This is a genomic window from Ramlibacter sp., from assembly GCF_036383835.1.
Taxonomy (GTDB): Bacteria; Pseudomonadota; Gammaproteobacteria; order Burkholderiales; family Burkholderiaceae_C; genus Ramlibacter.
In genome coordinates this window covers 1-51,589 of record NZ_DASVNN010000091.1, presented here as the reverse complement: position 1 = coordinate 51,589, position 51,589 = coordinate 1, and the positions used below count along the sequence as shown (strand labels likewise).

Annotated in this window: 48 protein-coding genes, 1 tRNA gene and 1 pseudogene; 36 read left to right on the top strand and 14 right to left on the bottom strand. The window is 69.0% G+C overall.

Translation table 11 applies throughout. The features are described 5' to 3' along the window. Positions 1-743, top strand: a pseudogene (purH, locus tag VF522_RS15025) (bifunctional phosphoribosylaminoimidazolecarboxamide formyltransferase/IMP cyclohydrolase); the annotation flags it as partial. Positions 744-853: 110 nt separating this feature from the next. Here the strand turns inward: purH and hemL are convergent. Both hemL and thiD read right to left on the bottom strand, forming a co-directional pair. Next, a complete protein-coding gene (hemL, locus tag VF522_RS15020; protein ID WP_330909095.1) occupies positions 854-2,158 on the bottom strand; it encodes a glutamate-1-semialdehyde 2,1-aminomutase in 1,305 nt (434 codons plus the stop codon). After that, a complete protein-coding gene (gene thiD, locus VF522_RS15015) occupies positions 2,142-3,074 on the bottom strand; it encodes a bifunctional hydroxymethylpyrimidine kinase/phosphomethylpyrimidine kinase (protein ID WP_330909094.1) in 933 nt (310 codons plus the stop codon). The genes hemL and thiD overlap by 17 nt, the downstream gene beginning before the upstream one ends. Positions 3,075-3,167: 93 nt before the next feature. Between thiD and VF522_RS15010 the strand changes: the two genes are divergently transcribed. The 6 genes from VF522_RS15010 to VF522_RS14985 all read left to right on the top strand — a co-directional run bounded on the left by VF522_RS15010 (position 3,168) and on the right by VF522_RS14985 (position 13,195). After that, the gene (locus VF522_RS15010) at positions 3,168-3,341 is read left to right on the top strand and encodes a rubredoxin (protein ID WP_330909093.1); all 174 of its coding nucleotides are present in this window, start codon (positions 3,168-3,170) and stop codon (positions 3,339-3,341) included. A gap of 67 nt (positions 3,342-3,408) precedes the next feature. Beyond that, complete coding sequence (locus VF522_RS15005; RefSeq protein WP_330909092.1) at positions 3,409-3,789, top strand: response regulator; 381 nt, start codon at positions 3,409-3,411, stop codon at positions 3,787-3,789. 14 nt (positions 3,790-3,803) lie between these two features. Continuing rightward, positions 3,804-4,169: a response regulator transcription factor gene (locus VF522_RS15000; RefSeq protein WP_330909091.1), complete on the top strand. Its 366-nt coding sequence runs from the start codon at positions 3,804-3,806 to the stop codon at positions 4,167-4,169. Positions 4,170-4,200: 31 nt separating this feature from the next. Then, complete coding sequence (locus tag VF522_RS14995) at positions 4,201-4,731, top strand: chemotaxis protein CheW (RefSeq protein ID WP_330909090.1); 531 nt, start codon at positions 4,201-4,203, stop codon at positions 4,729-4,731. A gap of 22 nt (positions 4,732-4,753) precedes the next feature. Continuing rightward, positions 4,754-7,003 carry a methyl-accepting chemotaxis protein gene (locus VF522_RS14990; RefSeq protein ID WP_330909089.1) on the top strand — a complete coding sequence of 750 codons (2,250 nt, stop codon included), beginning with the start codon at positions 4,754-4,756 and terminating at the stop codon, positions 7,001-7,003. Positions 7,004-7,072: 69 nt separating this feature from the next. Then, the gene (locus VF522_RS14985) at positions 7,073-13,195 is read left to right on the top strand and encodes an Hpt domain-containing protein (protein ID WP_330909088.1); all 6,123 of its coding nucleotides are present in this window, start codon (positions 7,073-7,075) and stop codon (positions 13,193-13,195) included. A gap of 62 nt (positions 13,196-13,257) precedes the next feature. Here VF522_RS14985 and VF522_RS14980 read toward each other — a convergent pair whose 3' ends face one another. Continuing rightward, positions 13,258-14,208, bottom strand: a complete 951-nt coding sequence (locus tag VF522_RS14980; RefSeq protein ID WP_330909087.1) for a DUF5996 family protein — start codon at positions 14,206-14,208, stop codon at positions 13,258-13,260. A 54-nt stretch (positions 14,209-14,262) separates the two neighbouring features. On the opposite strand from VF522_RS14980, the gene VF522_RS14975 reads away from it, so the two are divergent. The 6 genes from VF522_RS14975 to VF522_RS14950 are packed head-to-tail and all read left to right on the top strand — an operon-like array spanning position 14,263 to position 18,881. Next, entirely contained in the window at positions 14,263-14,862 is a 600-nt protein-coding gene (locus VF522_RS14975; protein WP_330909086.1) for a YqgE/AlgH family protein, read from the top strand. Then, positions 14,859-15,278, top strand: a complete 420-nt coding sequence (gene ruvX / locus VF522_RS14970) for a Holliday junction resolvase RuvX (protein ID WP_330909085.1) — start codon at positions 14,859-14,861, stop codon at positions 15,276-15,278. The genes VF522_RS14975 and ruvX overlap by 4 nt, the downstream gene beginning before the upstream one ends. Continuing rightward, the gene (pyrR, locus tag VF522_RS14965) at positions 15,275-15,793 is read left to right on the top strand and encodes a bifunctional pyr operon transcriptional regulator/uracil phosphoribosyltransferase PyrR (protein ID WP_330909084.1); all 519 of its coding nucleotides are present in this window, start codon (positions 15,275-15,277) and stop codon (positions 15,791-15,793) included. The genes ruvX and pyrR overlap by 4 nt, the downstream gene beginning before the upstream one ends. A gap of 3 nt (positions 15,794-15,796) precedes the next feature. Further along, positions 15,797-16,768: an aspartate carbamoyltransferase catalytic subunit gene (locus VF522_RS14960; protein WP_330909083.1), complete on the top strand. Its 972-nt coding sequence runs from the start codon at positions 15,797-15,799 to the stop codon at positions 16,766-16,768. Beyond that, a complete protein-coding gene (locus VF522_RS14955) occupies positions 16,765-18,060 on the top strand; it encodes a dihydroorotase (protein ID WP_330909082.1) in 1,296 nt (431 codons plus the stop codon). Before VF522_RS14960 ends, VF522_RS14955 begins: the two co-directional genes overlap by 4 nt. Further along, positions 18,057-18,881 (top strand): lysophospholipid acyltransferase family protein, encoded by an 825-nt coding sequence (locus VF522_RS14950; protein ID WP_330909081.1) that lies wholly within the window; start codon positions 18,057-18,059, stop codon positions 18,879-18,881. The genes VF522_RS14955 and VF522_RS14950 overlap by 4 nt, the downstream gene beginning before the upstream one ends. Here the strand turns inward: VF522_RS14950 and VF522_RS14945 are convergent. Then, a complete protein-coding gene (locus tag VF522_RS14945) occupies positions 18,871-19,977 on the bottom strand; it encodes an ABC transporter ATP-binding protein (protein WP_330909080.1) in 1,107 nt (368 codons plus the stop codon). The two genes, VF522_RS14950 and VF522_RS14945, sit on opposite strands and share 11 nt — an antisense overlap. Before the next feature lie 14 nt (positions 19,978-19,991). Between VF522_RS14945 and VF522_RS14940 the strand changes: the two genes are divergently transcribed. After that, on the top strand, positions 19,992-21,671 hold the full coding sequence (locus VF522_RS14940) for an ABC transporter permease (protein ID WP_414709536.1): 1,680 nt from the start codon (positions 19,992-19,994) through the stop codon (positions 21,669-21,671). A 3-nt stretch (positions 21,672-21,674) separates the two neighbouring features. On the opposite strand, the gene VF522_RS14935 is transcribed toward VF522_RS14940, so the two are convergent. From VF522_RS14935 to VF522_RS14925, 3 genes are all read right to left on the bottom strand, one after another. Beyond that, positions 21,675-21,899, bottom strand: a complete 225-nt coding sequence (locus VF522_RS14935; RefSeq protein WP_330909079.1) for a hypothetical protein — start codon at positions 21,897-21,899, stop codon at positions 21,675-21,677. Positions 21,900-22,110: 211 nt separating this feature from the next. Beyond that, complete coding sequence (locus tag VF522_RS14930) at positions 22,111-23,634, bottom strand: aldehyde dehydrogenase (RefSeq protein WP_330909078.1); 1,524 nt, start codon at positions 23,632-23,634, stop codon at positions 22,111-22,113. Between the two features lie 29 nt (positions 23,635-23,663). After that, the gene (locus VF522_RS14925) at positions 23,664-24,350 is read right to left on the bottom strand and encodes a GntR family transcriptional regulator (RefSeq protein WP_330909077.1); all 687 of its coding nucleotides are present in this window, start codon (positions 24,348-24,350) and stop codon (positions 23,664-23,666) included. Between the two features lie 210 nt (positions 24,351-24,560). On the opposite strand from VF522_RS14925, the gene VF522_RS14920 reads away from it, so the two are divergent. From VF522_RS14920 to VF522_RS14870, 11 genes are all read left to right on the top strand, one after another. Further along, on the top strand, positions 24,561-25,808 hold the full coding sequence (locus VF522_RS14920; RefSeq protein ID WP_330909075.1) for an ABC transporter substrate-binding protein: 1,248 nt from the start codon (positions 24,561-24,563) through the stop codon (positions 25,806-25,808). Positions 25,809-25,832: 24 nt separating this feature from the next. Then, positions 25,833-26,693, top strand: a complete 861-nt coding sequence (locus VF522_RS14915; protein ID WP_330909074.1) for a branched-chain amino acid ABC transporter permease — start codon at positions 25,833-25,835, stop codon at positions 26,691-26,693. After that, the gene (locus VF522_RS14910) at positions 26,690-27,700 is read left to right on the top strand and encodes a branched-chain amino acid ABC transporter permease (protein WP_330909073.1); all 1,011 of its coding nucleotides are present in this window, start codon (positions 26,690-26,692) and stop codon (positions 27,698-27,700) included. Before VF522_RS14915 ends, VF522_RS14910 begins: the two co-directional genes overlap by 4 nt. Further along, positions 27,697-28,437 (top strand): ABC transporter ATP-binding protein, encoded by a 741-nt coding sequence (locus tag VF522_RS14905; protein WP_330909072.1) that lies wholly within the window; start codon positions 27,697-27,699, stop codon positions 28,435-28,437. Before VF522_RS14910 ends, VF522_RS14905 begins: the two co-directional genes overlap by 4 nt. Further along, a complete protein-coding gene (locus tag VF522_RS14900) occupies positions 28,427-29,140 on the top strand; it encodes an ABC transporter ATP-binding protein (protein WP_330909071.1) in 714 nt (237 codons plus the stop codon). The genes VF522_RS14905 and VF522_RS14900 overlap by 11 nt, the downstream gene beginning before the upstream one ends. A gap of 11 nt (positions 29,141-29,151) precedes the next feature. Next, complete coding sequence (locus VF522_RS14895; protein ID WP_330909070.1) at positions 29,152-29,949, top strand: alpha/beta hydrolase; 798 nt, start codon at positions 29,152-29,154, stop codon at positions 29,947-29,949. 29 nt (positions 29,950-29,978) lie between these two features. Next, entirely contained in the window at positions 29,979-30,785 is an 807-nt protein-coding gene (locus tag VF522_RS14890; protein ID WP_330909069.1) for an alpha/beta fold hydrolase, read from the top strand. An 80-nt stretch (positions 30,786-30,865) separates the two neighbouring features. Beyond that, positions 30,866-32,095, top strand: coding sequence for a PQQ-dependent sugar dehydrogenase (locus VF522_RS14885; RefSeq protein ID WP_330909068.1), 1,230 nt, complete (start codon positions 30,866-30,868; stop codon positions 32,093-32,095). After that, complete coding sequence (locus tag VF522_RS14880) at positions 32,085-32,681, top strand: c-type cytochrome (protein ID WP_330909067.1); 597 nt, start codon at positions 32,085-32,087, stop codon at positions 32,679-32,681. Before VF522_RS14885 ends, VF522_RS14880 begins: the two co-directional genes overlap by 11 nt. Before the next feature lie 102 nt (positions 32,682-32,783). Next, positions 32,784-33,017 (top strand): hypothetical protein, encoded by a 234-nt coding sequence (locus VF522_RS14875; RefSeq protein WP_330909066.1) that lies wholly within the window; start codon positions 32,784-32,786, stop codon positions 33,015-33,017. A 38-nt stretch (positions 33,018-33,055) separates the two neighbouring features. Beyond that, positions 33,056-33,130: transfer RNA gene (locus VF522_RS14870), tRNA-Arg, on the top strand. Here VF522_RS14870 and VF522_RS14865 read toward each other — a convergent pair. Continuing rightward, positions 33,097-34,035 (bottom strand): LysR family transcriptional regulator, encoded by a 939-nt coding sequence (locus tag VF522_RS14865; RefSeq protein ID WP_330909065.1) that lies wholly within the window; start codon positions 34,033-34,035, stop codon positions 33,097-33,099. The genes VF522_RS14870 and VF522_RS14865 overlap by 34 nt on opposite strands. A 93-nt stretch (positions 34,036-34,128) precedes the next feature. Here VF522_RS14865 and VF522_RS14860 point away from each other — a divergent pair, with 93 nt between their 5' ends. The 4 genes from VF522_RS14860 to VF522_RS14845 are packed head-to-tail and all read left to right on the top strand — an operon-like array spanning position 34,129 to position 38,845. Next, complete coding sequence (locus VF522_RS14860) at positions 34,129-34,869, top strand: class II aldolase/adducin family protein (RefSeq protein WP_330909064.1); 741 nt, start codon at positions 34,129-34,131, stop codon at positions 34,867-34,869. Between the two features lie 36 nt (positions 34,870-34,905). Further along, a complete protein-coding gene (locus VF522_RS14855; protein ID WP_330909063.1) occupies positions 34,906-36,864 on the top strand; it encodes an FAD-binding monooxygenase in 1,959 nt (652 codons plus the stop codon). Then, positions 36,861-37,844, top strand: coding sequence for a 4,5-dihydroxyphthalate decarboxylase (locus tag VF522_RS14850; protein ID WP_330909062.1), 984 nt, complete (start codon positions 36,861-36,863; stop codon positions 37,842-37,844). Before VF522_RS14855 ends, VF522_RS14850 begins: the two co-directional genes overlap by 4 nt. Positions 37,845-37,873: 29 nt before the next feature. Beyond that, complete coding sequence (locus VF522_RS14845; protein WP_330909061.1) at positions 37,874-38,845, top strand: tripartite tricarboxylate transporter substrate binding protein; 972 nt, start codon at positions 37,874-37,876, stop codon at positions 38,843-38,845. Positions 38,846-38,874: 29 nt separating this feature from the next. Here the strand turns inward: VF522_RS14845 and VF522_RS14840 are convergent, their stop codons facing one another. From VF522_RS14840 to VF522_RS14825, 4 genes are read right to left on the bottom strand one after another with little or no spacing between them, the layout of a single operon-like run. Beyond that, on the bottom strand, positions 38,875-39,738 hold the full coding sequence (locus tag VF522_RS14840; RefSeq protein WP_330909060.1) for a DUF3014 domain-containing protein: 864 nt from the start codon (positions 39,736-39,738) through the stop codon (positions 38,875-38,877). 55 nt (positions 39,739-39,793) lie between these two features. After that, a complete protein-coding gene (locus tag VF522_RS14835) occupies positions 39,794-40,984 on the bottom strand; it encodes a VWA domain-containing protein (RefSeq protein ID WP_330909059.1) in 1,191 nt (396 codons plus the stop codon). 2 nt (positions 40,985-40,986) lie between these two features. Next, positions 40,987-41,586 (bottom strand): GNAT family protein, encoded by a 600-nt coding sequence (locus VF522_RS14830; protein ID WP_330909058.1) that lies wholly within the window; start codon positions 41,584-41,586, stop codon positions 40,987-40,989. Positions 41,587-41,629: 43 nt separating this feature from the next. Beyond that, positions 41,630-42,472 (bottom strand): MoxR family ATPase, encoded by an 843-nt coding sequence (locus VF522_RS14825; protein WP_330909057.1) that lies wholly within the window; start codon positions 42,470-42,472, stop codon positions 41,630-41,632. 91 nt (positions 42,473-42,563) lie between these two features. Between VF522_RS14825 and VF522_RS14820 the strand changes: the two genes are divergently transcribed. Next, a complete protein-coding gene (locus VF522_RS14820; RefSeq protein WP_330909056.1) occupies positions 42,564-43,295 on the top strand; it encodes a c-type cytochrome in 732 nt (243 codons plus the stop codon). A gap of 104 nt (positions 43,296-43,399) precedes the next feature. Here VF522_RS14820 and VF522_RS14815 read toward each other — a convergent pair whose 3' ends face one another. Continuing rightward, positions 43,400-43,831 (bottom strand): DUF1841 family protein, encoded by a 432-nt coding sequence (locus VF522_RS14815; protein ID WP_330909055.1) that lies wholly within the window; start codon positions 43,829-43,831, stop codon positions 43,400-43,402. Between the two features lie 129 nt (positions 43,832-43,960). On the opposite strand from VF522_RS14815, the gene VF522_RS14810 reads away from it, so the two are divergent. The 3 genes from VF522_RS14810 to VF522_RS14800 all read left to right on the top strand — a co-directional run bounded on the left by VF522_RS14810 (position 43,961) and on the right by VF522_RS14800 (position 48,019). Further along, positions 43,961-44,917: a TAXI family TRAP transporter solute-binding subunit gene (locus VF522_RS14810; protein ID WP_330909054.1), complete on the top strand. Its 957-nt coding sequence runs from the start codon at positions 43,961-43,963 to the stop codon at positions 44,915-44,917. A 7-nt stretch (positions 44,918-44,924) separates the two neighbouring features. Next, entirely contained in the window at positions 44,925-46,970 is a 2,046-nt protein-coding gene (locus tag VF522_RS14805; RefSeq protein ID WP_330909053.1) for a TRAP transporter fused permease subunit, read from the top strand. Positions 46,971-47,083: 113 nt separating this feature from the next. Next, complete coding sequence (locus tag VF522_RS14800) at positions 47,084-48,019, top strand: dihydrodipicolinate synthase family protein (protein WP_330909052.1); 936 nt, start codon at positions 47,084-47,086, stop codon at positions 48,017-48,019. A gap of 77 nt (positions 48,020-48,096) precedes the next feature. Here VF522_RS14800 and VF522_RS14795 read toward each other — a convergent pair whose 3' ends face one another. Beyond that, entirely contained in the window at positions 48,097-48,888 is a 792-nt protein-coding gene (locus VF522_RS14795; RefSeq protein WP_330909051.1) for an IclR family transcriptional regulator domain-containing protein, read from the bottom strand. Positions 48,889-48,973: 85 nt separating this feature from the next. On the opposite strand from VF522_RS14795, the gene VF522_RS14790 reads away from it, so the two are divergent. The 3 genes from VF522_RS14790 to pcaF are packed head-to-tail and all read left to right on the top strand — an operon-like array spanning position 48,974 to position 51,542. Then, positions 48,974-49,675, top strand: a complete 702-nt coding sequence (locus VF522_RS14790; RefSeq protein ID WP_330909050.1) for a 3-oxoacid CoA-transferase subunit A — start codon at positions 48,974-48,976, stop codon at positions 49,673-49,675. Between the two features lie 2 nt (positions 49,676-49,677). Beyond that, complete coding sequence (locus tag VF522_RS14785) at positions 49,678-50,319, top strand: 3-oxoacid CoA-transferase subunit B (RefSeq protein WP_330909049.1); 642 nt, start codon at positions 49,678-49,680, stop codon at positions 50,317-50,319. 17 nt (positions 50,320-50,336) lie between these two features. After that, entirely contained in the window at positions 50,337-51,542 is a 1,206-nt protein-coding gene (gene pcaF, locus VF522_RS14780) for a 3-oxoadipyl-CoA thiolase (protein ID WP_330909048.1), read from the top strand. Positions 51,543-51,589 lie beyond the last annotated feature (47 nt).

The window sequence follows — 51,589 nt, the reverse complement described above, 5'->3', positions numbered from 1 at the left end:
GCGGCGTGGCCATCGGCAAGGACGCTGCCGAAGCCTACGGCAAGGCCTTCAAGACCGACCCGACCTCGGCCTTCGGCGGCATCATCGCCTTCAACCGCCCGGTCGACGCCGACACCGCGCAGGCCATCGCCAAGCAGTTCGTCGAGGTGTTGATGGCGCCAGGCTACACGCCCGAGGCGCTCGAAGTCTTCCAGGCCACCAAGGCCAAGCTCAACGTGCGGGTGCTCGAGATCGCGCTGCCCAAGGGCGGCGCGACCGACTGGGACAACGGCCGCAACATGATGGACATCAAGCGTGTCGGTTCCGGCCTCCTGATCCAGACCGCCGACAACCATGAGCTCGCCGCCAGCGACCTCAAGGTGGTCAGCAAGAAGCAGCCGACGCCGCAGCAGCTCGAGGACCTGCTGTTCGCCTGGAAGGTCGCGAAGTACGTGAAGAGCAACGCGATCGTGTTCTGCGCGAACGGCATGACGATGGGTGTCGGCGCAGGCCAGATGAGCCGCCTCGACTCCGCGCGCATCGCCAGCATCAAGGCGCAGCATGCCAAGCTTTCGCTGGCGGGCACGGCGGTGGCGAGCGACGCCTTCTTCCCCTTCCGCGACGGCCTCGACGTGGTGGTCGACGCGGGCGCGACCTGCGTGATCCAGCCGGGTGGGTCGATGCGGGACCAGGAAGTCATCGCCGCCGCCGACGAGCGCGGCGTGGCCATGGTCTTCTCGGGCGTGCGCCACTTCCGTCACTGATCCTCGTCATCCCCGCGGAGGCGGGGATCCAGGGCATTGAAAGCAAAAGCGGCCATTCGGCCGCTTTTGTTCCTGGACGCCCTGGGCCCCCGCCTGCGCGGGGGTGACGCTCAGAGGGAGCGGAAGACTTCCTTGGCCGCGGCTACCGTCGCCGCAAGATCCTGCTCCGTGTGTGCCGAGCTCACGAATCCCGCCTCGTACAGCGCCGGCGCGATGTACACGCCGCGATCGAGCAGGCCGTGGAACAGCCGGCCGAATTTCGGCGCGTCGCTCTTCATCACCTGCGGGTAGTTCTGCGGCAATGCGGGAAGCAGGAAGAAGCCGAACATGCCGCCTTCGCAATCGGCCGCGAACGGGATGCCCGCCTCGGCCGCGGCAGCCGTCAGGCCGTCGACCAGGGAGCGCGTCTTGCGTGCCAGCGCGGGGAAGAAGTCCGGCTGCGCGATCTCCTTGAGCGTCGCCAGGCCGCAGGCCGTGGCGATGGGGTTGCCCGAGAGCGTGCCGGCCTGGTAGACCGGGCCGAGCGGCGCGAGCTGCTCCATGATCGCGCGCGGCCCGCCGAAGGCCGCCAGCGGCATGCCGCCGCCGATCACCTTGCCCAGCACCGTGAGGTCGGGGCGGAAGCCGGGGATCGCCTTCGCGTAGAGGCCCTGCGCGCTTCCGAGCGCCACGCGGAAGCCCGTCATCACCTCGTCGAGCACCAGCAGCGCGCCGTGCTGCGTGCACAGCTCGCGGCAGCGCGCCATGAAGGGCAGGCTGGCGCGCACGAAGTTCATGTTGCCCGCGATCGGCTCGATCACGATGCAGGCGATGTCCTTGCCGTGCTGCGCGAACGCTTCCTCGAGCTGGGCGACGTTGTTGTATTCCAGGACCAGCGTGTGCTGCACCACCTCGGGCGGCACGCCGGCGCTGGTGGGGTGGCCGAAGGTGGCGAGGCCGGAGCCCGCCTTCACCAGCAGGGCGTCGGCGTGGCCGTGGTAGCAGCCCTCGAACTTGACGATGCGGCTGCGGCCGGTGGCGCCGCGCGCCAGGCGGATCGCGCTCATCGCCGCTTCGGTGCCGGAGCTCACGAGCCGCACCATCTCCACGGCGGGCAGGTGCCTGACGATCTCCTCGGCCAGTTCGACTTCGCGCTCGGTCGGCGCGCCGAAGGAGAAGCCGTCCTGCGCCGCCTTCTGCACGGCTTCCAGCACGCGCGGATGGCCGTGGCCCAGGATCATGGGACCCCAGGAGCCGATGTAGTCGATGTAGCGCTTGCCGTCGGCGTCCCAGAAGTACGCGCCCTGCGCCCGCTGCACGAAGCGCGGGGTGCCGCCGACGGCGCGGAAGGCGCGCACCGGCGAATTGACGCCGCCGGGGATCAGCGCGCGGGCGCGGTCGAAGAGCTGCTGGTTGCGGTCAATGCTTTGTGTCATGGGCGGGGAAGTCGAAGCCCTCGGGGGAATCGGTGCCGGGCTCGTCGTCCTCGCCGTCGGCGGCTTCGGGCTGCGCCCAGAACAGCCGGTCCGGCACCACGTGGCCCATGCCGGGCCGGAAGCCGCCGTCGAGGCAGCGATCGAGATAGGCGAGCGCCTCGGTGGTGGCCGCCGCGAGGTCGGCGCCGCCGGCCACCAGCGCGGCGAGCGCGCCGGACAGCGTGTCGCCGGCGCCGGAGAACACGGCGTCGAAGCGCTCGAACTTCTCGCTGGCCAGCGTCGTCTGCGGCGTGGCGAGCACGTTCTCCACGAACTGCTCGGGCAGCGGCACGCCGGTCACCAGCGTATAGGGCACGCCCATTTCCGAGGCTGCCTTGGCGAGGTCGCGCGCGTTCGGGCTGCGCTCGCTGTTCCACTCAGGCAACAGCCAGCGCCACAGGGTGCTGTGGTTTCCTACCAACACGGTCGTCTGCGGCAACAGCAGTTCGCGGAAGGCATCTTCGTACAGGTCGGACAGGCCTTCGTCCCACCACGAGAGGCTCGGCATGTACGCGATGAGGGGCACGTCGGGATAGTCCGCGGCGATCTCCGCGATGGTCGCCAGCGCCTCGGGGCTGCCGGCGAAACCGACCTTGATCACCTGCACCGGGACGTCCTCGAGGATGGTGCGCGCCTGCTCTGCGACCGCGTCCTCGTCGAAGGCGAAATGGTCGAACACCTCGCCGGTATCGCGCACGTAGGCGCCGGTCACGATGGGGAGGGGATGGGCACCGACCGATGCGATCGCGGTGATGTCGGCGGCCAGTCCGCCGGCGCCGCTCGGATCGCTCGCGTTGAACACCATCACGCACGCCGGACCGGAATCTTCGCTTTCCGGTTCGTCCGGGCGTGTTTCGATAGGTGTGGAATTAGTCATGGGCCCGTGATCTTCGATGGCGGTCCGCTCGTGAAAGCGTAGGGAAAGGCCCCCGATACAATCGTTGCATTCTATTCGAACCCCCTTTAAGCTGTGACTGATACGAAGACCTGGATGTGTCTGATTTGCGGGTGGATTTACGACGAATCCGCCGGTTCGCCCGAGCATGGCATCGCCCCCGGAACCCCGTGGGAGCAGGTGCCGATGAACTGGACCTGCCCCGAGTGCGGGGCGCGCAAGGAGGACTTCGAGATGGTCCAGATCTAAAAGAACGCGGCGTTGGGACTCTGTCGAGGGATGCCGCTTGAGCAGTTACAAGTGAGGAGCGCTTCAAGTGAGCACCACTGGATTGAAGGTGTTGGTGATCGATGACAGCAACACCATCCGGCGCAGTGCGGAGATCTTCCTGAAGCAGGGGGGCCACGAGGTGTTGCTGGCCGAGGACGGGTTCGATGCCCTGTCCAAGGTCAACGACTACGAACCCAACCTGATCTTCTGCGACATCCTGATGCCGCGCCTGGACGGATACCAGACCTGCGCGATCATCAAGCGCAACGCCAAGTTCTCGTCCGTCCCGGTCGTGATGCTCTCGTCCAAGGACGGCGTTTTCGACAAGGCCCGCGGCCGCATGGTCGGCTCGCAGGACTACCTGACCAAACCATTCACGAAAGACCAGCTGCTGCAGACCGTGCAGCAGTTCGGCAGTGCGAAATAACAAGGAGTGATGCCATGGCCATCCGGAAAGTGCTCGTGGTCGACGATTCCAAGACCGAACTGATGTTCATGACGGACCTGTTGCAGAAGAACGGGTTCGCCGTGAAGACCGCCGAGAGCGCGGAGGACGCGTTCCGCCGCCTCGCCGAGGAAAAGCCCGACCTGATCCTGATGGACGTCGTGATGCCCGGCCAGAACGGCTTCCAGCTGACCCGCGCGATCTCGCGCGATCCGCTGTACGCCGACGTGCCGATCATCATGTGCACCAGCAAGAACCAGGAGACCGACCGCGTCTGGGGCATGCGCCAGGGCGCGCGCGACTACATCACCAAGCCGGTCGACGCGACCGAGCTCATGGCCAAGATCAAGGCCCTGGGCTGACGCGCCCGCGCCAGACCCGCAGTCCCTTCCCATGGCCAACCGCGAAGCCCTCCGAGAGCTGCAGAACCGGCTGGCCAGCCGGCTGCAGGCTGCCCGCGCCGAGGGTGTGCAGGCGGGCTGGCTCGCCGTCGAATCCGGCGGCGCCAGGTTCCTGTTCCCGCTCGCCCAGTCGGGCGAGATCTTCCCCTACGCGGCCCCCCAGACCGTCCCGTACACGCAGGACTGGTTCCTGGGCGTGGCCAACCTGCGCGGCGGCCTGTTCGGCGTCGTCGACCTGGCCAGCTACGTCAGCGGCCGGCCGCCCGCGCAGCGCTCCGACGCCGGCCGGGCCGAGTCCCGCCTCGTCGCGCTGAACCAGCTCCTCGACCTCAATTGCGCGTTGCTCATCGACCGGCTCGCCGGCCTGCGCAACACCGACGCCTTCGTCTCCTCCGGCGCCGCCCCCGAGGGCTCGCCCGGGTATTTCGGCAGCGGCTACACCGATGCCGGCGGCGCGTACTGGCAGGAGATCAACCTGCAGGCGCTGTCGCAACAACCGCAATTCCTGAGCATCAGCGCTTAGAACCTTCCCGAAGGCAGCACCCATGTCCGCTTTTTCCCTGAAGAACCTGTTTGCCAAGAAGCAGCCCGAGGAGGCCGACCCGTCCGTCACCCAGGAACTGAGCCTCGGGTCGCCGGTGACGTCCGCCAATGCCATCGACGCGGGCAGCACGCAGGACCCGGACACGCTGGGCGAGGAGTCGATCACCGAGGACGTCGACGAAGCGGAACTGATCCGGGTTCCCTTCCTCGGACGCCGCACGACGGCGACGCACCAGCGCGTGCTGTTCACGCTGCTGTCGCTGGCCCTGGTGGTGCTGGGCTCGGTGGCGATCTTCGCGGTGAACCAGGCGGACAAGGTCGCCCAGCAGGTGGCCGGTACCGGCAACGCGCTGATGCAGTCGCAGCGCCTGGCCAAGTCGGTGTCGCAGGCGCTGATCGGCAGCCCGCAGGCCTTCCCGGACGTGCAGGAGAGCGCGGTGGTGCTGGCGCAGACGGTCCGCGGCCTGAAGGCCGGCAACGACGAAATGCGACTCGCCGCGGTGACGCACGAGATGCAGCCGGACCTGGAGAAGATCGTGCCGCTGATGGAGCGCGCCGAGAAGAACGCCAAGACCGTGATGGGCCAGCAGAAGATCCTGACGCAGGTGGGCGCCGCGCTGCGCACCATCAACCGCCAGTCGTCCGACCTGCTGGAGATCGCCGAGACGGTGTCGTCGCTGAAGCTGCAGCAGAACGCGCCGCCTTCCGAGATCTCCGCCGCCGGCCAGCTGGTGATGCTGACCCAGCGTATCGGCAAGTCCGCCAACGAATTCCTGACCATGGAAGGCGTGTCGCCGGAAGCCGTGTTCCTGCTGGGCAAGGACCTGAACTCGTTCAAGGAAATCGCCCAGGGCATGCTGGATGGCAGCCCGGAACTGCGCCTGGCCGCCACCAAGGACGAACAGACCCGCGAGCGCCTCGACGCGCTGCTGAAGCTGTACGAACAGACCCGCACGCAGGCCGGCGCCATCCTGGGCAACCTGCAGGGCCTGGTGTCCGCGCGCGAAGCGCAGGCCTCGATCATTGCCGACTCCGAGCCGCTGCGCCGCTCGCTGGAGGACGTGCAGGGCAAGCTGTCCGCGCAGACCGGCCTGGGCGCCGCCGCGCTGATCGCGCTGGCCGTCTCCTCGCTGTTCGCCATCGGCTGCGCCATCGGCCTCGCCTACGTGCAGCTGCAGGACTCGCGGGCCCGCCAGGAACGCGCCGAATCGCAGCGCCACGAAGCCGAGCGCCAGGAGCAGGAAGCCAAGCGCGTGAACGACGCCAACCAGGCGGCCATTCTGCGATTGATGAACGAACTGCAGTCGGTGGCCGAAGGCGACCTGACGCAGGAAGCCACCGTGACCGAGGACATCACCGGCGCCATCGCCGACTCGGTGAACTACACGGTGGAAGAACTGCGGCAGCTGGTGGGCGCCGTGCAGAACACGGCGACCAAGGTGGCGCAGACGACGGCGCAGGTGGAATCCACCTCCACCGAGCTGCTGGCGGCCTCCACCGAGCAGCTGCGCGAGATCCGCGAAACCGGCCAGTCGGTGCTGGACATGGCGACCCGAATCAACACGGTGGCCGGCCAGGCGCAGGAATCGGCCCAGGTGGCGCGCCAGTCGCTGAGCGCCGCGGAGTCCGGCCTGCACGCCGTGCAGAACGCGATCGGCGGCATGAACGCGATCCGCGACCAGATCCAGGAAACCTCCAAGCGGATCAAGCGCCTGGGCGAATCCTCGCAGGAGATCGGCGAAATCACCGAGCTGATTTCCGACATTACCGAACAGACGAACGTGCTGGCCCTGAACGCCGCCATCCAGGCCGCGTCGGCCGGCGAAGCGGGACGCGGCTTCTCGGTGGTGGCGGAAGAAGTGCAGCGACTGGCCGAACGCTCCGCGGACGCCACGCGCCAGATCTCGGCGCTGGTGAAGGCGATTCAGACCGACACGCAGGACGCGGTGGCCGCCATGGAGCGCTCCACGCAGGGCGTGGTCGAAGGAGCCAAGCTGTCCGACAACGCGGGTACCGCGCTGACGGAGATCGACCAGGTGTCGCGCCGGCTCGCCGAGCTGATCGAACAGATCTCGATGTCCGCGTCCAAGGAAGCCGAGTCGGCCAACGTGGTGGCCGGCAACATCCAGCACATCTTCGCGGTGACGGAACAGACCGGTGAAGGCACGCGGTCGACGGCGCAGCAGGTGCGCGAACTGACCCGCATGGCGGAAGAACTGCGCCAGTCGGTGTCGCGGTTCAAGATCGCGTAAAGAGAACAAGGAACGGCGCCCGAGGGGAATCGGGGCGCCGGCCGCGCAGCGCGAAGAGACGGAACTTCAATGCAAGCGACCCAAGAAATCGATCTGGCGCACAACGACCTGGGCCCCCTGGCCTGGGTGCTGGACGAACTGCGCAAGTCCCTCGAGTCCGCTTCCTCCGCGTTGCGCCGCTTCGTGCGCGACACCGCGCAGGCCAAGGGCGAGGACATGGCCTCGGTCGACACCGGCCAGCTGCGCATCGCGCGCCAGCACATGCACCAGGCCGTCGGCGCGCTGGAGATGGTGGGCATGGGCGCCCCCGCGCACATGCTGCGCTGCATGGAAGCGGCGGCGCAGAAATTCATCGAGCGTCCCGAGCTGTGCACCGAGCAGGCCGCCGCCAAGGTGGAACGCGCCGGCTTCGCGCTGACCGAATACCTCGAGGCGATGCTGGGCGGCAAGAACGTGTCGCCGCTGTCGCTGTTCCTGCAATACAAGGACGTGCAGGACCTCACCGGCGCCGACCGCGTGCACCCGGCCGACCTGTGGGGCATGGACTGGCGCTGGAACGATTTCGAGCTCGCGTCCGCCGCGCCGGCGCTGCAGTACGACCCCGCGATCCGCGCCCGCATGGACCAGGCGGTGCTGAAGATCGTGAAGTCCGCCGATGCCGCGGCCGGCAAGGACCTCGCGGAAGTGAGCCTGGGCCTGGCGGCCACGCAGACGGCGCGCCAGCCGAGGATCTTCTGGAAGATTGCCGCGGGCTACTTCGAGGCGATCGCGCAGGGCCTGCTGCCCGCGGACGTCTACGTCAAGCGCGCGGCTTCGCGCGTGCTGCTGCAGTACGCCTCGCTCGCCAAGGGCGACCAGGGCGTGTCGGATCGCCTCGCGCAGGACCTCGTGTTCTTCTGCGCCCAGTCCGTGCCGAAGAACGCCGCCGACGCGCCGGCGCTGGCCGCCACGCGCCAGTCCTACGGCCTGGCCAAGGCGCAGCCGGTGGACTACGCCACCAGCCCCTTCGGCCGCTTCGACCCGGTGCTTCTGAGCCAGTTGCGCAAGCGCATCGGAACGGCGAAGGACACCTGGTCCGCGCTGTCGGGCGGCGAGGCGCACCGGGTCAAGGGCGTCAGCGAACAGTTCCACGGCGTGTGCGACACGCTGGTGAAGCTCTATCCGGGCTCCGATCCGCTGGCCAAGACGCTGGCCGGCGCCGTCGACGGCGTCGTCAAGAGCGGCAAGGCCCCCAGCGCGGAACTCGCGATGGAAGTCGCCACCGCGGTGCTGTACCTCGAGGCGGCCTTCCAGGACCTGGATCCGAACGACCAGCAGCTCGCCGATCGCACCGCGCGCCTGTCCGAGCGCCTGCAGAAGGTGGTCAAGGGCGGCCAGCCCGAGCCGCTGGAACACTGGGTCGAGGAACTGTACCGGCGCGTCAGCGACAAGCAGACGATGGGCAGCGTGGTGGGCGAGCTGCGCGGCACCATGAACGAGCTGGAGAAGCTGCTCGACCAGTTCTTCCGCAATCCGGCCGACAAGGGCCCGCTGCGCGACGCGCCGGCGTACTTCGCGCAGATGCGCGGCGTGCTGTCGGTGCTGGGGCTGGACCAGGCTTCGCAGGCCGTGATGCGCATGCGCGACACGGTCGAAAACATCATCGTGACGGAAGTCGAGGAAGAGAAGGCGCGCGCCGCCGGCACCTTCGACAAGCTGGGCATCAACCTCGGCGCCCTGGGCTTCCTGATCGACATGCTGAATTACCAGCCGACGCTGGCCAAGAAGCTGTTCGTCTGGGACGACGCCGCGAGCGAGCTGAAGCCGCTGATGGGCCGCGCCGAAGGCGAACCGGCACCGCGCGCCGCCGCGAAACCCGCGCCTGCCGCGAAGGCACCCGAGAGCGCGCCCAAGGCCGTGCCGGCGCCTGCCGCGCCCGGCCTCGGCCTCGACCTGCCGCCGCTGGAACTCGCGCCCGCCGCGGTTCCCAATGCCGCGCCTCCCGTTGCCGCTCCCGCACCGGTCGCGGCGGCCGCGCCCGTTGCACCTGCTGCCGCCGACGATGACGACGGCGACGCCGAGCTGCGCGAGATCTTCCTGGAGGAAGCGCGCGAGGTGGTGCAGAACGGCCTCGCCGCGCTGCAGGTGCTGGCCGACGAGCCCAAGAACATTTCCGAGCTGACCACGCTGCGCCGCGCCTTCCACACGCTCAAGGGCAGCTCGCGCATGGTGGGCCTCAACGAGTTCGGCGAAGCCGCCTGGTCGATGGAGCAGGTGCTCAACACCTGGCTCGCCGACCAGAAGCCGGCCAGCGACGAACTGCGCGCGCTGGCTACGCAGGCCATGCAGGGCTTCGGCCTCTGGATCGCCGACATCGCCGCGCACAACGAAGGCACCTGGAAGGCTTCGGTGTTCCGCACGGCCGCCGATGCGATGCGCACCGAAGGCCGGCTGGCGACGATCGACCTGCCCGACGCGCCGGCCGTGGCCGAGGCCGGGCCTGCGACCGCGCAGGACGCCGCCATCCTGTCCAACCTGGTGGCGCTGGACAGCGGCTTCGGCGACCTGCCGGAAGCCGGCGCGCCGGAACCCGCACCCGCCGTCGACGCCATCGAGTTCTCGCTGGACGACCTCTCCGCGGCCCAGCCGGCCGCGCCCGCGCCTGTCGCCGCGCCGGCGATGGACTTGCAGGACCTCGGTTTCACGCTGGACCTCGGGGACACGCCGGCCGAGGCCGCCGCGCAACCCGCCGAAATCGCGCCCGTGGCCGGCCTGCTGCCCGCGCTGGAACTCGATGTCCCGGCGAGCGAGCCCGAAACCGAGCGCGCGCCCGCCGCCGAAGCCCAGGAGCTGAGCGACGACGAACTGCCGGAGGAATTCCGCCAGTTCGGCAGCACCGCGATCCTGCCGAAGATCGACCTGCCGCAGCCGCCCGTGGCCGGGGAGATGCCCGAGCTCGCGGCCACCGCGATCCTGCCGCGCATGGACATCGAGCCGCCGGTGCGCGCGCAGCCGCCGGCGATCGAGCCGATGGAGATCGCGGGCATCGACTTCTCCAGCCTGTCCGCCGTGGCCGGCCCCGCCACGGAAGCCGAGCCGCCGGCCGCGAAGCCCGCGCCGGTGGCCGAGAAGAAGCACTTGCAGGTCGTGCCGCCCGCCGAGCCCGTGATCGAACCGGAGCCCGCGCGCGACGAGCAGGTCAAGGTGATCGGGACCCTGCGCATCGGCATCCCGCTCTACAACGTGTACCTCAACGAGGCGGACGAATGGTCGCGCCGCCTCGCCACCGAGATCAGCGAGTGGACGCTGGAGATGAACCAGCGCGTGCCGGATTCCACCGTCGGCTGGGCGCACGCGCTCGCCGGCAGTTCGGCCACCGTGGGCTTCCAGGCGCTGTCGGACATCGCCCGCGCACTCGAGCACGCCCTGCAGCACACGCAGCAGTTCGCCTGCGGCACGCCGGAGCATGCCCGCACCTTCACCGAGGCGGCCGAGGAAGTGCGCCGCCTGCTGCACCAGTTCGCCGCCGGCTTCCTGAAGGATCCGGAGCAGCGCCTGCTGCAGGCGCTGCACGCGCTGAAGGACATCGAGGGCGAGCTGCGCACCGACTCGCCGGAAAGCGAACTGCCCAAGGACTTCGTCGATCTCGATTTCACGCCGGCGAAGCCCGCCGCCGCGCCGGTGCGCCCGGTCGCGGCCTCGCCGATCGCCAGGCCGGCCGCCATCGTGCCCCCCGCCGCGCCGCGCGCGCCGGTCGTGAGCGTGGACGACGAGCAGATGGACGTGGTCGACGCCATCGACCCCGACCTGTTCCCGATCTTCGAGGAAGAGGGCGCAGAACTGATGCCGCAACTGGGCAGCTCGCTGCGCCAGTGGGCCTCGCGGCCCGAACAGCGCGAGCCGCGCGACCAGGTGCTGCGCGTCCTGCACACCCTGAAGGGCAGCGCCCGCCTGGCCGGCGCGCTGCAGCTGGGTGAACTGGCGCACCGCATGGAGTCCGAGGTGGAATACCTCGGCCACGACAACATCGCCGCGGCCGACATCGACGCCCTGCTGCACCGCTTCGACGCGATGCAGTCGCGCTTCGACACGCTGCGCGCCACCGGCGGCTTCGCGCCGGCGGAAGGCGAGGCGGCGCAGCCGCAGGCGTCCACCAGCGCCGCCGCCGCGGCGGTCGCGATGGCCCAGGCCACGCCGCAGCCGCAGCCCGAACCGGTGAAGCCTGTGGCGGCGGAAACGCCCCGGCACGCCGCGCAGCCGGCGTCCGCGCCCGCGCAGCCCGCCCCGGTGCGCAGCACCGCGATCGCGCTGCCGGTGCAGACCACCGTCACGCAGGCACGCCAGGCCGCCAACCAGGCGGTGCGCGTGCGTTCGCAACTGCTCGATCGCCTGGTGACGCAGGCCGGCGAGGTGATGATCACCCGCTCGCGCCTCGAGTCGGAGTTGAAGCAGCTGCGCGGCTCGCTGACCGACCTCACCGGCAACCTCGACCGCCTGCGTTCGCAGCTGCGCGAGATCGAGGTGCAGGCCGAGTCGCAGATGCAGTCGCGCATGGCGCAGGCCAAGGACACCGCCGCCGGCTTCGACCCGCTGGAGTTCGACCGCTTCACCCGCGTGCAGGAACTGACGCGCCTGATGGCCGAATCGGTGAACGACGTGGCCACCGTGCAGCGGAACATCCACCGCGTGGTGGAAGCGACCGAAGACGACCTGGTCGCGCAGGCGCGCCAGACGCGCGAACTGCAGCGCGACCTGCTGCGCACCCGCATGGTGGAGTTCGAGGGCATCTCGGACCGCCTGTACCGCGTGGTGCGCCTGGCCTCCAAGGAAAGCGCCAAGCAGGTCAAGCTGGACATCCTGGGCGGTTCCATCGAGATGGACCGCGGCGTGCTGGACCGCATGACGGCCGCCTTCGAGCACCTGCTGCGCAACTGCGTGGCGCACGGCATCGAAACGCCGGACGTGCGCGCGGCGGCCGGCAAGGACCCCAGCGGCAACATCGTCATCCACGTGCGCCAGGAAGGCAACGACGTCTCGGTGGAGTTCCATGACGACGGCGCCGGCCTCAACATCGCGCGGATCCGCGACAAGGCCCTGCAGCAGGGGCTGATCACGCCGCAGCAGCAGCTGTCCGACGACGAAGCCGCCAACCTGATCTTCCTGCCCGGTTTCTCCACCGCGCAGCAGGTGACCGAACTCGCCGGCCGCGGCATCGGCATGGACGTCGTCCGCGCCGAAGTCAACGCGCTCGGCGGCCGCATCGAAACGACCACCCAGGCCGGCCGCGGCACCAGCTTCAAGCTGGTGCTGCCGCTGACCACCGCGGTGACGCAGGTGGTGATGGTGCGCTCGGGCAAGCAGTCCATCGGCGTGCCGGCCAACCTGGTGGAACTGGTGCGCCGCGCCAGCCAGAAGGAAGTGCAGAACGCGTACAACACCGGCAGCTTCGAGTTCGCCGGCGAGCAGCTGCCCTTCTTCTGGTCGGGCGCGCTGCTGCAGTCCTCCACCCGCACCAGCGAGCCGCAGGGCAAGACGCTGCCGGTGGTGATCTTCCGCTCCGCCGCGCAGCGCGTGGCGGTGCACGTCGACGAAATCCTGGGCAACCAGGAAGTCGTGGTGAAGAACCTCGGCCCGCAGCTGGCGCGGCTGCCCGGCCTGGCCGGCATGACCGTGCTGGCCTCCGGCGCCGTGGTGCTGATCTACAACCCGGTGGCGCTGACGCAGGTGTACGGCGAGCAGGCGCGTGCGATGAGCACCGACCAGGCGAGCCCCGAGGCCCTGGGCGAAGGCGCGGTGCGCGTGGTCGCGCCGACGATCGTGCCGTCCGCGCCCGCGGTGCCGCTGGTGCTGGTGGTGGACGACTCGATCACCGTGCGCCGCGTGACGCAGCGCCTGCTGACGCGCGAAGGTTACCGCGTGGCGCTCGCCGCCGACGGCCTGCAGGCGCTGGAGAAGCTGGCCGAGGAACTGCCTGCGGTGGTGCTGTCGGACATCGAGATGCCGCGCATGGACGGCTTCGACCTGGCGCGCAACATCCGCGGCGACTCGCGCCTGGCGCACCTGCCGATCGTGATGATCACCTCGCGCATCGCGGAAAAGCACCGCGAGCACGCGAAAGAGCTGGGCGTGAACCACTACCTCGGCAAGCCCTATTCGGAAGAGGAGCTGATGAGCCTGGTGAAGCACTACAGCGTGCAGTCGGTGTCGGCGTAGCCGTCATCCCCGCGCAGGCGGGGACCCAGGGCATTCACAAAACGCGGCCGCCGGCCGCGTTTTCACTTCCTGATGCCCTGGATGCCCGCCTCCGCGGGAATGACGGCGTCGAGGGCGCCGCGCTCCCACTTCGCCAGCGTCGCCGCCGCCTCGTACGTGCTTTGCAGGAACGCCAGCAGCGCCTGGTCCGGATCTGCCGCCCTGCGCACCGCCTCGTAGGGCAGCACGAACTCGCCCAGCTGCGCGTTGTAGGTCGCGGCCTCCGGCCGCACCGGCCATTGCGCGAATCCCTCCGGCTGCGGATAGGCATAGCTGTAGAAGGCCGGCTCGCCCAGCCCCGCCCCGGGCCAGAAGCCGCAGCTGCTCACCTCGTGCGAATAGGCCTCGCGCATCACCCAGTCGGCCGTGTGCGGCGCGCCGCCCGGATGCGGCGGCGCCGTGCGGCCGGAAAAGCGCGTCACCGCGAGGTCCATCGCGCCCCAGAAGAAATGCACCGGACTCGCCTTGCCGACGAAGCGCGCGCGAAAGAGGCGCAGAACGCGATCGGCCTGCAGCAGCACGCGCCAGAAGCGCTGGGCCGCATCGCCGTCGTAGGGCCGTGGCGCCGTGTCCTCGTCGAAGGGGATCGCGTCCGCGATCTCGCAGGGCATGGTGCGGATCGCGAAGGGGATCTCCAGCGCGCGCAACGCTTCGAACACGCGTGCATGGAAGCTGGCGACCGACTGCGCCTCCAGCGCGACCTCGGCCGACCGGCCATCGCTCGCGTCCAGACGCAGGCGATGCGCGAGGAAATCGAACTCCGCCTGCCAGCTGCGCCCGCCGCAGGGCATCGCACCGGTGCCCAGGCCGCGCGCGGTAAGCGCGAAGGTCACGTGCCAGGAGTGGTTGGTCCAGGGCATGCAGGCGAGCTTGAGCTTGCCGACCACCTGCATCCAGCGGTGCAGGGCGTCGTGGGTGGGCTGCCAGTCAGGCCAGGGCAGCGGCGGCCAGGCGGAGTGGATGGGCTCGGACATGGGCATCTCCTGGGCGATCGCCGGAGCTTCCCACACTCCCATAAAATCCACGACATGGCCGAAGAGGCAGACTCGATGAACCTGACGCACCACTTCCTGATCGCCATGCCCGGGCTGCAGGACGCGTCGTTCGCGCGCTCGGTCGTGTACCTGTGCGAGCACAGCCCGCGCGGCGCGCTCGGGCTGGTGATCAACAAGCCGACCGACATCAACCTGAAGAACCTGTTCGAGAAGGTCGACCTGCCGCTGGGCCGCGACGAGCTGGCCCGCACCCCCGTGCTGCAGGGCGGCCCCGTGCAGACGGAGCGCGGCTTCGTGCTGCACGAGGCGGTGCACGCCGAGGGCGGCGACCCCAACGAGTCGATCTACGCCTCCACCATGACCATCCCCGGCGGGCTGGAGATGACCACCTCCAAGGACGTCCTGGAGGCGATCTCCACCGGCGCCGGCCCGCGCAGGCTGCTCGTCACGCTCGGCTATTCCGCCTGGGGCGAGGGCCAGCTGGAGTCGGAACTGGCGGAAAACTCCTGGCTGACGGTGGGCGCCGATCCCAGCGTGATCTTCGACACACCCATCGAGGAGCGTTACGAAAAGGCGCTCTCGCTGCTGGGCCTGCAGTCCTGGATGCTCTCGCCCGGAGCGGGACACGCATGAGCACCCTGCCGGTGCCCGAAGTCCCCCCGCAGTTCCAGACCTTTCTCGCTTTCGATTTCGGTGCCAGGCGGACCGGCGTGGCCGTCGGCAACCGCATGCTGCGCACCGCCACGCCGCAACCCACCATTCGCGCCGAGGGCAACGACGCCCGTCTGGCGGAAGCGCAGGCCCGGGTGACGGAGTGGCAGCCCGACGCGCTGGTCGTCGGCGTGCCCTTCCATCCCGACGGGGCGAGCCACGACAATACGGCGCGTGCGCGCAAGTTCGCCCGGCAGCTCCGCAGCCGCTGCGGCAAGCCGGTGTACGAGGTGGACGAGCGCTACAGCACGACCGAGGCCCTGGCCTCCGGAGCGCGCGACGCGGACGCGGCCTCGGCCTGCGTGATCCTGGAACAATTCATGAGGAGCCTGCCTTGAATCCCGCCTCCACCAACGGCACGCTGACGCTCGATGCCGAGGCGCTGTACCGCGAGCTCCTGCGCGGCGTGCAGAAACTGCACCGCGGCGACATGCGCCTGGTCGGCGTCACCTCCGGCGGCGCCTGGCTGGCCGAGCGCCTGCAGAAGGACATGGGCCTGGCCGGCGAGCCCGGCGTCATCTCCTCCGCGATGCACCGCGACGACTTCGCGCGGCGCGGACTGTCCGCCACCGCCCAGACCAAGCTCGATTTCGACGTCAACGGCGCCCACATCCTGCTGCTCGACGACGTGCTCTACACCGGCCGCACGATCCGCGCGGTGCTCAACGAACTGTTCGACTACGGCCGGCCGGCGTCGGTGCAGCTGGCGGTGCTGGTCGACCGCGGCGGCCGCGAGCTGCCGGTGCAGGCCGACTTCGCCGCCGCGCGCGTCTCGCTGCCCGCCGCTCAATCGCTGGCGCTGGCGCGCAATGCCGCGGGCCAGTTCACCTTCGACGTCGAGAGCGCGAGCTAACCCATGCTCTACAAACGAAACCCGCAACTGAACAAGAACGGGGAGCTGATCCACCTGCTCTCCATCGAAGGCCTGCCCCGGGACATCCTGACGCAGATCCTCGACACCGCTTCCAACTTCGTGAGCGTGAGCGACCGCGAGGTGAAGAAGGTGCCGCTGCTGCGCGGCAAGAGCGTGTTCAACCTGTTCTTCGAGAACAGCACGCGCACGCGCACCACCTTCGAGATCGCGGCCACGCGCCTGTCGGCCGACGTGATCAACCTCGACATCTCGCGCTCCTCGGCCTCCAAGGGCGAGTCGCTGCTGGACACCATCGCCAACCTGTCGGCGATGGCGGCCGACATCTTCGTGGTGCGCCACAGCGAATCGGGCGCGCCCTACCTGATCGCGCAGCACGTCGCGCCGCACGTGCACGTGGTCAACGCCGGTGACGGCCGGCACTCGCACCCCACGCAGGGGCTGCTGGACATGTACACCATCCGCCACTACAAGAAGGACTTCAGCAACCTCACGGTGGCGATCGTGGGCGACGTGCTGCATTCGCGCGTGGCCCGCTCCGACATCCATGCGCTCACCACGCTCGGCTGCGCCGAGGTGCGCGTGGTCGGCCCCAAGACGCTGGTGCCCGGCGACATGAAGGAGATGGGCGTGCGCGTCTGCCACTCGCTGGAGGAGGGCATCAAGGGCTGCGACGTCATCATCATGCTGCGGCTGCAGAACGAGCGCATGAGCGGCGCGCTGCTGCCGTCCTCGCAGGAATTCTTCAAGCGCTACGGCCTCACGCCGGAGCGCCTGACGCTCGCCAAGCCGGACTGCATCGTGATGCACCCGGGACCGATCAACCGCGGCGTGGAGATCGACTCCGCCGTCGTGGACGGCAAGCAGAGCGTGATCCTGCCGCAGGTGACCTTCGGCATCGCCGTGCGCATGGCCGTGATGGGCATCGTCGCCGGCAACGTGCGGGAGGCGGCATGAAAATCCTGATCAAGAACGGCCGGGTGATCGACCCGGCGCGCAACTTCGACGAGATCTGCGACGTCGCGGTGGCCGCCGGCCGCGTGATCGGCGTGGGCCAGGTGCCCGAGGGCTTCAGCGCCAACCGCGTGATCGACGCGCGCGGCTGCATCGTCGCGCCGGGCCTGGTGGACCTCGCCGCGCGGCTGCGTGAGCCGGGCCATGAGCACGAAGGCATGCTGGAAAGCGAGATGGCGGCGGCGGTGGCCGGCGGCGTGACGAGTCTTGTGTGCCCGCCCGATACCGATCCGGTGCTGGACGAACCGGGCCTGGTCGACATGCTCAAGTTCCGCGCCGAGAAGCTGCACCAGGCGCGCGTGTTCCCGCTGGGCGCGCTCACGCGCGGCCTCGCCGGCGAGGTGCTGACCGAGATGGCCGAACTCACCGAGTCGGGCTGCGTCGGCTTCAGCCAGGCCGAGGTGCCGCTGCAGAACACGCAGGTGCTGCAGCGCGCGATGCAGTACGCCGCCACCTACGGCTACACGGTGTGGCTGCGGCCGCAGGACTACCACCTGGGCAAGGGCGTGGCCGCCAGCGGCCCGCTCGCCACGCGCCTGGGCCTCTCGGGCGTCCCGGCGATGGCCGAGACGATCGCGCTGCACACGATCTTCGAACTGATGCGCGCCACCGGCGGCCGCGTGCACCTGTGCCGCATCAGCAGCGCCAAGGGCGTCGACCTCGTGCGGCAGGCGAAGCAGGAGGGCCTGGCGGTCAGCTGCGACGTCAGCATCAACTCGCTGCACCTCACCGACGTCGACATCGGCTACTTCGACAGCCGCATGCGCCTGTCGCCGCCGCTGCGCCAGCAGCGCGATCGCGACGCGCTGCGCGAGGCGCTCGCCGACGGCACCATCGACGCGCTGGTCTCGGACCACACGCCGGTGGACGAAGACGCGAAGACCCTGCCTTTCGCCGAAGCCGAGCCGGGCGCCACGGGACTGGAACTGCTGCTGGGACTGGCCCTGAAGTGGGGCCAGGAAAGCGGCGTCGGCCTGGTGCGCGCGCTGGCCGTGCTCACCAGCGAGCCGGCGCGCGTGCTCGGCACCTCGCTCGGCACGCTGCAGGCGAGCGCCGGCCAACTGGTGGACGGCGGCGTGGCCGACGTCTGCATCTTCGATCCGCAGGATGCATGGACGGTGACGCCCGCGCGGCTGCGCAGCCAGGGCCGCAACACGCCCTTCGCCGGCCACGAGCTGCCGGGACGGGTGCGCTTCACCATCGTCGGCGGCACGGTCGCCCACGAGGACCGGTGAGGTCGCTGCGCGCGCTCTGGCGTATCTCGCGCGTCCTGGTCCACGCGATCGCCGGCTGGTTCACGATCACGCTGCTGTTCCCGCGCTGGAACCAGCAGCGGCGCGACGCCACCGTGCAGGCCTGGTCGCAGCGCATGCTGGGCATCCTGGGCATCCCGCTGCACGTGCACGGACAGCCGCCGGCACGGGGTCCCGTGCTGCTGGTGGCCAACCACATGTCCTGGCTGGACATCCTGGTGATGCACGCGGCGCGGCACTGCCGCTTCGTGTCCAAGGCCGACGTCAAGCACTGGCCGCTGGTGGGCGCGCTGGCCACCGGCGGCGGCACGCTCTACATCGAACGCGAGAAGCGCCGCGATGCGATGCGCGTGGTGCACCACGTCGCCGAGAGCCTCAAGGCCGGCGAGATCGTCGCCGTGTTTCCCGAAGGCACCACGGGTGATGGCAGCGCGCTGCTGCCCTTCCACGCCAACCTGATCCAGGCCGCGATCTCCGCCGGCGCGCCGGTGCAGCCGGTGGGACTGCGCTTCGTCGATGGTGCGAGTGGCGAGGACAGCGATGGGCCGCTCTACCTCGGGGACGACACGCTGGTCGGTTCGCTGTGGCGCACGCTGGCGGGGGCGCCGTTCGCGGCGCACGTGCGCTTCGGTGAGCCGGAGCATGCGCAGGGGCGGGAACGGCGCGCGTGGGCGCAGGACCTGCGGGAAGAAGTGGACCGCCTTCGCCGTCATTCCCGCGAAGGCGGGAACCCAGGGCATCGAAGGGCCAGGGCGCAAGCCCTGGATCCCCGCCTGCGCGGGGATGACGGACCTAGACCGTGAACGACGCGATCGGCGCCGCCGCCGCGCCCCCTTCGCGCGGGAAGGTCACCACGTGGTCCACCTGCGTGCGGATGCCGATCCACTCGCCGACCTTGTGGTCGTGGTGGCTGGGCACGTGGGCCAGCAGCGTCTCGCCGGTCTTCAGGCGCAGCGTGTAGAGGAACTCCGAGCCGCGGAAGGCCTTGCGCAGGATCTCCGCCTTCACCGGCGCGTCGTCGTCGTGGATGATGTCGTCGGCGCGCAGCAGCACCTCGCACTGCGCCGAGCTGAAGGCGGCGGGCAGCGGACATTCCGCGCCGTCGGTGAGCGCGCCCAGCGCGGTGTGCACCACCACGTTGTTGCCCACGCGCTTGAGCGTGGCCGGCGCGAAGACGCCGTGGCCGATGAAGTCGGCAACGAAGCGCGTCGCCGGCCGGTGGTACAGCGTGTACGCATCGTCCCACTGGTGCAGCAGGCCCTCGTGCATCACGCCGATCACGTCGCCGATCGCGAAGGCTTCGAGCTGGTCGTGGGTGACGAAGAGGGCGGTCGCCTGTGCCGCCTTCAGGATGCCGCGGATCTCGTGCGCGAGCCGCTCGCGCAGGTCGACGTCGAGATTGGAGAAGGGTTCGTCGAGCAGCAGCAGCGTCGGCCGCGGCGCCAGCGCGCGCGCCAGCGCCACGCGCTGCTGCTGGCCGCCGGAGAGTTCGTGCGGCATGCGCTTCTCGGTGCCCGCCAGGCCGACCAGCTCGAGCACCTCGGCCACGCGCTGGCGGCGCCCGGCGCCCGGCAGCTTGCCTTCCAGCCCGAATGCCACGTTGCGGCCGACGTCGAGGTGCGGGAAGAGGGCGTAGTCCTGGAACACCATGCCGATCTGGCGGCGCTCCGCCGGCACGTGGACGCCTTCGCCTTCCACCGGCTGGCCCGACACCAGGATCGCGCCGGCACTCGCGGGTTCCAGTCCGGCCACCGCGCGCAGCAGCGTCGTCTTGCCGCAGCCCGAGGGGCCGATCAGCACGCCGATCTCGCCGGCGCGCAGCCCCAGCGACACGTTCTCCACGGCAGCCCGCGGGCGGCCGGGGTAGTGGACGGATAGCTGGCGCAGCTCGAGGTGCATGGCGACGATTCTAGATGCATACAATTCTCATTTACTTGACGCCCGACCTTCCTTCCCTTCCGCCGTCCCGCCTCGCGCGCGCCCTGATCCGGCGGCGGCTGCGCGACCTTCCGCTGCTCCTGCTCGCCGGAGCGCTGCTGCTGCCGATCCTGGCCGTGCTCGGCTCCTGGCTGTCGTGGAACGCGGCCAGCGGGCAGATCCTGCGGGAGATGGGCGCCACCGTCCTGCCCGACTACGCGCTGACGAGCATCGTGCTGTGCATCGCGGTGGCGGCCGGCGCGGCGCTGGTGGGCACGGCCGCGGCGGCGACGGTGACGCTGTTCGATTTCCCGGGACGCCGCACCTTCGAATGGGCGCTGCTGCTGCCGCTGGCCATGCCGGCCTACGTGGTGGCCTATGCGTACACCGACTTCCTGCAGTTCGGCGGACCGCTGCAGACCTGGATCCGCAGCCACTTCGGCCTGGAGGGCCGCGTGTTCCCGGAGGTGCGCAACCTGCCGGGCGCGGTGGGCGTGTTCGTGTTCTCGCTCTATCCCTACGTCTACCTGCTGGTGCGCACGGCGCTGGCCGAACGCGCCGCGCAGCTGATGGAAGCGGCGCGGCTGCTGGGCGCGCCGCTCGCGCGCCGCATCCGGAGCGTCGCCTTGCCGCTGGCCCGCCCGGCGATCACCGCCGGCGTCGCGCTCGCGCTGATGGAAACGCTGGCCGACTTCGGCGTGGCGAGCTACTTCGGCATCCAGACCTTCAGCACCGGCATCTACAAGGCCTGGCTGGCGATGGACAACCGCATCGCGGCGGCGCAACTGGCCACCTTGCTGCTGGCGGTCGTGGCGGTCTTGCTGGCGCTGGAGATGCGCGCGCAGCAGCGCCTGCGCTTCGCCGCCGGACGCAGCCGCGGCGGCGCCGACGCCCAGCCGGCGCGCCTGCACGGGAGAACGCGCGTCGCGGCCTGGGCGGTCTGCGGCTTGCCGATCCTGTTCGGATTCGTGCTGCCACTGGCCTTCATGCTGCGGCCGCTGGCCGCGGACTGGTCGGTGCTGCCCTGGGACCGCTTCCTGAATTGGGCCTTCAACAGCCTGCGGCTCGGCGCGATCAGCGCCGTGCTCGCCGTGCTGGTGGCGCTGCTGCTCGCGTACCGCCTGCGCCGCGCTCCCAGCGGCGTGGCGCGCGGCGTGGTGCAGCTCGCGGGCCTCGGCTACGCCGTGCCCGGGACCGTGCTGGTGGTGGGCCTGCTGCTGCCGGTGGGCTGGCTGCAGAGCACCTGGCCGCAAAGCGGCGTCGGCTACTGGATGACGGCGACCATCGTCGGCATCGTGTGGGCCTATCTCGTGCGCTTCGTGTCGGTTGCGCTGCAGTCGGTGCAGAGCGGCTATGCGCGCATCCCGGGCAGCCTGGACGATTCCGCGCGCATGCTGGGCACCGGCGGCGCGGCGCTGCTGGCGCGCGTGCACTGGCCGCTGCTGAAGCGCTCGGCTGCCGCCGCGGCGCTGCTGGTGTTCGTCGACGTGATGAAGGAGCTGCCGGCCACGCTGGTGCTGCGGCCCTTCAATAGCGACACGCTGGCGGTGGTGGCCTACCAACTCGCACGCGACGAGCGCCTGGGCGAGGCGGCATTGCCCTCGCTGGCGCTGGTGCTGGTGGGCCTGGTGCCGGTGATCCTGCTCAGCCGGACGCTGAGGGCCGGGAGCAGGTAAGGCTCAGGGCTCCTCGTGCCACTCCGGGCGCCGCGGCGGTTTGCGGAACACGACTTCGCCGGTGGGCACGTGGACCACGCGGATCTCGCTGTCGGGGCTGAAGCTCTTGGCGGCCAGGCTGACCGCGAGCGCGCGATCCTTCACCGCGTAGTGCCTCGAACCGTCGGCGGGCCAGAAGCGCCCGGCGATCGGGCGGCTGCTTTCGATGCGGTAGTCCGCAGATGTCATGGGGTACCTCTCCTATCGGCCGGCCTCTTCGGGCTTGGTGGCCTTCCATGGAGACGATCCTATGCGGCAGCCATGACATCCCCGTGACGTGTTTGCAAGCCACGGGTCAGGTGTGTAACCCTTGGAAATTGTGCGACGCAGCAGCGGGGAAACTGCCGTATGCGTCCTTAGGGAAACGGGTGCGGGGCCGCGCTGCCGGCCCCGCGCGCGATCAGTTCAGGCGGCGTTGCGCGGCCGTGTCCTTGTACCAGTCGAAGGGCGCGTCATCCAGCCGCACCATCACGCTCTTGGTCTCGAAGTGCTGGTCGAAGGATTCGGTGCCGCACTCGCGGCCGATGCCGGAGTCCTTCACGCCGCCCCAGGGCGACGCGGGGTCGAGCCGGTGGTGGTCGTTCACCCACACGATGCCGCACTTCAGGCGCGCGGCGACGCGGTGCGCACGCGTGACGTTGCTGGTGCGGATCGCGCCGGCCAGGCCGAAGTCCGAATCGTTCGCCATGGCGATCGCCTCTTCCTCGGTCGAGAACTTCGTCACCGACACGAAGGGGCCGAACACTTCCTCCTGGAAGATGCGCATCTTCGGGGTGACGTCGGCGAACACGGTGGGCTCGACGAAGAAGCCGTTGGCGAGCGCTGCGTCGGCGGGCACCTTGCCGCCGGCGACGAGGCGCGCCTTGTCCTCTTCCAGCCCGATGCGGATGTACTTGAGCACGCGTTCCTGCTGGCGCTTCGACACCACCGGTCCCAGCTGCACCGAAGCGTCGGACGGATTGCCGATGCGGATCGTCTTCGCCTTCGCCGCGAGCTTGGCGACGAACTCGTCGTAGATGCGCTCGTGCACGATCTGGCGGCTGCCGCAGATGCAGGTCTGGCCCGCGCCGATGAAGGCGCCGAAGGCTGCGTAGTTCACGGCCTGGTCGACGTCGAAGTCGTCGAACACCAGCACCGGCGTCTTGCCGCCCAGTTCCTGTGTCTGGTGCGCGAAGTTCGCGCCGGCCAGCGCGCCGGTGATGCGGCCCGCTTCCGTGCCGCCGGTCAGCACCCATTTGTTGATGCCGCGGTGTTCGGCGAGCGCCTTGCCCGTGGTGGGGCCGAGCCCGGTCACGATGTTGAAGCAGCCCGGGGGCAGGCCGGCCTCGACGAACAGCTGCGCGAGCCGCAGCGACGTGAGCGGCGTGTACTCCGAGGGCTTGACCACCGTGGTGCAGCCCGAAGCCAGCGTCGGCGCCAGCGACTTCACCATGATCATCAGCGGGTGGTTGAAGGGCGTGGAGTTGCCCACCACGCCCACCGGCGTGCGCAGCGTGTAGTTCAGGTAGTTGCCGTCCACCGGGATCACGGCGTCGCGCCGGGCGATGGCGAGGCCGGCGTTGTAGCGGAAGAAGTCGGGCAGGCGCGAGATCTGCGCGCGCGTCTCGTTGACCGAGCGGCCGTTGTTGGCCGTCTCCAGCTGGTACATCTCGTCCAGGTTCGCCTCGAACACGTCGGCCAGCTTGTTGATCAATCTGGCGCGCGTGCGGTTCGACATCCCGCTCCACTCCTTGCTCTCGAAGGCCGCCCGCGAGCTGCGCACCGCGCGGTCGACGTCGGCGGCGGTCGCATGGCTGATGCGCGCCAGCAGCTCGCCGGTGGCGGGGTTGAGCACGTCCAGGCGCTCGTCGCTGGAAGCGGGCACGTCGGCGCCGTCGATGAAGAGGCCGTGCACGCGGACGCGCGCGTTGTCGTTGGCAGGCATGGGAACCCTTTCTGTGGTCTGTTCGGAATTCAGCCGGGGACGACCATGCGCGAGATCGCGGTGCTGACGCGCTTGCCGGCGGCGGCGATGTGCTTTTCCGCCAGCTTCTCCGCCTTGCGCGCCTGCCGCGCCTGCAGCGCGTCGATCATTTCGCAGTGCTCGCGCACCACGGACTGCGGGTCGCCCTTCTTCACGTTGGCCACGCTCACCAGCACCGCGCGCTCCATCTGGTCGATCAGGTCGGCGAGGTGGTCGCGCATGCGGGCATTGCGCGCCAGCTCCGCCAGGCTGCGGTGGAAGGCGCGGTTGTAGGCCACGAAGCCGCCCTCCCATTCGGCGGGGAGGAAGCGGCGGAAGCGGTCCAGCGTGCGCAGCTGCTCGTCGCTCGCGTGGCGCACGATGCGCTCCATGCAGGCGCGCTCCAGCGCGGCGCGCAGGTGGAACATGTCCTCGACGTCGGCCAGGGAGATCGAGGCCACGCGGTAGCCCTGGCGCGGCAGCGCCAGAACCAGGCCTTCGCGCTGCAGCTGCATGAGCGCGTCGCGCACCGGCGACTTGCTGATGCCGAAGCGCAGCGCCAGCTCGCCCTCGCGGATCTCGGCCCCCGGCGCCAGCGTGCAGGCCAGGATGTCGGCGCGCAGCTGTTCGTAGACCTGCTCGCGCAGCAGGCGACTGGAGGCGGGATCGGGCGTGGGAACAGCGGCGAGCACGGACATCGTTGGCTTGAAATCGGGGCTTCCTGAGATATCAGGCGGGCGGTTCATGATATCTCAGCGCCCCGGCTTGTCCACTCTGGAGATCGGTGGAATCCCTGTCGTGGTATTCCCCCATTGGAGGGTGGATCGGGCTTCCTTATCGTCCGCGACTCGCAGCCCTGATATCTCAAGGCGCGCCAAAACGGCCCGGAGCCGACCCAAGGAGACACGATGTTCAGGAACAGGCTTTCCATCGCTTCGGCGGCCGCCTTGCTGGCCGCTTCCGCTTTCAGCGTGCCCGCGCACGCGCAGGGCGAGCCCTTGCGGCTCGGCTTCCTCACCATCAAGTCCGGCGCGCTGGCCGCGGGCGGCAAGCAGATGGAGGACGGGCTCAAGCTGTTCCTGAAGGAGCGCAACTACCAGATCGCCGGCCGCAAGGTCGAACTGTTCACCGCCGACACCGGCGGCCAGCCGGCGATCACCAAGACCAAGGCGCAGGAGCTGGTGGAAAAGGACAAGGTCCACGTCATCATCGGCCCGCTGGCGGCCTTCGAGGCGCTGGCGGTGGACGACTACATCCGCAAGGCGCAGGTGCCGGTGATCTCGCCCTCGGCGGCCGCCGAAGACCTGACGCAGCGCAAGCCCAACCCCTGGTTCGTGCGCGCCGTCGGCACCTCGGCCCAGCCGAACCATCCGCTGGGCGAGTACGCCGCCAAGGACCTGAAGTACAAGCGCATCGCGATCATCGCCGACGACTTCGCCTTCGGCCACGAGATCGCCGCCGGCTTCCAGCGCACCTTCGAGGAGAACGGCGGCAAGGTGGTGCAGAAGCTGTGGTCGCCGCTGAACGTCGCCGACTACGGCAGCTACATCAGCCAGATCAACCCGAAGGTCGATGCCGTGTTCGCGGCCTTCGCCGGCGGCAACGGCGTGAAGTTCCTCAAGCAATACAACGAGTACGGCATGAAGGGCAAGATCCCGGTGCTGGGCGCGATGACCACGGTGGACGAGGGCGTGCTCAAGATGATGGGCGACGAGGCCCTCAACGTCGTCTCCTCCGGCTGGTACACCGCCGGCATCCAGAACGCGAACAACAGGAAGTTCGTGGAAGCGATGCAGCGCGAGTACAAGGAAGACCCCGGCTATTACTCGATCGGTGCCTACGGCGCGGCCCTGATGCTGGAGCAGGCCGTCAAGTCCCTGAACGGCAAGGTGGAAGACAAGGAAGCCCTCATGGCGGCCCTGCGCAAGGTGGACCTCACCGCCGACCCGCGCGGCCACATCAAGCTGGACAACCTGGGCAACCCGCTGATGGACGTCTACATCCGCAAGGTGGAGCGCAAGGACGGCAAGCTGGTGAACAGCGTCGTGAAGACCTATCCGGCCGTCAGCCAGTTCTGGAAGTACGAGCAGAAGGACTTCCTCGCCAGCCCGGTCTACTCGCGCGACTATCCGCCCGCGAAGAACCTGGAGAAGTAAGCGCTGCGCGCAGCGGGAGTCCGCATGAACCTGTGGTTGATCCAGAGCCTCAACAGCCTCGCGCTGGGCGGCGTGCTGTTCATCCTGGCGGCGGGCTTCTCGCTGATCTTCGGGCTGATGCGCATCGCGAACCTTTCGCACGGCGCCTACTTCATGCTGGGCGCCTACGTCGGCCTGAGCCTGCTGCAGCGCGGCGCGCCCTTCCTGGTGGCGATGCTGGGAGCCGGCCTCGCGGTCGGCCTGCTCGGCGCGCTGGTAGAGCGCCTCGTGCTGCGCCGACTCGCCGGCAATCCGCTCGGCCAGGTGCTCGCCACCCTGGGCATCGCCTTCGTGATCGCGGACTTCTGCCTGTGGTTCTGGGGCGGCGACCCGCGGCCGGTGTCGGCGCCGGCGCTGCTCTCGGGCGCGGTGCGCGTGTTCGGCGTGGGTTTCCCGCTGTACCGCCTCGCCGTGCTGCTGTTCGCGATCGCCGTGGCCATCGCGCTGTGGCTGCTGCTGGAGAAGACGCGCGTGGGCATCATGATCCGCGCCAGCGTCGACGACATGCAGATGGCACGCGCCATCGGCATCCCCGCGCCCTGGCTGTTCGTGCTGGTGTTCTCGCTGGGCACCGCGCTGGCCGGCATCGGCGGCGTGGTGGCCGCGCCCATCCTCTCGGTCTATCCCGGCATGGAGGCCGACACGCTGCCGCTCGCGCTGGTGGTCGTGATCCTCGGCGGCCTGGGCAGTTTGTTCGGCGCTTTCGTCGGCAGCTTCGTCGTCGGCTTCATCTACACCTTCGGCCAGGTGCTGTTGCCCGACCTGGCCTACATCATCCTGTTCCTGCCCATGGTGGTGATCCTCGCGCTGCGGCCGCGCGGCCTGTTCGGGAGGATCTCGGCGTGAAGGACGCCAACCTGCGCTCGCTCGCATGGACGCTGCTGGCCGTGGCGCTCGCCGCCGGCCCGCTCTGGCTCGGGGGCGACTATTACGTGAACCTCGCGAGCCAGGTGCTGATCGCCGCGATGTTCGCCTTGAGCCTCAACCTGCTGGTGGGATACGCCGGGCTGACGTCGCTCGGGCACGCCGGCTTTCTTGGCATCGCCGCCTATGCGAGCGGCTGGCTGATGCTGAACCTGAAGATCTCGCACGGCCTCGCGGCGCTCGCGGCGCTGGGCGCGAGCGGCCTGCTGGCGGGGCTGTTCGGACTCGTCGCGCTGCGCGCCTCGGGCCTCAGCTTCCTGATGATCACGCTGGCGATGGGCCAGGTGCTGTGGGGTCTGGCCTATCGCTGGGCCGGCGTGACCGGCGGCGACAACGGCCTGTCGGGGCTGACGCGGCCCGCGCCCTTCGGTTTCTCGCTGGATGGCGCGAACCACTTCTACTGGTTCACGCTGCTGGTGTTCGCGATCGTGCTGGCGGTGGTCGTCACGCTGGTGCACTCGCCCTTCGGCGCCGGCATGCGCGGCACGCGCGACCAGCCGCGGCGCATGGCCACGCTCGGCTACGACGTGTGGGCGATCCGCTGGGTCACATTCACCGCCAGCGGCTTCCTCGGCGGCGTCGCCGGCCTCATGTACGTCTACTACCAGCAGTTCATCAGCCCGCACAGCCTGTCGCTGGCGAGTTCGGCGGAGATGCTGCTGATGGTGATTGCCGGCGGGCCCGGCACGGTCGCGGGACCCATCGTCGGCGCCGCGATGGTGGTGCTGCTGAAGAACGTGGCCAGCGCCTGGATCGACCGCTGGATCATGCTGCTCGGTTTCGTGTTCGTGCTGATCGTGGTGTTCGTGCCGGGCGGCATCGTGCCGGGGCTGCAGCGGCTGGCGGCGCGGTACCGACCGCGTTTCGCGCGGCAACCTGCGGCGCAAGTGGTGGTGGTCGACCCCATGACGCTGAAGGAAGCCCCGTGAGCGCCGTGCTGGAAGTCGACGGCCTCACCAAGACCTTCGGTGGCCTGAAGGTCACGCGCGGCGTCAACCTGAAGGTGGAGCGCGGCGAGCGCCACCTGATCATCGGACCCAACGGCGCCGGCAAGACGACCCTGTTCAACCTGATCGCCGGCGACCTCGGCGCCGATGCCGGAACGATCCGGCTCGCCGGCCGCGACGTCACCGCGGCGCCGACCGCCGTGCGGGCGCAGCAGGGCATCGCCCGCACCTTCCAGATCCTCACGCTGTTCGGCCGCGACACGCTGCTGCACAACGTCATGCTGGCCATCCTCGGCAAGTCCCGCCTGCGCTGGCGGCCCTGGGGACGGCTCGCGCGCGAGCAGCAAGTGCGCGAGCAGGCGCTGCGCCAGCTGGAAGCCGTGGGACTGGCGGCGAAGGCGCACCTGCCGCTGGAGCAGACCTCCTACGGCGAGAAGCGCCGGCTCGAAATCGCGATGGCGCTGGCGCAGCAGCCGGTGCTGCTGCTGCTCGACGAGCCCTTCGCGGGACTCTCGGCCGAGGAGCGCGCCACCGTGCATGCGCTGCTGGAATCGGTGTCGCGCGAGATCACGGTGGTGATGATCGAGCACGACATGGACGTGGCGCTGGCCTTCGCCGACCGCATCACGCTGCTGCACTACGGGGAGGTGATCACCGCCGGCACGCGCCAGCAGGTGGTCGACGATCCCCGCACGCGGGAAATCTACCTTGGCCACTGAACTGCTCGCGCTCGACCGGGTGAACGCCTTCTACGGCGACAGCCACGTGCTGCACGACGTCAGCCTGCAGGTGCGTCCCGGCCGCCTGCTGGCCCTGCTGGGGCGCAACGGCGCCGGCAAGAGCACCTGCATGCAGGCGATCGCCGGCCTGCTGCCGCCGCGCTCGGGCCGCATCCGCCTGGGCGGCGCGGAAGTGCAGGGCAGCGCGCCGGAAGCGATCTGCCGCCGCGGCGTGGGCTTCGTGCCGCAGGGACGCCGCATCTTCCCGACGCTCACCGTGCGCGAGAACCTCGACGTCGCCGCGCGCCGCGGCGCCGGCGGCGGCAAGCGCTGGAGCCGCGACGACGTGCAGGCGATCTTCCCGCGGCTGAAGGAGCGCGAGAAGCAGCTCGCCGGCAGCCTCTCGGGCGGCGAGCAGCAGATGCTCGCGATCGGCCGGGCGCTGATGACCAGCCCCGTGCTGTTGCTGCTCGACGAACCCTCGGAGGGATTGGCGCCGCAGATCGTCCACGAGCTGGGGCGCGTGCTGGACAAACTCAAGGACGACATTTCCATCCTGCTGGTGGAGCAGAACCTCGGCCTCGCGCTGCAGTTGGCCGACGACGTCGTGCTGCTCAACACCGGCCGTGTCGTCTTCGACGGCACGCGCGAAGAGTTCGACACGCGGCAGCCCGAGCTGCAGCGCCACCTGGGCATCGCCTGAAGGAACCCGACATGGAAGCACGCATCGGCCGCTACACGCTGCGCTACGTCGACGAGGGCAGCGGCCCGGCGGTGGTCCTGATCCACGGGCTGGCCGGCGACCTGGGCGCATGGGATGCCCAGGTGCAATTGCTGAAGCCGCACTTCCGCGTGGTCGCCTTCGACAACCGCGGCGCCGGCCGCAGCACGCAGGTGGACGAGCCCGTGAGCACGCAGGACCTGGCACGCGACACGCTGGGGCTGATGGACCGCCTGGGCATCGCACGCGCCCAGGTGGTGGGCCGCTCCATGGGCGGCGCCGTCGCGCAGCACATGGCACTGCTCGCGCCGCAGCGCGTCGATACGCTGGTGCTGTGCGCCTCCTTCGCCAGGCTCGATCCGTTGGGAAGCCGCGTGCTGCTGAACATGCGCGAGGCGCTGGAATGGCGCGGCAGCTGGGCGGACCATGCGCGTCACTCGGTGCAGAACTTCGTCTCCTCGTCCTTCTTCAACGAGCAGCCGGACAAGGTCGCGGCGATCGAGCGGCTGCTGGGCGGCGAGACGCGCCTGCCCGCCTGCTACAGCCGCCAGAACGAAGCCTGCCAGCAGCACGACACCGTCGCCGACCTGCCGCGCATCGCGCAGCCGGCGCTGGTGATGGCGGGCACGGCCGACCCGATCTGCTCGCCCACCGCCACGCGCATGCTGTCGGCCGGCCTGCCGAACGCGACGACCGAGATGTTCGAGGGCGCGAGCCACTTCTTCCTGATGGAGCAGCCGGAGCGCTTCAACCGCCTGCTGCTCGCGTGGCTGCTGCGCCATACGCGCTGAACCGAATCCGCACCAAAGAAAGGTCCGACATGCCTCAGAAGCAAGACACGACAGGCGAGGAACTGAAGATCCGCGTGGGGGAGGAGCAGGTCACCGGACGCGCGCAGGGGCAGGGCCGGCCCATCGTGCTGCTGCATTCGCTGCTGGCCGACGCGAGCAGCTTCGATCCGCTGGCGGCGCTGCTGGCGCGGACGCACCGCGTCGTCCAGCTCGACCTGCCCGGCTTCGGCGGTTCGCATCCGGTCGCGGGCGGCCTGGAGGCGGTCGCCGACCGCACCGCCGACGCGATCCGCAACCTGAAGCTGGAAACCAAGCCTATCGTGCTGGGCAACGGTTACGGCGGCTTCGTCGCGCTGCTCACGGCAATCCGCCATCCGCAACTCGCCGAGCGGCTGGTGCTGGCCGATTGCGGCGTCGGCTTCGACGAGCCGGGCCGGCAGGCCTTCCGCAACATGTCGGCGGCAGCCACGGCCAAGGGACTGGCCGCGATCTCCGACGTCGCCATGCGCCGCCTGTTCGCGCCGGCCTTCCAGGCGGAGAACGCGGAGCTGATCGAGCAGCGCCGCGCCCGCTTCGTGGCCGTGCATCCGGAGACTTTCCATGCCGCCTGCGCGGCGCTCGCCTCGCTGGACCTGCGCGAGCAGGCCGCCGGCGTCAAGGTGCCCGCGCTGGTGCTGGTGGGCGAGCAGGACGAGGCGACGCCGCCGCGCATGGCGCGGGAACTCGCGTCGCTGCTGCCCGATGCGCGCTTCGTGCTGCTCGGGGGCTGCGCGCACGTGCCTCAGCTGCAGGCGCCGCAGCAATTCCTGGACGCGATCGCCGCTTTCATCCGCTGATCGGCGGCCCGGGGAAACCCTCGCGGTGGGGCGGAGGGGCGTGCTTAGGATGCACGCCCATCCACCAAGAGGAGAAGCCGATGAAGTTCCGCCTTGCATGCGTGTCGCTGGCTTTCGTGCTTGCCGGTTGCGCGCAGACCCCTTCGCAACCCGTCGTCTCCGCGGTCGCCGCGCCGGTGCCGGCCAACGTGCCGTCCTGGCAGCAGGGCCGGCCGCAGGACCTCGCCTCCTCCACCCTGGCGCCGCATGCCGGCCGGCTCACCGCGGTGCCCGTGGCCGAGATCCCGGTGAGCAGCCTCAAGGTGCCGCCCGGCTTCAAGATCGAGCTGTGGGCCGCCGGCCTGCCCGGCGTGCGCGCGATGTCGCGCACCGAGAGCGGCAAGGTCTACGCCGGCACCCGCGGCATCGGCCGCGTCTACGAGATCACCGACAGCGGCGGCCAGCGCACCAGCCGCGTCCTGGTCGACAAGCTGAACCAGCCGGCCGTCACGTACCACAACGGCGCGCTGTACGTCATGGCGATCGACAAGGCGCTGCGCTACGACGGCATCGACCGCAACCCGAACGCGCAGCCGGTGGATCTGACGGCGCAGTTCAAGCTGCCGCCCGAGCAGCACCACAACTGGAAGTACATCGCCTTCGGACCGGACGGCAAGCTGTACGTGCCCTTCGGCGCGCCCTGCAACATCTGCGTGCCCGGCGATCCCTACGCGCAGATCCGCCGCTACAACGCCGACGGCAGCGGCATGGAGGTGATCGCCCGCGGCGTGCGCAACACGCAGGGCTTCGCCTGGCACCCGGTCACGCGCGAGATGTGGTTCACCGACCATGGCCGCGACTGGATGGGCGACAACATGCCGGAGGACGAACTCAACCGCATGACGCGCGCCGGCCAGAACTTCGGCTTCCCGTTCTGCCATGCCGGCGGCATCGCCGACCGCGACATCCGCCGCGAGCGTCCCTGCGACGGCGTGACGCTGCCCGTCACCACCATGGGCCCGCATGCCGCCGCGATGGGCGTGCACTTCTACACCGGCAGCATGTTCCCGGCCGAGTACCGCAACGCGCTGTTCGTGGCGCGCAAGGGCTCGTGGAACCGAACCCAGAAGTTCGGCTACGACGTGGTGGTGGTGCGCACCGACGCCAACGGCGGCAACGCGCGCATCGAGCCCTTCGTGACCGGCTTCCTCGACACCGCCCGCGACGCCTTCTGGGGCCGCCCGGTCTACATGCTGCAGATGCCCGACGGCTCGCTGCTGCTGTCCGACGAACAGATGGGCGCCATCTACCGCATCTCCTATGCCCGTTGACGCAGTGCGGCGGCCCTGGCGGGCCGCCGCGGGCCTGGTCCTTGTTCTCGCCGCGGGCCTGGCCCACCCGCAGACCGCCCCGCCGACGCCCCAGCTGCAGGCCTGCATGGCCTGCCACGGGCCCCAGGGCAACTCGCAGATCTCCACGATCCCCTCGCTGGCGGGCCAGCCGAAGCTGTTCATCGAGAACCAGCTGGTGCTCATCCGCGAGGGCCTGCGCGACGTGCCGGCCATGAAGGGCCTGCTCGACGGCGTGAAGGACGCCGACATCGTGCGGATGGCGGCCTGGTTCTCGGAGCAGAAGCCGGTGGCGGCGGCGCAGGGGGCGCCCAGCCCGGCGCAGTTCCAGCGCGGCCAGGCGCTGGCTGCCAGGGGCCTGTGCGGCAGCTGCCACCTGCCGGATTTCTCCGGCCGGGCGCAGATCCCGCGGCTGGCCGGCCAGCACGAGGCCTTCCTGCTGCAGTCGATGAAACAGTTCCGCGACCATCCCGGCCCGGGGCGCGACACCATCATGGCGGCCTCGCTGTATGGGTTCAAGGACGACGAGCTGGCCGACCTGGCGCACTACCTGGCGTACGCCAAATAGGAAGAAACGGCTGACCGGCGGACTGACAACCGCCCGTCCGCGGCCGCACGCCTTTTGGAGTGCGAGCCCTACACATCCGTGGTTGCGGCCTGTCTACTCTGGATGGCATACTCCAGCTCGACCATGGAAAGCGATTACGTCACCCAACCGCAACTCGGCCTTCGCGCCGCGCGGCTGGCCGCATCCGGCGAAGGCCGCGACTGCGAGCGCTCGCGCCGCCTCACGGCCCAGCTGCTCTTTCCCAGGCTGGATGCGCGTCCGGGCGCCTGGCTGCTCTTCCTCGCGGGCGTCTGCACCTTCGTGGCCGTACGCGCGCTGGAGATGGGCCCGTTCTGAGCCTGCGCCGACGGGCAGGCCTACAATGCGCCCTCCCTGCCGCCGTAGTTCAATGGATAGAACGAGCGCCTCCTAAGCGCTAGATGTGGGTTCGATTCCCGCCGGGGGCGCCAGACCCGAACAGGTCCGCTATCGTGCGCCGCAGCCACTGATGGCCTGCGTCGAGGTGCGAGCGTTCGTGCCAGAACTGCACCACCTGGATGGACGGCAGCTTGAAGGGCAGCGGGATGTCCTTCAGGTCGTACTGCCGCAGCGCCTGGGGTCCGCCGAAGACGGGCATCACCGCGATGAAGTCGCTGTTCGCCAGGATCGCCGGCACCACCAGGTAGTGCGTGACGTCCAGCGCGATGTGGCGCTGCGCGGCGCGGCGGCCCAGCGCGCGCCGGACCAGCCCCTCCACCTGGCCCGGTTCCGAGACGGCGATCTGCGGGTGCGAGAGGAATGCCTTCATGCTGATGCGGTCCCCCACCGTCGGATGGGCGCGCCGCAGCATGCATCGCAGCGGAATGTCGAGCAGCAACTGCTGGTGGAAGTCCCGCTGCGCCGGCGGCAGCCGGCCGATCGCCAGATCCGCTTCGCCGGATTCGAGCGCCTCCCGGTAAAGGGAGCGGTCCATGGGCGTTGCGCGCACGCTGATCCCGGGGGCCAGCCGGCTCAGGTGCGGCATCAGGCGCGGAAAGAACAGCATCTCCGCGACATCGGTCATGAGGACGCGGAACACGCGCTTCGATGCGGCCGGGTCGAAGCGCGTCTGCTGGTCCACGCCTTCCTGGATGAGCGCCAGCGCCGGCAGGATGGACTGCGACAGCTCCCGCGCATAGGCGGTCGGCTGCATGCCGCGGGTCGTGCGGACGAACAGGGGATCCGCCAGTTGCCGGCGCAAGCGGTTCAGCGAGTGGCTCACGGCGGACTGGGTGATGCCCAGCCGCTGGCCGGCGGCGGTGAGGCTGCCTTCCTGGAGCACGGCGGCGAACAGGCGCAGCAGGTTCAGGTCAAGCTGGCGGGCGGGTTGCGGCATGAGCCATGTTCATGAACGGCATGAAGACGATCGCGTTGACGGTCATGGTACTCGTCCGTAATCTCGCCGCTGACAGCAGCCACCAGCCACCCCATGAACTCCCCTCTCCAGCCCGTATCCAGGGACCTCCTCGAGGACCTGGCCGCCGCCAACCACATCCTGTCCGACCAGGGCGTGGTGGATGCGTTCGGGCACGTCAGCGCCAGGCACCCTGCGCGCCCCGACCAGTTCCTGCTGGCGCGCAACATGGCGCCGTCGCAGGTGCGGCCCGAGGACATCGTCACGTACGGCCTCGACGGCACGCCCCTGGATGCGGGCGATCGCCGCTCCTACCTCGAACGATTCATCCACGGGTCCATCTACCGGGCGCGGCCGGACGTGATGGCCGTCGTCCACAGCCACTCGCCCGCCGTGCTGCCTTTCGCGATCGCGAAGGGTGCGCGCCTGCGCCCGGTCTGCCACATGAGCGGTTTCCTGGGCGGCGGCAGTCCCTTGTTCGAGATCCGCGACGCCGCCGGCGACGGCACGGACCTGCTGATCTCCAGCGACGGTCTGGGGCGGGCGCTGGCGACGGATCTGGGCCAGGCCGACTTCGTGCTGATGCGGGGCCACGGCTCCACCACGGTGGCGAACTCGCTCAAGCTCGCCGTGTACCGGGCGGTGTACGCCGAGACCAACGCGAAGCTGCAGATGCAAGCCATGCAGCTCGGCGAACCGGAGTACCTGACGTCCGGGGAATGCGACGCGACGATCGACAGCGTGGAGGGACAGGTGGAACGTCCTTGGGCGCTGTGGAAGGCTGCCGCGCGGCAACGGCGGTCCTCGACGACCTGAGGCCCGAACAGCGAGCTCCAACTCTCCGGTGACGCCATGCAATTTCACCTGAACGGATTCCGGCCCGGCGACCCCGCCATCGCCGCGCCATCGCCCCAGGCGGTCCCCCACGCGGACGCGATCCCTGCGGAAGTCGACGTCCTGATCGTCGGCTGCGGCCCCGCGGGCCTCACGCTCGCGGCCCAGCTCGCAGCATTCCCCGACATCCGTACCTGCATCGTCGAACAGAAGGACGGCCCGCTGCAGCTGGGGCAGGCCGACGGCATCGCCTGCCGCACCATGGAGATGTTCGAGGCCTTCGAGTTCAGCGAGCGGGTGCTGAAGGAGGCCTGCTGGATCAACGAGGTGACCTTCTGGAAGCCCGACGAAGGGCGGCCCGGCAGCATCGTCCGCCACGGGCGCGTGCAGGACACGGAAGACGGGCTGTCGGAGTTTCCGCACGTGGTCCTGAACCAGGCGCGGGTGCACGACTTCTACCTCGACGTGATGCGCAACGCGCCCGCCCGGCTGGAGCCGCACTATGCGCGCCGGCTGGTGGACGTGTCGGTCGACCGCGCGGCCGCCGACCACCCGGTCACCGTGCGGCTGGAACGCACGGACCCGGCGCACGCAGGGCAGCAGGAGACGGTGAAGGCGCGCTATGTCGTCGGCTGCGACGGTGCGCGCAGTGCCGTGCGCAAATCCATCGGCCTCCAGCTGGTGGGCGATTCCGCCAACCAGGCCTGGGGCGTGATGGACGTGCTGGCCGTGACCGACTTTCCCGACATCCGCTACAAGTCGGCGGTGCAGTCCGCGCACGGCAACCTGCTCGTCATCCCGCGCGAGGGCGGTTACCTGGCGCGACTGTACGTCGAGATGGACAAGCTGGGCGAGGAGGAGCGCGTCGCCAACCGCGGCATCACGCTCGAACAGCTGGTCGCCACCGCGCAGCGCATCCTGCAGCCTTTCACGCTGGAGGTGAAGGAAGTCCCCTGGTGGTCGGTCTACGAGATCGGCCAGCGGATCTGCGACAGGTACGACGACGTGCCGGCCGGCGCGGGCGGGAGCCTGCCGCGCGTGTTCATCGCCGGCGACGCCTGCCACACGCACAGCCCGAAGGCGGGGCAGGGCATGAACTTCTCCATGCAGGACGCCTTCAACCTGGGATGGAAGCTGGCGGCGGTGCTGCGCGGCCAATGCGCGCCCCGGCTGCTGCACACCTACTCCGCCGAGCGCCAGGTCGTGGCGCAGGAACTCATCGACTTCGACCGCGAGTGGGCGAAGATGTTCAGCGACCGCGCGAAGCAGGCCGCGAGCGGCGACACCGAGGGCGTCGACCCCAAGGAGTTCCAGAAGTACTTCGAGCGCCACGGCCGCTTCACGGCCGGCATGGGAACGCACTACAAGCCTTCGGTGATCACCGGCGAGGCGACGCACCAGCACTTGGCGACCGGCTTCGTGATCGGCACGCGCTTCCATTCCGCGCCCGTGGTGCGCATCACCGACGCCAGGCCCGTGCACCTGGGACATGCGGGCAAGGCCGACGGCCGCTGGCGCCTGTACGCCTTTGCCGGCGCCAGCGATCACATGGATGCGCATTCGGGCGTGCGCGCCCTGTGCCGCTTCCTCGAGGAAGCGCCCGACTCGCCCGTGCGCAAGTACACCCGCGCCGGCCGGGACGTCGATGCGGTGTTCGACCTGCGCGCCGTCTTCCAGCAGGCGCATCGCGACCTGGCCATCGAGTCCATGCCCGCCTTGCTGCTGCCTCGCAAGGGCCGCCATGGCCTGCGCGACTACGAGAAGGTGTTCTCGCCGGACCTGCGGGGCGGGGCGGACATCTTCGACCTGCGCGGCATAGCCCGGCGCCACGGCGCGCTCGTCGTGGTGCGGCCCGACCAGTACATCGCGCACGTCCTGCCGCTGGGCGACCACGGCGCGCTGGCCGACTTCTTCTCGCGGTTCATGCTGCCGGCCCGAGGGTCTTCGACGAATACAAGGAAGCAGACAACGACATGAGCAAGCTCACGATCTCGATCGCCGTCAACGATTACGACCATGTCCGCGACCTTCTCGGCGGAGCGGTGCAGGCCGAGGGGATCGACCTGGTCGCCAGCGTGCTGCCGGTGGAGGAGATCTTCTACCGCTTCATCAAGTTCCGCGAATGGGACGTCGCGGAGATGTCCTTCGCCAAGTACGTTTCGCTGGTCTCGCAAGGCGGCGACGGACTCACGGCGATCCCCGTGTTCCCGTCGCGCGTCTTTCGCCAGTCTTCGTTCTACGTGAAGGCCGGCAGCGAGCTGCGGGGGGCCGGGCAACTCGCCGGCTGCCGCATCGGCGTTCCCGAGTGGGCGCAGACCGCTTCGATCTACAGCCGCGGCTACCTGACCGGCAGCGTCGGCATTCCGCTGTCGGCGATCGAATGGGTCCAGGCGGGCGTGAACGAGCCCGGACGCGCCGAGAAGGTGCAGTTGAAGGTGCCGGACAACGTTCGCCTGACGCGGCGTCCGGACAGCAGCCTCAACGAGTTGCTGCTCAAGGGCGAGATCGACGTGGCGCTGACCGCGAGACCGCCGAGCGGCCTCGCGGACGGCAGCATCACCCGCCTTTTCCAGGACGCGGCGGCGGTGGAGCGGGCCTGGTTCCAGCAGACCGGCATCTTCCCCATCATGCACGTCATCGCGGTGCGCCAGGAGGTGCTGGCGCGCCACCCGTGGGTGGCGACCAACCTGCTCACGGCCTTCACCGAGGCGAAGGACCGCAGCCTGCAGCGGGCCCTGGACATCACCTGCTCCCACTTCCCGCTGCCGTGGATCAGCGACGCCGCGCAGGCAGCGCAGGCAGCGATGGGACGGGACTTCTGGCCCTACGGCCTGGAACCCAATCGCAAGACCTTGCAGGCCTTCGTCGACTTCGCCCATGAACAGGGCGTCTGCCACCGCAGCGTGGCGCTCGAGGAGCTGTTCCCGGTGCAGGTCCAGAGCAGCGTGAAGGTCTGACCGTCCGAAGAAAAAACCAGGAGACATCGATGAAGTTCAAGCGCATCAGGCATCTCGTCGGGGCCGTCGTACTGGGGACCGCCGTCGCCGCGAGCGCGCAGCAGGCGTATCCAGCGCGGGCCATCAAGGTCGTCGTCCCGGTCAATCCGGGCGGCGCACCCGACGTCGCGGCGCGCGTCGTGGGACAGGCGCTCTCCGAGGCGCTACAGCAGCCCGTGGTGGTGGACAACAAGCCCGGCAGCAACGGCAACATCGCCGGAGAGCTGGTCGCCAGGTCGGCCCCCGACGGCTACACCCTCCTGCTGGCGCCGGACAGCAGCATCGTGGTGAACCCGCACCTCTATCCGAAGATGCCGTTCGATTCCCTGAAAGACCTGGTGCCGGTGACCTCGGTGGCCGCCAACCAGTTCGTGTTGACGGTCAATGCCCATCTGCCGGCCCAGACCTTCAAGGAATTCGTGGAGTACGCGAAGAAGGCCAATCCGCCGCTGTACTACGCGTCGGGCGGCAACGGCAGCCAGCATCACCTGAGCATGGAATTGCTGAAGCAGCGCGCCGGACTGAACCTCGTCCACGTTCCCTACAGGAGCGGCGCAGCCGCCACGACCGCGACGATCGCCGGCGAAGTGGCGGCCATGTTCGCCGGCAGCTCCAACGCGGGCCAGATCAAATCCGGCCGGCTGCGCGCCATTGCGGTCACCAGCCCGGAGCCGGCTCCCGAGTATCCCGGCGTGCCGGCCATCGCGGAAACCTACCCCGGCTTCGAAGTGAAGATCTGGCTGGGCCTGTTCGCGCCGGCCGGCACGCCGCCCGAGGTCGTCGAGCGGCTGCGCACCGAAGTCCAGAAGATCCTGCGCACGCCGAACGCGCGGCAGCATCTCGCCAACGCAGGCGGCATGGAGGCATTCATCCACACTCCCAGGGAGTTCGATGAACTGATCCAGCGCGACTACCGCAAGTACGGCAAGCTCGTGACCGACCTCAAGCTCAAGATCGACTGAGGTGCCAGGCCCGGCGGGGGCCGCCCGCGTCAGCGGGGCTTGACGAGCTCGGTCCTGATCTCGCGCAGCTTCGTCTTCAGCCTGCGCTCGTTCTCCGGGCCCATGCGCACCAGCATCTTCTGCCCGGCCGCGAGCTGTTCCAGGCGCTCGTCCTCGAATTCGTAGCGCACCCACGGGCGGGTCGACGCGACCGGCCCCTTGACTTCGGTGAGGCGAACGTGGACCGGCCCGGAGGGTTCGGGGGCGGCGAGCAGGTTGTCGATCACCGCGATCAGGCGGTTGTGGAAGGACCGGCCCGGGTAGCCGAGCTCCCGATAGGACTGCTGCAGCAGCGGGTACATGCGCGCGTAGAGCCCGGCCGCCGCGGCGCTGTCCAGCGAGGTGGCGAAGGCCACGAAAGGCGCATAGCGCTGGGCGTTCGCCGGGGCGATGACCTGCCCTTCGCCGTCCGCCGCGGCCTGCACGGTGAAGCGGCCGGGGGTCGTGGTCACCGGCCATTTCATCGGCGCTGCGTGCGCCCGCGCGAGGTTGTCGACGGTCGCGGCGAAGCGGTGCGCGAATTCCTCGGTCTGCACGAAGCCGGAGCGGCCGACGAACTCCGAGACGGCCGCGGCCACGTCGCGCGCCGTGAGCGGCGCCAGGTTGGGGGCCACGGGGTCCGGGTACTGCGGCTCCACGGCCGCTGCCGGCTTTTCCGCAGGCGGTGCGGGTGCAACCGTGACTCGGGCCGAAGCGGGATCGTGCGGCTGCTGGGACCACCAGACATACCCGGCGAGGGCGGCGAGTCCGGCGAGCGCGCCGAGGAAGATCGGCCCCAGGCGGCCGGGGCGCGGCGCGCCGAAGCGCATGTCGTCCGGATCGAGCCGGAGGTCGGCGGTGTGCGGTGTAGCCATGGGGCGCGATCCTCCGCGCTCAGCCAGCGGTGTCAAGCGCAACCGTAACCGGGCTTTACTTGGTGAGCAGACGCATGGCCTCTTCCAGGCCCTTGATCGTGAGCGGGTACATGCGCTGGTTCACCAGCTGCTGGATCACCGCGATGCTTTGCCGGTACTGCCACACGCCGTGCGGCTCCGGGTTGATCCACACGAACTTCGGGAAGGCGTTCGTCAGGCGCTGCAGCCATTCGGCGCCGGCTTCCTCGTTGTTGTATTCGACGCTGCCGCCCGGCTGCAGGATCTCGTAGGGGCTCATCGTGGCGTCCCCGACGAAGATCAATTTGTAGTCCTTGTTGTACTTGCGGATGATGTCCCAGGTCGGGAATTTCTCGCTGAAGCGCCGCCGGTTGTTCTTCCACATGAAGTCGTAGACGCAGTTGTGGAAGTAGTAGAACTCCAGGTGCTTGAACTCCGCCTTCGCCGCGGAGAACATCTCCTCGACGCGGTGGATGTGTTCGTCCATGGTGCCGCCCACGTCCATCAGCAGCAGCACCTTCACGTTGTTGTGCCGCTCCGGCACCATCTTGATGTCGAGGTAGCCGGCGTTGGCGGCGGTGGAGCGGATCGTGTCGTCGAGATCCAGTTCTTCCTCGGCGCCCTCGCGCGCGAACTTGCGCAGGCGCCGCAGCGCGATCTTGATGTTGCGCGTGCCCAGTTCCTGGCTGTCGTCGTAGTCCTTGTAGGCGCGCTGGTCCCAGACCTTCACCGCGCTCTTGCCGCGCGACTTGTCCTGGCCGATGCGGATGCCCTGCGGGTTGAAGCCGTAGGCGCCGAAGGGCGAGGTGCCGCCGGTGCCGATCATCTTGCTTCCGCCCTCGTGCCGCTCCTTCTGCTCTTCGAAGCGCTTCTTGAGCGTCTCCATGAGCTCGTCCCACCCCATCTTCTCGATCTTCGCCTTCTCCTCCGGCGAGAGCTCGAGTTCGAGGTTCTTGCGCAGCCACTCCAGCGGGATGTCCTTGGTGAAGTCGGCGAGCAGCTCCACGCCCTTGAAGTAGGCGGCGAAGGCGCGGTCGAACTTGTCGTAGTGCTTCTCGTCCTTCACCAGCGCGGTGCGGGCGAGGTAGTAGAAGTCGTCGAGGCTGTACTGGCCGTCGCTCTCCGGGCCGACCACGCCTTCCTTGATCGCTTCGATCAGCGTCAGGTATTCCTTGACCGACACGGGCAGCTTGGCGCTGCGCAGGGTGTAGAAGAAGTCGATCAGCACGATCAGGACTCCCGCCGGCGGTTCAGCTGATATTGGAGATGCGCTTTCACCTCGGGCCACTCGCCGGCCGCGAGGCTGTACATGACGGTGTCGCGCACCGTGCCGTCGCGCCGCAGCGCGTGGTGGCGCAGGATGCCGTCCTTCTTCGCTCCGAGCCGCTCGATCGCGCGCTGCGAGGCGAAGTTGTAGTTGTCCGTGCGCCAGCCCACCAGCTTTGCGCCCAGTGTCTCGAAGGCATGCTGCAACAGCAGCAGCTTGCAGGTGGTGTTGACGTGGGTGCGCTGCCAGCTCCTGCCGTACCAGGTGTAGCCGATCTCCAGCCGCTCCACGGCGGGCACGATGTCGTGGTAGCGGGTGCTGCCGATCACGCGGCCGCTGGCGGTGTCGACCACCACGAAGGGCAGCATGTGGCCGTCGGCGTAGCCTTTCAGGGCCGCATGCACGTAGTCGGCGGTTTCGCCAGGAGCCGGCACCGACGTCACGCGCAGGTTCCAGAGCTCGCCGTCCTTCGCCGCCGCACCCAGCGCCGCGACGTGATCGGCCGTCATCGGCTCCAGCCGCACCGACGCGGCGGACAGGGTGACGGGCTCCGGCTTCTTCATGGTCTCGCTCAACGCTCAACGCCCAACGCTCGACGCAGGACCGTCAGCGGTTGTGCCGCTGCATGAACACCAGCTTCTCGAACAGGGTGACGTCCTGTTCGTTCTTCAGCAGCGCGCCCACCAGCGGCGGCACGGCGACCTTGTCGTCCCTGCTTTGCAGCGCTTCCACCGGGATGTCCTCGGCGACCAGCAGCTTCAGCCAGTCCAGCAGCTCGGAGGTGCTGGGCTTCTTCTTGAGGCCCGGCAGGTTGCGCACGTCGTAGAAGGTCTTGAGCGCCGACGTCAGCAGCTCCTTCTTGAGACCCGGGAAGTGCACGTCCACGATCTGCTTCATCGTGTCGGCGTCGGGGAACTTGATGTAGTGGAAGAAGCAGCGGCGCAGGAAGGCGTCGGGCAGCTCCTTCTCGTTGTTCGAGGTGATGAACACCAGCGGCCGGTGCTTCGCCTTGACCAGTTCGTGCGTCTCGTAGACGTAGAACTCCATCCGGTCCAGTTCGCGCAGCAGGTCGTTGGGAAATTCGATGTCGGCCTTGTCGATCTCGTCGATCAGCAGCGCCACCGGCTGGTCGGCGGTGAAGGCCTGCCACAGCACGCCCTGGACGATGTAGTTGTGGATGTCCTTCACCCGCTGGTCGCCCAGCTGCGAATCGCGCAGGCGGCTCACCGCGTCGTATTCGTACAGGCCCTGCTGCGCCTTGGTGGTGGACTTGATGTGCCACTGCAGCAGCGGCATCTGCAGGGCCTCCGCGACCTCCTCGGCCAGCATCGTCTTGCCGGTGCCCGGCTCGCCCTTCACCAGCAGGGGGCGCTTCAGCGTGATGGCGGCGTTGACCGCCAGCATCAGGTCCTGCGTGGCGACGTAGTTCTGCGAGCCTTGGAACTTCATGGATCTGGGGGTGGAAAGGGGTGCCGGGACGGCCCCCTATAATCGCCGGTTGATCGAAAGAAACTGACCTTCGTCGGATTGTGCGCGCAAAATGAACAAGTTGCTGACCACGCTTTTCGTCCTCTCTGTCGCTTGCGCGACGGGACTGGCCCAGGCGCAGACGCCCGCTGCGGGCAACCCGCCCGCCGCAGCCGCGGCCGCTCCTGCGAAGGCTCCCACGGCGCCCGCCAGCCCCAAGTCCATCGAGGCGAAGGTCGCGATGTGCATGGGTTGCCACAACATCATCGGCTACAAGGGCACCTTCCCCGAGGTGTACCGCGTGCCGCAGATCGCCGGCCAGAGCGCGAAGTACATCGCCGCGGCGCTCAACGCGTACAAGACCGGTGACCGCAAGCACCCGACGATGCGCGGCATCGCCGACACCCTGAGCGAGCAGGACGTCGCCGACATCTCGGCCTTCTACGAGAACCTGGGCAAGGACGAACGCAAGGTCGCCGGCGACAAGCCGAGCCGCGAGCCCAGCACGCAGGTCGCCGCGCTGCTGCAAAAGGCCGCCTGCGCCTCCTGCCACGGCGCCAACTTCTCCAAGCCGATCGACCCGAGCTACCCGAAGATCGCCGGCCAGTACTCCGACTACCTGTTCGTCGCGCTCAAGTCGTACAAGACGGAGAACAACCCCGCCGTCGGCCGCAACAACGGCGTGATGGGCGCGATCGCCAAGCAGTTCTCGAACGCGGAACTGAAGGCGCTGGCGAACTACGTGGGCTCGCTCGATGGCGAGATGGGCACCATCCCGGAGCCGCGGTTCCATCGGAACCACTGAACCCCGTCACCCCCGCGCAGGCGGGGGCAGGGCATCGCAAAAAGCGGCCGAAGGGCCGCTTTTGTTTTTGGGAGCGCTGGATCCCCGCCTGCGCGGGGATGACGTCAACTGGTCGCGCGCCGCTGCACGCACTCCACATACGCCTGCCCGTCCGGCGGCCGGCCCGCGCGCTGGCTTTCCCACAGCATCTGGCCGAGGCACTCCATCGCCTCGTGGTGCGCGTCGTGCAGCGAGTTGCGGCGCGCCGCGAGCAGTTCCACCGCCTGCCGGATGCCGCGCGGCTGGTCGATCGAGCATTGCTCGCTGATCGACAGGTGCATGGACAGGTGCAGGAAGGGATTGGTCGCGCCATTCGAGCCGTCGTAGACGCGGGCCACGGCGGCCTGGGCATCGACCATGTCGGCGTCGTATTCGGGATGCTCCTTCAGCCACTCGTGCGCGAGCGTCTCCAGCGCGTCCAGCATCTGGCCGGAACGGGCCTTGGCGTGCACGCCGCAGAAGAAACGGCGCACGTCTTCCTGGGAAGGGTTGAACATGCATTCAGGTTAGCACGCCAACGAAAAACTGCTGGAAAGTCAGTAGAGACCCGGACACCGGCCGCTGCCAGAATGGTCGCGCCCCGCGCCAGCCCGGCGCTGAGTGCTTTCTTCTTCGGAGACAAAACCATGAAGTTCATCAGGAACCTGTTGCTGGGCCTGTCGGCCGCCGCGCTGGCGTTCGCGGCTCTCGCGCAGAACATTTCCATCGCGACCGGCGGCACCGGCGGCGTGTACTACCCGATGGGCGGCGGCCTCGCGGCCGTCCTGTCCAAGTACGTGCCCGGCATGCAGGCCACCGCCGAAGTGACCGGCGGCTCGGTCGACAACCTGAAGCTGGTCGGCAGCGGCAAGCCCTACGTCGGCTTCAGCATGAGCGACGCCGCGCAGGACGCCTTCAAGGGCGAGGACAAGTTCAAGGGCAACAAGGTCCAGGTGCGCACGCTGATGGTGCTGTACCCGAACCGCATGCACCTCGTGAGCATCGACGGCAAGGGCGTCAACAAGTTCGCCGACATCAAGGGCAAGCGCATTTCCACCGGCTCGCCCGGCAGCGCCACCGAGGTGATGGCCTTCCGCCTGATCGAGGCGGCCGGCATGGACAAGGACAAGGACATGAAGCGCGAGCGCCTGAGCGTCGCCGAGTCCGTGAACGCGCTGAAGGACGGCAAGATCGACGCCTTCTTCTGGGTGGGCGGCCTGCCGACCGCCGCGGTGTCCGACCTCGCGAACACCCCCGGCACCAAGATCAAGATGGTCGACCACGACGAACTGGTGCCCGCCATGAACAAGAAGTACGGCAACCTGTACGTGAAGGACGCGATTCCGAAGGCCACCTACAAGGGCATGGACGGCGACAACCGCCAGGCCACCGTGCAGAACATCCTGGTCGCGCACGAGAGCATGGACGACAAGACGGCCTACAACATCGTCAAGGCGATGTTCGACCACAAGGCCGACATCGTGGCGGTGCACAAGGAGGCCGAGAACTTCCGGCTGGAGAACCAGAAGAAGGACGCGAGCCCGGTGCCGTGGCATCCCGGCGCGGTCAAGTACTTCGCCGAAAAAGGCATCAAGCTGAACTAAGGCGAGCATGACCGGACAGGACCACCAGGCCGAACGCGCGCAGCTCAGCGCCGACATCGACGCGGCTGCGCTGCAGAAGGCCGAGGAATACATCGAGCAGGAAGAGGGCGCGGCCAACAAGCTGAAAGGCTGGCTGGCCGTGTTCGTCACGCTGGGGGCCGTCGTGATGTCGGCCTTCCACCTGTACACGGCCTATGCCATCGTGCCGACGCAGACGCTGCGGCCGGTGCACGTGGCCTTCGTTCTGTTCCTGTGCTTCCTGGTCTTCCCGGTCGCGCCGCGCTTCCGCCACCGCGTGATGTGGTGGGACTGGATAGCGGCGCTGCTCGCCGTGGCCGTCGTCGTCTATGCGGTGCAGGGCGGCGACGACTTCACCGACCGCAACACCTCGCCGCTGCCCTGGGACATCTTCTTCGGCATCGCGCTGGTCGCGCTGATCCTGGAGGCGATGCGCCGCGTCTCCGGCTGGATCATGCCGGCCATCTGCCTCGCCTTTCTCGCCTACGCGCTGTTCGGCCCCTACCTGCCCGCACCGTGGACGCACAAGGGCTACGAAGTCGGCCGCCTGATCGGCGTGATGTACATGACGCTGGAAGGCGTCTTCGGCACGGCCGTCGACGTCTCCTCCTCGCTGATCATCCTGTTCACCATCTTCGGCGCCTTCCTGCAGTATTCCGGCGCCGGCAAGTTCTACCTGGACTTCTCCTTCTCCGCGATGGGCGGCAAGCCCACCGGCGCCGGCCGCACCGTGGTGCTGGCGTCCTTCCTGCTGGGTGGCCCCTCGGGCTCCGGCGTGGCGACGACCGTGACGCTCGGATCGGTGGCGTATCCGATGCTGCAGAAGGTTGGCTACGAGAAGAACGCCGCGGGCGGCCTGCTGTCGGCCGGCGGACTGGGCGCGATCATCTCGCCGCCGGTGCTGGGCGCCGCCGCCTTCCTGATCGCCGAGTTCCTGAAGATCTCCTACCTCGACGTGCTGCTGATGGCGGTGATCCCCACCGTCCTCTTCTACTTCGCGCTGTTTCTGATGGTGGAGATCGACGCGCGCAAGTACGGCATGCACGAGGCGACCTTCGAGAAGGTCGATTCGGTGTGGCGCCTGACCGCCCGCTACTGGTTCCACTTCCTGTCGCTGGTGTCGATCGTCGCCTTCATGCTCATGGGCTTCTCGCCCGTGCTGTCGGTGTTCTGGGCGACCGTGGTCTCCTTCGCCACCAGCTTCCTGCGCAGCGACACGACGCTGATTCCGCGCGACGTGTTCCGCGGCAACGTGCTGCGCAACCTCTGGACGTCGCCCTTCATCAAGGCGATGGAAGGCGGCTCGATCGGCGTGCTGAACGTGGCCGCCACCTGCGCGGGCGCCGGCATCATCGTCGGCGTGGTCACGCTCACCGGCCTGGGGCTCAAGTTCAGCTCCATCGTGATCGACTATGCGAACGGCAACCTGATCCTCACCGCGATCTTCACCTCGCTGGTGGTGTGGATCGTGGGTCTCGCGGTGCCGGTGACGGCCTCGTACATCATCTGCGCGGTGATCGCGGCGCCGGCCCTCATCAAGCTGGGCGTGCCGGAGTTCGCGGCGCACATGTTCATCTTCTACTACGCGGTGCTGTCCGAGGTGTCGCCGCCGACGGCGCTGTCGCCCTTCGCGGCCGCGGCGATCACGGGTGGCGATCCCTACAAGACGACATTGCAGTGCTGGAAGTACACCGTGCCGGCCTTCCTGCTGCCCTTCATGTTCGTGCTCGATCCGAGCGGGCAGGGCCTGCTGCTGATGGGGTCGACGAAGGCGCTGGCCACCGCCAACTGGTGGAGCATCGCCGAGGTGACGATCACCGCCGCGATCGGCATCGCCGCGCTCGCCGCCGGCTTCCAGGGCTGGGCGATCCGCAAGACGACGCGCATCGAGCGCTGGCTGCTGATCTTCGCGGGCTTCGCGCTGGCGTATCCGACCTGGATGGCGGACCTCGTGGGCATCGCGCTGGTGGCGGGCGTGATCGCGATACAGTTGCTGCGGCCGCAGCCGCGGGAAGAGTTGTCGTCCCGGGCCTGAGGACGGCCTCGCCATCCTCCTAGGGTGGGCAAGCTCCGCTTGCCCACCGGCGCGCCTGGAATGGTGGGCAAGCGAGCTTGCCCACCCTACGCAAACGCAACCGAGTCACTCGCATGAACCGCTTCGACCCCTCCGCCCGGGGCGTCTACCTCATCACCGTCACCCCCTTCACAGCCACCGGCGCGCTGGACCTCGCCAGCACCGACCGCATGGTGGACTTCCTCCTGGAGAAGGGCGTCACCGGCCTCACCGTGCTGGGCATCATGGGCGAGGCGACCAAGCTCACCATCGAGGAGTCGCGCACCTTCGTCAGGCAGGTCCTGGCCCGCGTGAACGGCAAGGTGCCGGTGGTGGTGGGTGCCTCCGCGCCCGGCTTCGCGGCGATGAAGGAACTGACCGACTCCGTGATGGACCTCGGCGCCGCCGGCGTGATGGTGGCGCCGCCTTCCACGTTGCGCACCGACGACCAGATCGTCTCCTACTTCCAGATGGTCGACGAGACGCTGGGCGCGAAGGTGCCCTGGTGCCTGCAGGACCACCCGGTGTCCACCGGCGTGCAGATGTCCGCCGGCGTGATCCTGCGCATCCTGAAGAACTCGCCGACCTGCGTGATGCTGAAGCACGAGGACTGGCCGGGGCTCGCCAAGCTCTCGACGATCCGCGCGGCCAGCGACAAGGGCGAGGTCAAGCGCGTGTCCATCCTCACCGGCAACGGCGGCGGCCTGTTCCTGCCCGAGGAGCTCACGCGCGGCGCCGACGGCGCGATGACCGGCTTCGCCTATCCCGAGATGATGGTCGACGTGGTCGCGGCGCATGCGCGCGGCGACCGCGAGTGCGCGCACGACCTGTTCGATGCCTACCTGCCGCTCGCCAAGTACGAGCAGCAGGCCGGCGTGGGCCTCGCGGTGCGCAAGTTCCTGTTCCAGGAACGCGGCGTGATCGCCTCCGATTTCGTGCGCAAGCCGGGGCCGAAGCTGTCGGCGCAGGATGTGGAGGACATCCGCTTCCTGGTGAAGCGGCAGGAGAAGCGCCTGCGTGAACTCGCCTGACCGTCACCCTCGCGCAGGCGGGGGCCCAGGGCGTTGAATGCCCTGGATCCCCGCCTGCGCGGGGATGACGAATTGCGTTACACCGAGCCCAGGCGCCGCGAGATCTCCGCCGCCGCCTCCCGCAGCGGCGCCAGCATCGTTTCCTGCATCACCCGCGGCGTCGTGCGGTTCACCTGGCCGCTGATGTTGATCGACGCGATGATGCGGCCGGCGCGGTTCACCACCGGCGCGGCCATCGACACCAGGCCTTCCTCCAGTTCCTGGTTCACCAGCGCCCAGCCCTGCCGGCGCGCCTGCTGCACCTTGGCCAGCACCGCTCCCGGTTCGACGAGCGTGTGCCGCGTGCGCGCTTCCAGCGGCGCGGCGCGCAGCAGCGCGAGCACTTCCCCGTCGGGCAGGCCGGCCAGCAGCATGCGGCCCATCGAGGTGCAATAGGCCGGCAGCCGCGAGCCGATGCCCAGCGTGTTGCGCATGATCTTGCGGGTGGACACGCGCAGCACGTACATGATGTCCGCGCCTTCCAGCACCGCGGCGGAGCACGACTCCTTCACCTGCTCCACCAGCGATTCCATCACCGGCTCCGCCACCTCCCACATCGGCATCGAGGACAGGTAGGCGAAGCCGAGGTCCAGGATGCGCGGCGTCAGCGCGAACAGCTTGCCGTCGCTTTCCACGTAGCCGAGCGTCTGCAGCGTCAGCAGGATGCGGCGCGCGCCCGCGCGCGTGAGGCCGGTGCGCGTCGCCACTTCGGTGAGCGTCTGGCGCCGCGCCGCGGCGCTGAAGGAGCGGATCACCTGCAGGCCGCGCGCGAACGATTGCACGTAGGCATCGCCGGGACGCACTTCAGCAGTAGGGGCTTGGACGGGCATGGCGGGTCATCACGTTAGAATTCATTATACGAACACTTGTTCGATATACGAACAAGTCATCTTCCCTTTCCCAAGGATCGTGCGAATGATCAACAAGATCGCGTCTTCCATCGCCGAGGCGCTGGCAGGCGTCAAGGACGGCTCCACCGTCCTCATCGGCGGCTTCGGCACGTCGGGCATCCCGGGCGAACTGATCGCCGGCCTGATCGAGCAGGGCGCGAAGGACCTCACGGTCGTCAACAACAACGCGGGCAATGCCGACCACGGCCTCGCCGCGCTGCTGAAGACCGGCCGCGTGCGCAAGATCATCTGCAGTTTCCCGCGCCAGGTGGACAGCTACGTCTTCGACGAGCTCTATCGCAGCGGCAAGCTGGAACTCGAACTCGTGCCGCAGGGCAATCTCGCCGAACGCATGCGCGCCGCCGGTGCCGGCATCGGCGCCTTCTTCTGCCCCACGGCCGCCGGCACCGAGCTGGCCAAGGGCAAGGAGACGCGCGAGATCGACGGCAGGCAGTACGTGCTGGAGTACCCGATCCACGGCGACGTCGCCCTGATCAAGGCCGAAGCGGGCGACCGCTGGGGCAATCTCATGTACCGCAAGGCGGCGCGCAACTTCGGCCCGGTGATGGCCACGGCGGCGAAGCACACGGTCGCCACCGTCTACGACATCAAGGAACTGGGCGAGCTCGATCCCGAAGCGGTCGTCACGCCCGGCATCTACGTCAGCAAGATCGTCAGGATCCCGCGCGTCGCGACGCAGGCGGGTGGTTTCAAGAAAGCGGCCTGAGCATGGCTTACCAGAAACGCACGAAAGACCAGCTCGCCGCGCGCGTCGCGCAGGACATTCACGACGGCGCCTACGTCAACCTGGGCATCGGCCAGCCCACCGCGGTGGCCAACCACATCCCGGCCGGCCGCGAGGTGATCCTGCAAAGCGAGAACGGCATCCTCGGCATGGGGCCCGGGCCCGCCGAAGGCCTGGAAGACTACGACCTGATCAACGCCGGCAAGCAGCCGGTGACGCTGCTGCAGGGCGGCGCCTACTTCCACCACGCCGACTCGTTCGCAATGATGCGCGGCGGCCATCTCGACATCTGCGTTCTGGGCGCCTTCCAGGTCTCGGCCAGGGGCGACCTCGCCAACTGGAGCACCGGCGAGCCCGGCGCCATCCCCGCCGTCGGCGGCGCGATGGACCTCGCGATCGGCGCCAAGCAGACGTGGGTGATGATGGACCTGCTCACCAAGAAGGGCGAGAGCAAGATCGTCGAGCGCTGCACCTATCCGCTCACCGGTGTCGCCTGCGTCAAGCGCATCTACACCGAGCTGTGCACGCTGGAGTGCACGCCGCAGGGGCTGAAGCTGATCGACACCGTCGAAGGCCTCACGCGCGCCGAACTCGAAACCCTGATCCAGCTGCCGATCGCGGCCTGAACTTACGGAGACAAGACATGACCCGCCAAGCCTTCATCTGCGATGCGATCCGCACGCCCTTCGGCCGCTACGGCGGCGCGCTGTCTTCCGTGCGCACCGACGACCTCGGCGCCATCCCGCTGCGAGCGCTGATGGCGCGCAACTCCAAGGTGGACTGGCAGGCCGTCACCGACGTGCTCTATGGCTGCGCCAACCAGGCCGGCGAGGACAACCGCAACGTGGCGCACATGGCTTCGCTGCTGGCCGGCCTTCCCATCGACGTGCCCGGCGCGACGATCAACCGCCTGTGCGGCTCCGGCCTCGACGCCGTGGGCACCGCCGCGCGTGCGATCAAGTCGGGTGAAGCGACGCTGATGATCGCCGGCGGCGTGGAGAGCATGAGCCGCGCGCCCTTCGTGATGCCCAAGGCCGAATCGGCCTTCTCGCGCGCGAACGCGGTGTACGACACCACCATCGGCTGGCGCTTCGTCAACAAGCTGATGAAGGAGCAGTACGGCGTCGACGCCATGCCGGAAACGGCGGAGAACGTGGCGGTCGACTACAAGATCGAGCGCGAGGCGCAGGACCGCATGGCGCTGGCTTCGCAGCTGAAGGCGGTGGCGGCGCAGAAGCGCGGCTTCTTCGACGCCGAGATCGTGCCGGTGACCATCCCGCAGAAGAAGGGCGAGGCGATCGTCGTCGGCAAGGACGAACATCCGCGCGAGACTTCGCTGGAAGCGCTCGCCAGGCTCAAGGGCGTCGTGAAGCCGGACGGCTCCGTGACCGCGGGCAACGCCAGCGGCGTCAACGACGGCGCCGTCGCGCTGCTGCTGGCCGACGAAGCCACGGCCGCGAAGAACGGCCTCACGCCGCGCGCCCGCATCGTCGGCATGGCCACCGCCGGGGTGCCGCCGCGCGTGATGGGCATCGGCCCCGCGCCGGCGACGCAGAAGGTGCTGGCGCTCACGGGCCTGAAGCTGGAGCAGATCGACGTGATCGAGCTGAACGAAGCCTTCGCGGCGCAGGGCCTCGCGGTGCTGCGCATGCTGGGGCTGAAGGACGACGACGCGCGCGTCAACCCGAACGGCGGCGCGATCGCGCTGGGACATCCGCTGGGTGCGTCCGGCGCGCGGCTGGCGACGACGGCGGTGAACCAGCTGCACGCGAGCGGTGGCCGCTACGCGCTGTGCACGATGTGCATCGGCGTGGGGCAGGGGATCGCGGTGATCCTGGAACGCGTTTAATTTGAAGGAATGTCCCTCCCCCTCCGGGGGAGGGCAGGGTGGGGGCG

Coding starts and splice junctions, on each gene's coding strand:
- hemL (WP_330909095.1), bottom strand. CDS start 2,158: ATGACACAAAGCATTGACCGCAACCAGCAGCTCTTCGACCGCGCCCGC.
- VF522_RS14815 (WP_330909055.1), bottom strand. CDS start 43,831: ATGTTCAACCCTTCCCAGGAAGACGTGCGCCGTTTCTTCTGCGGCGTG.
- VF522_RS14985 (WP_330909088.1), top strand. CDS start 7,073: ATGCAAGCGACCCAAGAAATCGATCTGGCGCACAACGACCTGGGCCCC.
- pcaF (WP_330909048.1), top strand. CDS start 50,337: ATGACCCGCCAAGCCTTCATCTGCGATGCGATCCGCACGCCCTTCGGC.
- VF522_RS14885 (WP_330909068.1), top strand. CDS start 30,866: ATGAAGTTCCGCCTTGCATGCGTGTCGCTGGCTTTCGTGCTTGCCGGT.
- VF522_RS14790 (WP_330909050.1), top strand. CDS start 48,974: ATGATCAACAAGATCGCGTCTTCCATCGCCGAGGCGCTGGCAGGCGTC.
- VF522_RS14785 (WP_330909049.1), top strand. CDS start 49,678: ATGGCTTACCAGAAACGCACGAAAGACCAGCTCGCCGCGCGCGTCGCG.
- VF522_RS14955 (WP_330909082.1), top strand. CDS start 16,765: ATGAAAATCCTGATCAAGAACGGCCGGGTGATCGACCCGGCGCGCAAC.
- VF522_RS14990 (WP_330909089.1), top strand. CDS start 4,754: ATGTCCGCTTTTTCCCTGAAGAACCTGTTTGCCAAGAAGCAGCCCGAG.
- thiD (WP_330909094.1), bottom strand. CDS start 3,074: ATGACTAATTCCACACCTATCGAAACACGCCCGGACGAACCGGAAAGC.
- VF522_RS14875 (WP_330909066.1), top strand. CDS start 32,784: ATGGCATACTCCAGCTCGACCATGGAAAGCGATTACGTCACCCAACCG.
- VF522_RS14880 (WP_330909067.1), top strand. CDS start 32,085: ATGCCCGTTGACGCAGTGCGGCGGCCCTGGCGGGCCGCCGCGGGCCTG.
- VF522_RS14980 (WP_330909087.1), bottom strand. CDS start 14,208: ATGTCCGAGCCCATCCACTCCGCCTGGCCGCCGCTGCCCTGGCCTGAC.
- VF522_RS14805 (WP_330909053.1), top strand. CDS start 44,925: ATGACCGGACAGGACCACCAGGCCGAACGCGCGCAGCTCAGCGCCGAC.
- VF522_RS14925 (WP_330909077.1), bottom strand. CDS start 24,350: ATGTCCGTGCTCGCCGCTGTTCCCACGCCCGATCCCGCCTCCAGTCGC.
- VF522_RS15000 (WP_330909091.1), top strand. CDS start 3,804: ATGGCCATCCGGAAAGTGCTCGTGGTCGACGATTCCAAGACCGAACTG.
- VF522_RS14915 (WP_330909074.1), top strand. CDS start 25,833: ATGAACCTGTGGTTGATCCAGAGCCTCAACAGCCTCGCGCTGGGCGGC.
- VF522_RS14850 (WP_330909062.1), top strand. CDS start 36,861: ATGAGCAAGCTCACGATCTCGATCGCCGTCAACGATTACGACCATGTC.
- ruvX (WP_330909085.1), top strand. CDS start 14,859: ATGAGCACCCTGCCGGTGCCCGAAGTCCCCCCGCAGTTCCAGACCTTT.
- VF522_RS14945 (WP_330909080.1), bottom strand. CDS start 19,977: ATGCACCTCGAGCTGCGCCAGCTATCCGTCCACTACCCCGGCCGCCCG.
- VF522_RS14830 (WP_330909058.1), bottom strand. CDS start 41,586: ATGAAGAAGCCGGAGCCCGTCACCCTGTCCGCCGCGTCGGTGCGGCTG.
- VF522_RS14840 (WP_330909060.1), bottom strand. CDS start 39,738: ATGGCTACACCGCACACCGCCGACCTCCGGCTCGATCCGGACGACATG.
- VF522_RS14930 (WP_330909078.1), bottom strand. CDS start 23,634: ATGCCTGCCAACGACAACGCGCGCGTCCGCGTGCACGGCCTCTTCATC.
- VF522_RS14865 (WP_330909065.1), bottom strand. CDS start 34,035: ATGCCGCAACCCGCCCGCCAGCTTGACCTGAACCTGCTGCGCCTGTTC.
- VF522_RS14810 (WP_330909054.1), top strand. CDS start 43,961: ATGAAGTTCATCAGGAACCTGTTGCTGGGCCTGTCGGCCGCCGCGCTG.
- VF522_RS14935 (WP_330909079.1), bottom strand. CDS start 21,899: ATGACATCTGCGGACTACCGCATCGAAAGCAGCCGCCCGATCGCCGGG.
- VF522_RS14960 (WP_330909083.1), top strand. CDS start 15,797: ATGCTCTACAAACGAAACCCGCAACTGAACAAGAACGGGGAGCTGATC.
- VF522_RS14855 (WP_330909063.1), top strand. CDS start 34,906: ATGCAATTTCACCTGAACGGATTCCGGCCCGGCGACCCCGCCATCGCC.
- VF522_RS14800 (WP_330909052.1), top strand. CDS start 47,084: ATGAACCGCTTCGACCCCTCCGCCCGGGGCGTCTACCTCATCACCGTC.
- VF522_RS14940 (WP_414709536.1), top strand. CDS start 19,992: ATGCATACAATTCTCATTTACTTGACGCCCGACCTTCCTTCCCTTCCG.
- VF522_RS14820 (WP_330909056.1), top strand. CDS start 42,564: ATGAACAAGTTGCTGACCACGCTTTTCGTCCTCTCTGTCGCTTGCGCG.
- VF522_RS14860 (WP_330909064.1), top strand. CDS start 34,129: ATGAACTCCCCTCTCCAGCCCGTATCCAGGGACCTCCTCGAGGACCTG.
- VF522_RS14975 (WP_330909086.1), top strand. CDS start 14,263: ATGGCCGAAGAGGCAGACTCGATGAACCTGACGCACCACTTCCTGATC.
- VF522_RS14995 (WP_330909090.1), top strand. CDS start 4,201: ATGGCCAACCGCGAAGCCCTCCGAGAGCTGCAGAACCGGCTGGCCAGC.
- VF522_RS14920 (WP_330909075.1), top strand. CDS start 24,561: ATGTTCAGGAACAGGCTTTCCATCGCTTCGGCGGCCGCCTTGCTGGCC.
- VF522_RS14825 (WP_330909057.1), bottom strand. CDS start 42,472: ATGAAGTTCCAAGGCTCGCAGAACTACGTCGCCACGCAGGACCTGATG.
- VF522_RS14890 (WP_330909069.1), top strand. CDS start 29,979: ATGCCTCAGAAGCAAGACACGACAGGCGAGGAACTGAAGATCCGCGTG.
- VF522_RS14795 (WP_330909051.1), bottom strand. CDS start 48,888: ATGCCCGTCCAAGCCCCTACTGCTGAAGTGCGTCCCGGCGATGCCTAC.
- VF522_RS14895 (WP_330909070.1), top strand. CDS start 29,152: ATGGAAGCACGCATCGGCCGCTACACGCTGCGCTACGTCGACGAGGGC.
- VF522_RS14845 (WP_330909061.1), top strand. CDS start 37,874: ATGAAGTTCAAGCGCATCAGGCATCTCGTCGGGGCCGTCGTACTGGGG.